This window comes from Pararhizobium sp. A13 (assembly GCF_040126305.1).
Taxonomy (GTDB): Bacteria; Pseudomonadota; Alphaproteobacteria; order Rhizobiales; family Rhizobiaceae; genus Pararhizobium.
In genome coordinates, this window is record NZ_CP149510.1 from 592,672 (window position 1) to 650,342 (window position 57,671).

Annotated in this window: 48 protein-coding genes and 2 pseudogenes (1 of these 50 running past the window's edge); 17 read left to right on the forward strand and 33 right to left on the reverse strand. The window is 61.4% G+C overall.

Annotation, left to right across the window (positions count from 1 at the left end):
* Nucleotides 1-58: 58 nt before the first annotated feature.
* The gene (locus tag WI754_RS02825; RefSeq protein WP_349436124.1) at nt 59-538 is read left to right on the forward strand and encodes a chemotaxis protein CheW; all 480 of its coding nucleotides are present in this window, start codon (nt 59-61) and stop codon (nt 536-538) included.
* 880 nt (nt 539-1,418) lie between these two features.
* On the opposite strand, the gene WI754_RS02830 is transcribed toward WI754_RS02825, so the two are convergent.
* Entirely contained in the window at nt 1,419-3,737 is a 2,319-nt protein-coding gene (locus tag WI754_RS02830; RefSeq protein ID WP_349436125.1) for a rhodanese-like domain-containing protein, read from the reverse strand.
* 277 nt (nt 3,738-4,014) lie between these two features.
* Between WI754_RS02830 and WI754_RS02835 the strand changes: the two genes are divergently transcribed.
* Complete coding sequence (locus WI754_RS02835) at nt 4,015-4,410, forward strand: hypothetical protein (protein ID WP_349436126.1); 396 nt, start codon at nt 4,015-4,017, stop codon at nt 4,408-4,410.
* A gap of 52 nt (nt 4,411-4,462) precedes the next feature.
* Here the strand turns inward: WI754_RS02835 and WI754_RS02840 are convergent, their stop codons facing one another.
* From WI754_RS02840 to WI754_RS02865, 6 genes are all read right to left on the reverse strand, one after another.
* Nucleotides 4,463-5,842 carry an AcvB/VirJ family lysyl-phosphatidylglycerol hydrolase gene (locus WI754_RS02840; RefSeq protein WP_349436127.1) on the reverse strand — a complete coding sequence of 460 codons (1,380 nt, stop codon included), beginning with the start codon at nt 5,840-5,842 and terminating at the stop codon, nt 4,463-4,465.
* Nucleotides 5,839-8,442, reverse strand: coding sequence for a bifunctional lysylphosphatidylglycerol flippase/synthetase MprF (gene mprF / locus WI754_RS02845; protein ID WP_349436129.1), 2,604 nt, complete (start codon nt 8,440-8,442; stop codon nt 5,839-5,841). The genes WI754_RS02840 and mprF overlap by 4 nt, the downstream gene beginning before the upstream one ends.
* 267 nt (nt 8,443-8,709) lie before the next feature.
* Nucleotides 8,710-10,305, reverse strand: a complete 1,596-nt coding sequence (locus WI754_RS02850) for a phosphoethanolamine--lipid A transferase (RefSeq protein WP_349436130.1) — start codon at nt 10,303-10,305, stop codon at nt 8,710-8,712.
* Between the two features lie 193 nt (nt 10,306-10,498).
* Nucleotides 10,499-11,620, reverse strand: a complete 1,122-nt coding sequence (locus WI754_RS02855; RefSeq protein WP_349436131.1) for a mandelate racemase/muconate lactonizing enzyme family protein — start codon at nt 11,618-11,620, stop codon at nt 10,499-10,501.
* An 11-nt stretch (nt 11,621-11,631) separates the two neighbouring features.
* On the reverse strand, nt 11,632-13,131 hold the full coding sequence (locus WI754_RS02860) for an aldehyde dehydrogenase family protein (protein ID WP_349436132.1): 1,500 nt from the start codon (nt 13,129-13,131) through the stop codon (nt 11,632-11,634).
* A 2-nt stretch (nt 13,132-13,133) separates the two neighbouring features.
* A complete protein-coding gene (locus WI754_RS02865) occupies nt 13,134-14,276 on the reverse strand; it encodes an iron-containing alcohol dehydrogenase (protein ID WP_349436133.1) in 1,143 nt (380 codons plus the stop codon).
* Nucleotides 14,277-14,390: 114 nt separating this feature from the next.
* On the opposite strand from WI754_RS02865, the gene WI754_RS02870 reads away from it, so the two are divergent.
* Nucleotides 14,391-15,293 (forward strand): LysR substrate-binding domain-containing protein, encoded by a 903-nt coding sequence (locus tag WI754_RS02870; protein WP_349436134.1) that lies wholly within the window; start codon nt 14,391-14,393, stop codon nt 15,291-15,293.
* Between the two features lie 300 nt (nt 15,294-15,593).
* On the opposite strand, the gene WI754_RS02875 is transcribed toward WI754_RS02870, so the two are convergent.
* Complete coding sequence (locus WI754_RS02875) at nt 15,594-15,728, reverse strand: hypothetical protein (protein ID WP_349436135.1); 135 nt, start codon at nt 15,726-15,728, stop codon at nt 15,594-15,596.
* 4 nt (nt 15,729-15,732) lie between these two features.
* Nucleotides 15,733-16,008: a hypothetical protein gene (locus tag WI754_RS02880; protein WP_349436136.1), complete on the reverse strand. Its 276-nt coding sequence runs from the start codon at nt 16,006-16,008 to the stop codon at nt 15,733-15,735.
* Between WI754_RS02880 and WI754_RS02885 the strand changes: the two genes are divergently transcribed.
* Both WI754_RS02885 and WI754_RS02890 read left to right on the forward strand, forming a co-directional pair.
* Nucleotides 15,976-16,764, forward strand: coding sequence for a DUF6030 family protein (locus tag WI754_RS02885; protein ID WP_349436137.1), 789 nt, complete (start codon nt 15,976-15,978; stop codon nt 16,762-16,764). The two genes, WI754_RS02880 and WI754_RS02885, sit on opposite strands and share 33 nt — an antisense overlap.
* Nucleotides 16,765-17,345: 581 nt before the next feature.
* Nucleotides 17,346-17,954: a sugar transferase gene (locus tag WI754_RS02890; RefSeq protein ID WP_349436138.1), complete on the forward strand. Its 609-nt coding sequence runs from the start codon at nt 17,346-17,348 to the stop codon at nt 17,952-17,954.
* A 363-nt stretch (nt 17,955-18,317) separates the two neighbouring features.
* Here the strand turns inward: WI754_RS02890 and WI754_RS02895 are convergent, their stop codons facing one another.
* The 8 genes and pseudogenes from WI754_RS02895 to WI754_RS02930 form a co-directional block, all read right to left on the reverse strand.
* Complete coding sequence (locus WI754_RS02895) at nt 18,318-20,042, reverse strand: ABC transporter substrate-binding protein (protein ID WP_115096038.1); 1,725 nt, start codon at nt 20,040-20,042, stop codon at nt 18,318-18,320.
* Between the two features lie 75 nt (nt 20,043-20,117).
* The gene (locus WI754_RS02900) at nt 20,118-20,537 is read right to left on the reverse strand and encodes a DUF2160 domain-containing protein (RefSeq protein WP_349436139.1); all 420 of its coding nucleotides are present in this window, start codon (nt 20,535-20,537) and stop codon (nt 20,118-20,120) included.
* The gene (locus WI754_RS02905) at nt 20,537-21,361 is read right to left on the reverse strand and encodes a carbohydrate ABC transporter permease (protein ID WP_349436140.1); all 825 of its coding nucleotides are present in this window, start codon (nt 21,359-21,361) and stop codon (nt 20,537-20,539) included. Before WI754_RS02905 ends, WI754_RS02900 begins: the two co-directional genes overlap by 1 nt.
* A 21-nt stretch (nt 21,362-21,382) precedes the next feature.
* Complete coding sequence (locus WI754_RS02910) at nt 21,383-22,249, reverse strand: sugar ABC transporter permease (protein ID WP_349436141.1); 867 nt, start codon at nt 22,247-22,249, stop codon at nt 21,383-21,385.
* A gap of 2 nt (nt 22,250-22,251) precedes the next feature.
* Nucleotides 22,252-23,339, reverse strand: a pseudogene (locus tag WI754_RS02915) (ABC transporter ATP-binding protein).
* Between the two features lie 10 nt (nt 23,340-23,349).
* Nucleotides 23,350-24,444 (reverse strand): ABC transporter ATP-binding protein, encoded by a 1,095-nt coding sequence (locus WI754_RS02920; RefSeq protein ID WP_349436142.1) that lies wholly within the window; start codon nt 24,442-24,444, stop codon nt 23,350-23,352.
* Between the two features lie 47 nt (nt 24,445-24,491).
* Nucleotides 24,492-26,009: a glycerol-3-phosphate dehydrogenase gene (gene glpD / locus WI754_RS02925; RefSeq protein WP_349436143.1), complete on the reverse strand. Its 1,518-nt coding sequence runs from the start codon at nt 26,007-26,009 to the stop codon at nt 24,492-24,494.
* A gap of 126 nt (nt 26,010-26,135) precedes the next feature.
* Nucleotides 26,136-26,900 (reverse strand): DeoR/GlpR family DNA-binding transcription regulator, encoded by a 765-nt coding sequence (locus tag WI754_RS02930; protein ID WP_349436144.1) that lies wholly within the window; start codon nt 26,898-26,900, stop codon nt 26,136-26,138.
* Nucleotides 26,901-27,076: 176 nt separating this feature from the next.
* Between WI754_RS02930 and WI754_RS02935 the strand changes: the two genes are divergently transcribed.
* From WI754_RS02935 to WI754_RS02965, 7 genes are all read left to right on the forward strand, one after another.
* Nucleotides 27,077-27,847, forward strand: coding sequence for an SDR family oxidoreductase (locus WI754_RS02935; protein WP_349436145.1), 771 nt, complete (start codon nt 27,077-27,079; stop codon nt 27,845-27,847).
* A gap of 31 nt (nt 27,848-27,878) precedes the next feature.
* Nucleotides 27,879-28,775: a LysR family transcriptional regulator gene (locus WI754_RS02940; RefSeq protein ID WP_349436146.1), complete on the forward strand. Its 897-nt coding sequence runs from the start codon at nt 27,879-27,881 to the stop codon at nt 28,773-28,775.
* Nucleotides 28,776-28,972: 197 nt separating this feature from the next.
* Nucleotides 28,973-29,452 carry a formate dehydrogenase subunit gamma gene (locus WI754_RS02945; protein ID WP_349436147.1) on the forward strand — a complete coding sequence of 160 codons (480 nt, stop codon included), beginning with the start codon at nt 28,973-28,975 and terminating at the stop codon, nt 29,450-29,452.
* Entirely contained in the window at nt 29,449-31,005 is a 1,557-nt protein-coding gene (locus WI754_RS02950; protein WP_349436148.1) for an NADH-quinone oxidoreductase subunit NuoF, read from the forward strand. The genes WI754_RS02945 and WI754_RS02950 overlap by 4 nt, the downstream gene beginning before the upstream one ends.
* Nucleotides 31,006-31,230: 225 nt before the next feature.
* Nucleotides 31,231-34,110, forward strand: coding sequence for a formate dehydrogenase subunit alpha (gene fdhF, locus WI754_RS02955; protein WP_349436149.1), 2,880 nt, complete (start codon nt 31,231-31,233; stop codon nt 34,108-34,110).
* Nucleotides 34,111-34,535: 425 nt separating this feature from the next.
* Nucleotides 34,536-35,363 (forward strand): formate dehydrogenase accessory sulfurtransferase FdhD, encoded by an 828-nt coding sequence (gene fdhD / locus WI754_RS02960; protein WP_349436150.1) that lies wholly within the window; start codon nt 34,536-34,538, stop codon nt 35,361-35,363.
* Entirely contained in the window at nt 35,353-35,649 is a 297-nt protein-coding gene (locus WI754_RS02965) for a formate dehydrogenase subunit delta (RefSeq protein WP_349436151.1), read from the forward strand. Before fdhD ends, WI754_RS02965 begins: the two co-directional genes overlap by 11 nt.
* On the opposite strand, the gene WI754_RS02970 is transcribed toward WI754_RS02965, so the two are convergent.
* Complete coding sequence (locus tag WI754_RS02970; RefSeq protein ID WP_349436152.1) at nt 35,639-36,070, reverse strand: Lrp/AsnC family transcriptional regulator; 432 nt, start codon at nt 36,068-36,070, stop codon at nt 35,639-35,641. The two genes, WI754_RS02965 and WI754_RS02970, sit on opposite strands and share 11 nt — an antisense overlap.
* Nucleotides 36,071-36,194: 124 nt before the next feature.
* On the opposite strand from WI754_RS02970, the gene WI754_RS02975 reads away from it, so the two are divergent.
* Complete coding sequence (locus tag WI754_RS02975; protein WP_349436153.1) at nt 36,195-37,298, forward strand: saccharopine dehydrogenase family protein; 1,104 nt, start codon at nt 36,195-36,197, stop codon at nt 37,296-37,298.
* Nucleotides 37,299-37,558: 260 nt separating this feature from the next.
* Here WI754_RS02975 and WI754_RS02980 read toward each other — a convergent pair whose 3' ends face one another.
* From WI754_RS02980 to WI754_RS03020, 9 genes and pseudogenes are all read right to left on the reverse strand, one after another.
* Nucleotides 37,559-38,986 carry a mannose-1-phosphate guanylyltransferase/mannose-6-phosphate isomerase gene (locus WI754_RS02980; protein ID WP_349436154.1) on the reverse strand — a complete coding sequence of 476 codons (1,428 nt, stop codon included), beginning with the start codon at nt 38,984-38,986 and terminating at the stop codon, nt 37,559-37,561.
* A 255-nt stretch (nt 38,987-39,241) separates the two neighbouring features.
* Nucleotides 39,242-39,649: a F0F1 ATP synthase subunit epsilon gene (locus WI754_RS02985; RefSeq protein ID WP_349436155.1), complete on the reverse strand. Its 408-nt coding sequence runs from the start codon at nt 39,647-39,649 to the stop codon at nt 39,242-39,244.
* Between the two features lie 132 nt (nt 39,650-39,781).
* A complete protein-coding gene (gene atpD / locus WI754_RS02990; RefSeq protein ID WP_349436156.1) occupies nt 39,782-41,302 on the reverse strand; it encodes a F0F1 ATP synthase subunit beta in 1,521 nt (506 codons plus the stop codon).
* Between the two features lie 24 nt (nt 41,303-41,326).
* The gene (locus tag WI754_RS02995; RefSeq protein WP_349436157.1) at nt 41,327-42,211 is read right to left on the reverse strand and encodes a F0F1 ATP synthase subunit gamma; all 885 of its coding nucleotides are present in this window, start codon (nt 42,209-42,211) and stop codon (nt 41,327-41,329) included.
* A gap of 27 nt (nt 42,212-42,238) precedes the next feature.
* Nucleotides 42,239-42,736 (reverse strand): hypothetical protein, encoded by a 498-nt coding sequence (locus WI754_RS03000; RefSeq protein WP_349437707.1) that lies wholly within the window; start codon nt 42,734-42,736, stop codon nt 42,239-42,241.
* Nucleotides 42,673-43,767 (reverse strand): annotated as a pseudogene (gene atpA, locus WI754_RS03005) (F0F1 ATP synthase subunit alpha). Before atpA ends, WI754_RS03000 begins: the two are co-directional and overlap by 64 nt.
* Nucleotides 43,767-44,333 (reverse strand): F0F1 ATP synthase subunit delta, encoded by a 567-nt coding sequence (locus WI754_RS03010; protein ID WP_349437708.1) that lies wholly within the window; start codon nt 44,331-44,333, stop codon nt 43,767-43,769. The pseudogene atpA and the gene WI754_RS03010 overlap by 1 nt, the downstream one beginning before the upstream one ends.
* Nucleotides 44,334-44,595: 262 nt before the next feature.
* Nucleotides 44,596-44,982, reverse strand: a complete 387-nt coding sequence (locus tag WI754_RS03015) for a DUF4345 domain-containing protein (RefSeq protein WP_349436158.1) — start codon at nt 44,980-44,982, stop codon at nt 44,596-44,598.
* A gap of 327 nt (nt 44,983-45,309) precedes the next feature.
* Entirely contained in the window at nt 45,310-47,514 is a 2,205-nt protein-coding gene (locus tag WI754_RS03020; protein ID WP_349436159.1) for a primosomal protein N', read from the reverse strand.
* 82 nt (nt 47,515-47,596) lie between these two features.
* On the opposite strand from WI754_RS03020, the gene fsa reads away from it, so the two are divergent.
* A complete protein-coding gene (gene fsa, locus WI754_RS03025; protein WP_037128234.1) occupies nt 47,597-48,250 on the forward strand; it encodes a fructose-6-phosphate aldolase in 654 nt (217 codons plus the stop codon).
* A 93-nt stretch (nt 48,251-48,343) separates the two neighbouring features.
* Here the strand turns inward: fsa and WI754_RS03030 are convergent, their stop codons facing one another.
* Together WI754_RS03030 and WI754_RS03035 are read right to left on the reverse strand one after the other, a co-directional pair.
* Nucleotides 48,344-50,158 carry a methyl-accepting chemotaxis protein gene (locus WI754_RS03030; RefSeq protein ID WP_349436160.1) on the reverse strand — a complete coding sequence of 605 codons (1,815 nt, stop codon included), beginning with the start codon at nt 50,156-50,158 and terminating at the stop codon, nt 48,344-48,346.
* A 311-nt stretch (nt 50,159-50,469) separates the two neighbouring features.
* Nucleotides 50,470-51,390 (reverse strand): 1-acyl-sn-glycerol-3-phosphate acyltransferase, encoded by a 921-nt coding sequence (locus WI754_RS03035; protein WP_349436161.1) that lies wholly within the window; start codon nt 51,388-51,390, stop codon nt 50,470-50,472.
* A 146-nt stretch (nt 51,391-51,536) separates the two neighbouring features.
* On the opposite strand from WI754_RS03035, the gene WI754_RS03040 reads away from it, so the two are divergent.
* Both WI754_RS03040 and WI754_RS03045 read left to right on the forward strand, forming a co-directional pair.
* A complete protein-coding gene (locus tag WI754_RS03040) occupies nt 51,537-52,472 on the forward strand; it encodes a tyrosine recombinase XerC (protein ID WP_349436162.1) in 936 nt (311 codons plus the stop codon).
* A 100-nt stretch (nt 52,473-52,572) separates the two neighbouring features.
* Nucleotides 52,573-53,655, forward strand: a complete 1,083-nt coding sequence (locus WI754_RS03045) for a TraB/GumN family protein (RefSeq protein ID WP_349436163.1) — start codon at nt 52,573-52,575, stop codon at nt 53,653-53,655.
* A gap of 149 nt (nt 53,656-53,804) precedes the next feature.
* Here the strand turns inward: WI754_RS03045 and WI754_RS03050 are convergent, their stop codons facing one another.
* Nucleotides 53,805-54,158, reverse strand: coding sequence for an EF-hand domain-containing protein (locus WI754_RS03050; protein WP_349437709.1), 354 nt, complete (start codon nt 54,156-54,158; stop codon nt 53,805-53,807).
* Nucleotides 54,159-54,177: 19 nt separating this feature from the next.
* Entirely contained in the window at nt 54,178-54,426 is a 249-nt protein-coding gene (locus WI754_RS03055) for a hypothetical protein (RefSeq protein WP_349436164.1), read from the reverse strand.
* Nucleotides 54,427-54,972: 546 nt separating this feature from the next.
* Here WI754_RS03055 and ftsZ point away from each other — a divergent pair.
* Nucleotides 54,973-55,998 carry a cell division protein FtsZ gene (gene ftsZ, locus WI754_RS03060; RefSeq protein WP_349436165.1) on the forward strand — a complete coding sequence of 342 codons (1,026 nt, stop codon included), beginning with the start codon at nt 54,973-54,975 and terminating at the stop codon, nt 55,996-55,998.
* 64 nt (nt 55,999-56,062) lie between these two features.
* Here ftsZ and WI754_RS03065 read toward each other — a convergent pair whose 3' ends face one another.
* On the reverse strand, nt 56,063-56,563 hold the full coding sequence (locus tag WI754_RS03065) for a DUF2867 domain-containing protein (protein ID WP_349436166.1): 501 nt from the start codon (nt 56,561-56,563) through the stop codon (nt 56,063-56,065).
* Nucleotides 56,564-56,651: 88 nt separating this feature from the next.
* Nucleotides 56,652-57,671: the 3' portion of a dihydrolipoyl dehydrogenase gene (lpdA, locus tag WI754_RS03070; protein ID WP_349436167.1), read on the reverse strand. 387 nt of this gene lie beyond the right edge of the window; 1,020 of the gene's 1,407 nt are visible here — the last part of the coding sequence; its start codon lies beyond the right edge, outside the window — the gene reads right to left on this strand; the stop codon is at nt 56,652-56,654.

The following is a 57,671-nucleotide window of genomic DNA, read 5'->3' on the forward strand; positions in this document are numbered from 1 at the left end:
CTGTTAAGAGCCAAGCGCCGTGGCGCCGGCTGAAAGCCGCAACGGGAAGGAACCGCAGATGACGAATGCACTGAAAATGGCAGGTTTCGACGGCGAGACGCTGGAAATCATCGCCTTCCGCCTTCACGATCAGGAATTCTGCGTGAAGACCACGACGATCCGCGAAATCCGCGGCTGGGCGCCCTCGACGCCGATCCCGCATTCGCCGGCCGATGTGCTCGGCGTCATGAACCTGCGCGGCACGGTCATCCCGATCATCGACCTCGCCCATAAGCTCGGCATGAAGTCGACGGTTGCCAACGAGCGCAGCGCCATCGTCGTCGCCGAAGTGCACAACATGGTCATCGGCCTCGTGGTCGACCGTGTCTCCGACATCCTGACGGTCCAGGGCAACCAGGTGCAGCCGGTTCCGGAAATCACCACATCCTTCGACAAAAGCTATGCCGAAGGCATCATCGCCAACGAGAGCGGCATGATCTGCTTCCTCAATCTCGCCCGCATGTTCAAGGAACGCGAGATGGACGACATGGCCGCCTGATCGGCGACCCAACCGAATTGACGAGAGCGGCCAACGGCCGCTCTTTTTTGTTTCAGGCGACTGCCGTATCCGGCGTATCCTCGCCGATAGAGACGCTACGTCGATCCTCGCCCGGCGACAGGCCCACGAGCTTGCAAAAATCTTGCGTACGGCACTGGAATCCTCGTTGCCGATCTGCGGCGGCCTGACTTCACGCCCCCGTCGAGGGGGAGGGTCGGCGCGAAGCGACGGGGTGGGATGACTTTCGTGCGCTCCTGACGGTCACCCCCACCCGCCGCTATGCGGCGACCAAAGGTTGCCGAAACAGCTTTGGCCACGCCCGGAAAAATCCCCATGGTTTTACTTGTCGTTCACTTGGCCGGGGCGCTGAAAAGTGCCGAGACTAAGTAATTTAATATGACGCCTTCCAGCGCGCCGTTCAGCGTTCGTCGACTGGCAACTCCGGTTTCTCTGCGGGGATGGCGGCACCTTTTTCCGGTACGGGTGACGCTCACGGTTTTCGCCGCGACGCCACGAAAGGCATTGCTCACACAACGCCAGTCGCCGCTCCTCATGTGTGCCTCACAGGCACGCCCCGTCCTGTTTCAGACGAGAGGAAAACCATTTTCTGACAGTCCACCGGATGGAAGCTTACGACCGTCCCCCACCCGGCACCGGTCCCGCCTCGCCGCGACGCCTCGCGGGGTAGCCGATGACGGAACAGGTCGATCATGGCACAGGTTTTCGCGGCGGGGACGGGCGGGGAAATTGCGGGCTCGCAGACGGATCCCCTCACCGACAAACTCTATCACTTAGCCTTCGGCTAAAATGTTGATTTTGTGTCCTCTCCCACAAGGGGAGTGGGACACTCTGGCGCGGCCAGCCCGCCTCACTTTGCGCCTCAGTTGTTCGCTGACTCATTGACGACAGGGTAACGCGCGTCCTCCCAGGCGGGGAAGCCACCGGCGAAATGGTAGACATTCGTGTATCCCCACACGAGCGCCTTGGCGGACGAGTAGGCCGAGTCGCCGCAATATTTGCCGTGGCAGGAGAAGATTATCTCCTCGTCCTTGCGCGCGACCCTCGCCAACGCCTCTCTCGAGAGGACGGTGACGACAGGTATGTTGATGGCGCCGGCGGCATGGGAACGGGCGAAGCTCAGGGCGCTGCGGACATCGATCAATTTGACGCCGCGATCGAGCAGCCGCTTGGCTGTGGGAGCATCGATCTTGGTCGTGCCCCGGACGTTGTATTCGCCGTTCGTCTTGCTGATAAACCCTGCGTAGGCATCATAGGGAATATCGATGCCGGCGCCTGGCTGGACGCCGGCCTTGCGCAGGCCGTCCTGCAGCCGGTCACGATAGGTCCTGTCATAGTCGAACACATCGCCGTACCACCACCATCCCATCTCCTGCACCGTCAAAGGGAAATAGCCGGCGGAAACGTTGAGCGCGTCGAATTTGTCGATATTGGCCTTCACGCCATCGGCGCGCCCGAGATGGCCGAGACACGCAACGATCGTTGCGTAATCCTCGGCGATATCCGACTGCCGGGTGACAACGACCTGAAGGTTCTTCAGCGCTTCCTCGTATTTTTGCTGATGGAACAGCGCCAAAGCGAGAACGCGCAGATAGCTCGGCGGATATTGCGGATCGAGCCGCATGGCGAGGCGCGCTTCCTGTTCGGCCTCGGGCCCGCGTCCGGTGGCGTTAAGAATGCGCGCCTTGCTGACGTGATTTTCAGGATCGTTTGGAGCGAGCTGCATCGCGCGGTTGATTTCGGCAAAGGCCTCGTCGTAATGGCCTTGCTTCGCCATCACTTCCGCGGAGATTGCATAGGCGAGCGCATTGGGTTTGCGCATGGCAAGCCCAAGATTCTCCTTCATGCGCTCCATCGCCTTCTCGAAGCCGAGATTGGCCGATTCCCAGTTGGAGGATGCCATCCGCCAATCCGCCATGGCGAGCGCTGCGTATGCGCGGCTGTAGTGGGGATCGAGTTCGATCGCCTTTTCCAGGAGAGGGGTCGCCATCAGCGTTTCCTCTTCATTGCCGCGACGCAGGTGATCCAATCCCTTCAGAACGAGGTCATAGGCCTCCGGACTACGGGTCTCCACCTGCGCGGCCGCCGCCTTTTCCGCGGAGGTGAGCTCGACTGTGAGCGCCGAGACGATCTCGCCGATGACCTTGTCCTGCAATGCGAAAATATCGCCCATGGGGCCGTCGTAGCGGTCGGCCCAGAGATGATGATCCCCGCGTGCATCGATGAGCTGAGCGTTGATGCGGACCTGGTCGCCCTGCCGCCGTACGCTGCCCTCCAGCACGTATCGCACGCCAAGCTCTTCCGCGACCTGTCGCAGCGTCGCTTGCTTGCCCTTGTAGGCGAAAGTGGAATTGCGCGAGGTGACGAAAATGCCGGACAGTTTGGAAAGATCCGTGATGAGATCCTCCGTCATGCCATCGGCGAAATAGACCTGTTCGGGATCGGAACTCAGATTGTCGAACGGCATCACCGCTATCGACGGCTTGTCCGGCAGTGCGAGAACCTGGTGATCCGCCGCCGCCGTTCCGGCGCTCGGCGCCCACGGACGAAGCCAGACGGCCGAGGCAACCGCGAGAAGCAACAAAAGCGCGGCGGCAGCAAATCCCCACGCGCGCGTGCCACGGGAGGCGTCGCGCCGGCGTCGCGCCGAACCATCGAACTGCACACGATAGGTGCGCACGGGTCTCGATATGTTTTTCACACGCTGTTCGCCGATGAACTCAAGCGGCAGGCCCAGTTTTCCCTGCAACTGATCATAGGCCGTGCCGGAGACGAACAATCCGCCCGGCTCGCACAGCTGTTCGAGGCGGGAAGCGACGTTGATGCCGTCGCCCAGCAGGTCGTCGCCCTCGACCACGACGTCGCCGAGATTGATCCCCATGCGAAAGAGGATGCGCCGTTCCGGCGGTACATCCGCCTGATGCTCGATAACGCCCTTCTGAACCGCAACGGCGCAGGCAACCGCATCGACTACAGAGCCGAATTCGACGATGATACCGTCGCCCATCAGCTTGACGATACGTCCGTGATACTCGTTCAACAGCGGATCAATCACGTTGCATCGCAAGGCCTTGATCGCGGCAAGAGTATTCTCCTCGTCCGCCTCGACGAGGCGCGAGTAGCCGACGATATCGGCGGCGAGAATGGCAACGAGGCGCCGCTCCGCATGATCTGTCACCATGGCACAGCCTCCTCGAACACGGCACTGAAAGCCTGTTCCTGGGTCCTTGGCCGATTGGGATTTTTCACCGCGTATTAGCGATTTCTATATTACTCCCCTTTGCCCGGCGGGACGAGCAGAAATGACATAAATGGTCCGGATAAGGCTTCGATCGCGGCCGCGGCGGAAAACGCTGCGTCCCGCCTGGCGCTTCGGAGAGGCCCAACAGACCGGGCTGGCGGAACAAAGCCTCGTCCAGGCGGTTATCATCCGACAACACGTCAAGGAGGTGATTTCCATGCAAGTGATCGGCACGCAGGTTCATCAGCAGCCCGGGATCATGATCGTCGAATTCGTCGGCGAGGGCGGCGATGTCATCTCCGTTCAGATGCATAAGGACGAAGGCGGCGACCTCAACCGGCAGAACGCGGTCGACAAAGCCAGGGCGATGATGCTACAGGTGGCGACCTTCGAGCAGACTGCCGATATTGAGGATGCCGACAGCGCGCAGCCAGCGACCGCCTCGGATGGAGTGTCACCTGCCGTGCTATCCTTGCGAAGCGCGCGCTCGGCCCATGACCGGGCCACCCTCGAGGAAGAGCTCGACGAGGGGTTGGAAGACACCTTCCCGGCAAGCGACCCGGTGTCGGCGACCGTCAGCAGCATTCCGAGCGGAAGAACGAGCCAGAGGTGAGCCCAAACCTGACACCCGCGGCAGGAGGCCGCCTCACCTATTCGGCATTGCTCTAGGGCCCCGACCTGGCAATCAGCCTGCGATCAAATCCACCCAGAATGCGCTTCACCAACGCCGGATAGTCCTCGTCGAAATGGTGACCCCCGTCGATTGAAAGAACCTCGACACCGGTGCCGGCCAGCGTCGGGCAGAGATCGTCTTCATCGTCCGTCCCGTAGATGCATTGAACAAGGGCAGGATTGATTTTCGCGATGTCGTCCGCCGGATCTCCAGAACCGTCCGATCCGGTCGCGCCAAGCCAGCCGAGCACGGAGATCTTGTAGTCGACCTGATGCGAGACGGCCATCAGCGAGATCTGCGCGACCCGCTCGCGGTCAACCTTCGGCAACAGATTGTATGTCCTCGGCAGGATATCCGCCCCGAAGGAATAGCCGACCAGCAGGACATGCTTGACGTTCCAGCGCTTGGCATAGAACGCGATGATGCGGTGGAGATCGTCCGCGGTTTCCTGCGGCTGGCGCTCGGACCAGAAATATCGCAGCGAATCGATCCCGACCACCGGCACCCCCTGCTGCTGGAGGACGTCGCCGACCTGCTTGTCGATATCGCGCCAGCCGCCGTCGCCGGAATAGATGATCGCCATCGTGTCGCGGCTCGGCTTGGCATCGAGCACCGTCAGCGGCAGGCCGAGCGGGTTGTCGTCATCCGCCGACGCGGAAATGAGCGCAGACAGCGTGTCCGACAGAGCCGCCCACGTATCGTCGTCCGTCTCTGTTGTCTGGATATCGCTGTGCTTGGCAGTCAATGTGGCGACATGCGCCCGTCCGTCCGCCGGCGCCGCGCCGGTGAACAGCACGGTGACCGGGTCGGGCAGCGGCCCGTCGGTCAGGCCGTAGATCATCCGACCGCCGGTTGTCTGCTTGTCGGCGGGCGTGCACAGCTGCTTCGTCAACGCGATGCCGGCCTCGGGATCGACGGCCAGCGTCTGCCCGATCGTCGCGGCAGGCGTCTGCGCGGCGATCGCTAGGGCAAGCGTGCCGCCCGCGCCGACACCCGCGACGATCGGCAGCCGATAGTTGCCGTTCTTTGCCGCCCGCTGGACCTCCTGGCTCAGCGCCTCGATGTCGGACACCATGTAGACGCAATCGCCATCATCCTTTGAAAGCGATGCCAGATAGGCCGGGAGATCGATGCCGATCACCAGCGCGCCCGCTCCCGTCAGCGTCTTTGCCAGCGCATCTTCCTTTTCCGACCAGCCGGTCTTGTCGGAGATCAAAAAGACCGCCGCGGCAAGGGCACCATCCGGCATCATTATATGCGGGGCGGGAATCATGCCCGTGTCGAAGCCTGACGTATCCTGCGCCCGCGCGCCGGTCGCGGAAAGAAGCAGGCAGGCGCCCAGCGCTGTGCGGACCATGGTTTTCCAGATCATTTTTTCACGATCCCCTTTACGCCGCCGCCAATGAGAAATGTCGCATCCATCAGGGCGAGGACAGGATTGATCCCGCCGCCCGCCGCCATGTAGCGGGGCTGCCAGTGCGGATGAAACTTCGATTTGAAGGCCTTTAGCCCCTTGAAATTGTAGAAGCGTTCGCCGTGCTCGAAGACGGTTCGCCCGATTTTGTCCCAAACGGGCGATGACCGGCGGGCGGAAAGCCCTGCCAAAGGGGCCATGCCGAGATTGAAAGTCTTGAACCCTTTGTCGCGAAGAAATTCCATCAGCGAGGCGAACAGAAAATCCATCGATCCCTTGGGGGCATCCGGAGAAAATCGCATGAGATCCACCGACCCCTCCTCGAGCGTATCGGTGACAAGGACATTGGCGAAAGCGACGATTCGTCCATCGACCCTGAGAACGGCAACCGGCTGGCCTGCGATATAGTCCGCGTCGAAAGCGCCCAGCGAAAAGCCCTTTTCCTTTGCCCGGTGGTGTGCAAGCCAGCTGTCGGAAACGGCGACAAGCGCGTCCATGATCGCCGGCACCCCTTCGGGTTCGACCATCTCGAACTCCAGCCCGTCTCTTTGCCCGCGGCTGACCGTCTGGCGCAGACTGGCCCATTTGCCGCCCTTGAGCTGGAATGCCGTCAAATCCATCACCGCCAATTCGCCGAGCCGGAACGCGCGCAGGCCGGCATCGGCATAGTAGGACAGGCCGGCGGGCGAAACTTGATAGAAGACCGGCCGGCAGCCACAGGCCCTCGCCGCCTCGACAAATTGCCAGATCAGGTCCGGCCAGGCGTCGCGCGGGCCGATTGGATCGAAAAGTGCGATCCACGAACGCGCATGCCGCCCATACATGATGAAAGCGCGCCCGTCCGGCGAAAACATGAGGCTCTTGTCCTTCATCCGCACGAGGTTGGCGTCGGACATATCCTGTTTCGCCGCGATGGCGGTCGCCTTGCGAAGCGCATCTTCGGACGAGACATCCATGAGCCCCCTGGCCGGACGCAGCAGGCTCCACAACGCCACGGCACCGGAAAAGATCGTCAAGCCGAGAACCGCGCGAAGACCGCGCGGCGCTTCAGCCGAAAGCTCGAACTGCCACCACAGGCTGTGGCTGTATTCGACATCGCGGTAGACGAACAAGAGCACGGTGCCGGCGAAGATGCAGAGCGCCAGCATGGCCGAAAGCCAGGACGGGGTCAGCGGTTCGCTGGTGAAGGTTGCCGGCCGGTCGAAGATGCGGCGGGTGGCAAGCAGGCTGAGGACGAAGAAGGCCAGGAGGCCGGCCTCGACCAGCGCCACGGCCTTGATGAGCGTAAGGAGCAAGGCAACCGAAGCGATCACCACCGCCGCCCACCATGCGTCGTCAAGCCGCCGTGCAAGGCCGCGCGCAACGATCACCAGCACCAGGCCGAGCAGGCTTGCCAGGAAATGCGCCCCCTCCAGGAGGGGAAGCGGAACGTAGCTGGACAGGAACGCCAGGTTTTCGTCCGGCGTCGGCGTGACGCTGGAAAAAACCAGCATCGCGGCGAGCACGAGCGCCAGGGTGGCAAGGAGTATCGGGGTAAGTCGCCCGGCAACACGGCGCAAGCTGGAGGCAACGGGACGGCGAGACAGGCCGCGCACCTCGGCGCCGATGACGACGACGACCGCCAGCAGCAGAGGCAGCACATGATAGATCACCCGGTAGAGCATCAACGCGCCAAGCACGGCGTCGACATCTGCCGTCTGACCCAGAGCCGCGATGATGACGGTTTCGAAAACACCGAGGCCTGCCGGAACGTGGCTAAGTACGCCGAGCCCGACGGCAACCGAATAGACGGCAAGGAAAGCCGGCCAGCCCATGATCCCACCGGGCAGGAGCACGTACAACACCGTCGCCGAAGCGGCTATGTCGAGGGCGGAGACGAGAAACTGGCGCGACGCGGTGCGGGAATCGGGAAGTCTGAGCGTCATGCCGCCGACCTGCAGAACGCGACCGTCCCGGCCCGCGACCATCAGGCCGCCAAGGCCGGCAAGCACCATCACGGCGATGACGCGCAGCCAGGAAGGATCAAGCCCGACCAGCGGCGCAATTTCTGGCGCGATGGCCAGAAGGCTGAATGAGGCAATGCTAGCAAGTCCCAGTCCGAAAGCAAGCGTGACGAAAGCGATCACGCCGGCGATTTCTTCAGGCTTCAGACCGAGCCGGGAATAAGCCCGATACCGAATGGCGCCGCCGCTCAAGGGACCGAAACCGGCGGTATTTCCGACCGCATAGGCGGCAAACGCCGTCAAGGCCACGTCCGCATAGGGCAGCCTGCGCTTCACATAAATGAGCGCGCCGAGATCATAGAATGTCAGCGCGACAAAGCTCAGACCAGTGAACGCAATGGCGAAAGCGATCGACTGCCAGGACGTTGCCCGCAGTGCCGATACGACATCGTCATAACGGACTTCACTCGTCAGCTGGACGATGGCAAAGCCGATAATGAGCAGGATGATGGCGGTGGCGCCGCCTTTCAAGAGCCATCTGTTGCGGAGCAAACGCTGAAACGGGGAAACGGCGGTTTCGTCGCTCGCCTCGGTCCGATCGGGAATATCTGTCATGCAACACCTTGCCGATGCTGCTGGGAATTCCAGCATTGGCGAGGGTATACATCCGCTTCGCACTGCAAAAAAGTGAACTTCCTGTAATCTAGCGACGCCGACGCCGTGCCTCGCAAGGCCTGCGGCATGTGCTGAATATTCCCGACGACCGGCGTTGAGGATTTACCTCGCCCACACGGCACGAATACGACTGCCGGCCATCAGACCAAGGATTTGAGGGGCGCGGCAGCTTATCTGATCTCCTGTGTCTGGTTCGGGTCATGCCCGTTATGAGCCAACCCCAAACTGACTCTCCGTAGCTACCGATCGGCAGGCAGCAAAGACATCGAGGTCCGGATTGTAGACCTTGGTCTCGACATTCATCATTCCCAGGACTGTATGAAACAGGTTGTCGTGCGAGGTGGCCGCGTCGGAATATTTATTGAGGCAGGACCTGTTCAGGTTCATCAACTGGGCATAGGCGTCCGAAAACCACGCGATGAATGGAACATGCGTCTGTTCGGCAGGCGCGAACATGTAGGGTGCGCCGTGCAGGAACAAGCCGTTTTCGCCCAGGGATTCGCCGTGATCCGACATGTAAATCATCGCTCCATCGACGCTGCTCTGATGCCTTTTCAGAAGATCGATGACCGCGGCCAGGTTATGATCGGTGTAAAGGATCGTGTTGTCGTAGGCGTTGACAATCGCCTCGCGGCTGCAATCGGATAATTGTGGCGTGCGGCAATCCGGCACGAATCGCCGAAACTCTTCCGGGTACCGCATATAGTAGGCCGGGCCATGGCTCCCGAGTTGATGGAGGACGATGACGGTGTTCCTGGTGATGCTCGCGAGTTTGCTGTCGAGCTGGTCAAGAAAGATATCGTCCAGACATTCGCCCTGCTTGCAATAGGGACTGTTCTTCTGCTTCGTGACGCTGGCAAAGCTGATCAGGTCGGCAATACCCTTGCTGCCGGTATTGTTGTCCCACCAATAGCCATCGATCCCGGCGCGGCGCAGCACGTCCATCAATGTATCGGTCGACCGCGCCTTCCTGTCCGAATAGTTCTTCTTGCCATAGACCGAAAACATGCAAGGCAACGACACCGCGGTCGCCGTCCCGCAGCTCGTCGTTTGCGTGAAGTTCGTCACACCCCGAGCCTCCAGCTCAGGATTGGTGTCTCTTTCGTACCCGTTGAGGGAAAAATTCATGGAGCGCGCCGTCTCGCCGGCCACGATGACGGTAACGACGGGTTTTTGCGCCTTGGCAATGACCGGGCCGAGTTTGGCGTCGGTCCCCAGAGGAGCCCGTACAAGTCCGATCTCGTGATACGAGCTGACCACAAGGCCGATGGCCGAGGTAATGGGCGAAAACGGGGTCAGTTTCGCCATCATGTCCCGGTGTTCGCGAATGTTCGACGAGAGGCCCGAGTAGTTTGCAAAAGCAAGCCCGGCACAAAGCGTCAAACAGACGATGACGGCGGCAAGATTGACAAAGAATTTGCTGATGAAGGGCCGATGCTTGACCCGCGTCACCAGGACCAGCGCCGATGGCAGGACACCGTATAAAATCACATGCTTGATGAAGGTTGCGGTGACGAGATGGCTGGCCTCCTCAGGCGTCGTGACCACGGCATTTCTGATCATCTCCTTGTCGATCACCACGCCGAAAAAATCCGTATAGTAGGACGAGATGGCGCCCGCGATGATGAGGAAGACAAGGAACGGCTTGATCAGATACTTCGCCGAAAAAGGGATCATACCGGCGAACACGAGGAAGATGATCGCGGCGGCGAACATGTAGAATGCGCCGTGCAGCCCACCGAAGACATGGAAGGCGTCGTTCCAGAATGTGAGGTTGAGGACGATCAGGATGTAAACGGCCACGAGCAGGCTTAACGGTATGCTCCCCAAGGTGGGGCGCCCGGGAAAGAAACGGTTCAAAGTTTGCTCCAGCGACAAAGGAAGGATCACAACGATCCGTTCCTTCTGTGCTTTACTGCTGACAATAAGCTGAACGTCAGCAAAGTCTTTGACCGGTGTCTTGGCGGCAACCGACCGCCGGGCGGAAAAAAGCCCCTTACACCTGTGTCCTCTTCAGCCGCTCCTCGTCGAGCACCACGCCCAGCCCCGGCGCTTCACCGAGCTCCAGCCAGCCGTCCTTGTGCTTCAGCGGCGAGACCATCGGGTAGTCGCGGCGCTCCTCGCTCCATTCGGGATTGTCATAGGGATATTCGAGAAAAGGCGCATCGCCGGCGCCGGCGGTGAGGTGGGCGTTGGCGAGCACGCCGATACCGTTGGTCCAGGAGTGCGGCGTGAACATCACGCCAGCCTCGCGGGCCTGATAGGCGAGACGGCGGCAGCCGGTGATGCCACCGGTGAGCGCCACATCCGGTTGGACGACATCGAAGGCGCGCGCCTCGATGATGTCGCGGAACTCATAGAGTTCGCGGGTCATCTCACCGCCGGCGATGCGCACGCTGGTGGCATCGGAGAGACGGCGCATGCCTTCGCGGTCGGAGCGGAACAGCGGCTCCTCCATCCAGTAGATATCGAGCTTTTCCAGCTCTTTCGCGACAGCCAGCGCATCCTTGAAGGTCCATGCCAGCGTCGTGTCCCACGGCATGCGCCAGCCCTGGTTGCAATCGACCATCAGCTCCACCCGGTCGCCAACGCGGGCGCGGATGGCTTCGAGCGCCTTCACATCGGCTTTCCAGCTGCCGCGGCCGCCGGCCGAGGAGGAAAAGCGCACCTTCATCGCCGGGAAACCTTCATCGATGTAACCCTCGGCCTGATCGGCCATGGCCGACGGCTCGCGCAGGACGCCGGAGGAGGCATAGAGCCGGACCTTGTCAGCCCGGCCGCCGAGCATGCGCCAGACCGGTTCGCCAGTGATCTTGCCGGAGAGGTCCCAGAGCGCCAGATCCAGCGGCCAGCAGCGGCCATAATGGAAGCTGATGTGCGACAGCACCTCATAGTGCCGCTCCAGATGACGCGGGTCCTGTCCGATGAAGAGATCCTCATGACCCTCGAAGCCCTTCATCAGGTCACCGGAGCCGATCCCCTCGCGGCCCTCGTCATCGCGGACGCGGACGATCGTCGCATCGAAATGTTTTCGCGGCCGGCCGTCCCAGCTCGCCTTGAACGCCGGGTCGAGCGGCAGCCGATGATGGGTGATCTCGATGGAGACGATCTTGCTCATGCGCCTGCTCCTTAGCCGAAATGCTGCCAGATGGTCTTGTAGTCGCAATATTTGTCGATCGCATGCACCGAGCGGTCGCGGCCGAAACCGGACTGCTTGAAGCCGCCGAAGGGCGTCGCGAAATTCGACATGTCGTAGGTATTGATCCAGACGGTGCCGGCATGGATCGCCTCGGAGAAGCGATGGGCGCGGTCCATGTCCCTGGTGAAGACGGCGCCGGCAAGGCCGTAGATCGTGTCGTTGGCAATCCTCAAGGCTTCCTCCTCGGTGTCGAAGGGGATGGCAGCGAGAACGGGCCCAAAAATTTCCTGACGGGCGAGGCTCATGTCGTTGGTCATGTCGACGAAGACGCCAGGGGAAACGTAGTAGCCGCCTGTTTCCGAGAGGGTCCGCTCGCCGCCGAAGGCACGGCGGGCACCTTCCTTCTCGCCCGCCGCGATCATGGAAAGGACCTTGATCATGTGCTCCTCCTCGATCAGCGCGCCGATCTGAGCCGACGGTTCGAAGGGATGGGCAAGGGCGATATCGCTCTTTGTCACGGCCTCGATCTTCGCAATCAGTGCATCCTGCACCGAACGCTCGACGATGAGCCGTGTCGAGGCATGGCAAGTCTCTCCCGAATTGTAGAAACAGCCCCAGGCGACGGCTGAGGCGGCGGCGTCGAGATCGGCATCGGCGAAGACCACGAGCGGCGACTTGCCGCCGAGTTCGAGCGCCACGCGCTTGACGTTGGATTGCGCGGCATAACCCATGATCAGCTTGCCGACCTCGGTCGAGCCAGTAAACGCAATCATGTCGACATCCATGTGCAGCGCTAAGGGCTTGCCGGTTTCCTCGCCATAGCCGGTGACGACGTTCAGAACGCCAGCCGGAAGCCCCGCCTCGAACCCGAGCTGGGCGAGACGGATGGCAGACAGCGATGACTGCTCGGCCGGCTTCAGCACGACGGAGTTGCCGGCGGCAATCGCCGGCCCGAGCTTCCAGGCATCGATGATCATCGGGTAGTTCCACGGCGTGATGGCGCCGATGACGCCGATCGGCACCTTGCGGACGATGGCGCGCTCGCTCGGTGGAGTCGGTGCGACCTCGTCGTAGAGCTTGTCGATCATCTCGCCGTAGAACTGGATGCCATCGGCGCAGAGGCGCACGTCGACATTGAGCGAGGCCATGACCGGTTTGCCGACATCGAGCGTTTCGAGCAGCGCCAGCGCGTCGCCATGGTCGCGGATCGCCTGCGCCCATTTCAGCATGATCTTCTTCTTCTCCGCCGGGTCCTTCTTTCGCCAGACCCCGCTCTCGAAGGCTGCGCGGGCGGCCGCCACTGCCCGATCGATATCGGCGGCATTGCCGCGTGCAAGCGTGGCGCCAGGCTTGCCGTCCATTGGACGCGTCCGGGTGAAGGTCGCGCCGGACGAGGACGGCGACAACTCGCCGTTGATGAAATGGCGGCCTTCCGGCTTGAGGGCCGAAAGGACGTTTTCCCAGTAGTCGCGGGTATAGAGCTTGGTCATGATCAGGCGGCCTTCGGAAGGGACATGATGGTGGCGGCGAAATCGGCGATGTCCTCATCGCTGACCTCGCGGATGGAAGAGCGGCGCATCGGCTGGTTTTCCGGCGCCTTCATCTCGGCAGCAAGCGCGCCCGAATCGAGTGCTTCGAACGCCTTCGGCAGGGCACGGACAATGCCGCAGCGATCCATCAGACCCGAGACGAAAGCCGGAAGATCCGCCGCCTTGGCAAGACCGCAGGCTTTTGCAGCCGCATTGAGATCGGCGGTATCGGCCTCGACCAGCCAGGCAAGCGTGGCCTCGAAGCCAAGCGCGGTGGCAAGGCCATGGTGAACGGGGGCCAGGCCCGCCAGCGCATGGCTGATCGTGTGGGCGACGGCTGTGCCGCAATTGTCGATGGCGATGCCAGCATAGCACGAGCCGAGCAACACTTTGCCGCGCGCGTCCATATTGTCGGGTTCGTTGACGGCTGTTTCCAGCGCGCCGGTGACAAGGTGCAGGGCTTCATGCGCATAGATTTTGCCGCCGGCATGGGTGTTGCGGTTGGTGGCGGCCTCGAAAGCATGGATGAAAGCGTCCATACCGCACCAGGCGGTGAGATTGGCGGGCAGCGTCGCCGTCAGCGCCGGGTCAAGCAGCACGAGATCAGCCTTGGTCTCGGCACCCCAGATCCAGAGCTTCTTGCCCGCTGGCCCGGTGAAAATGTTGGTCGCGGACGTTTCCGATCCGGTCCCTGCCGTCGTCGGCACCATGATCTTCTTCAGAGGGTCCTTCGGTAGCGGATTGGCCGCGAGCGCATAATGCATGGCATCCTCACCGGAGGCGGCACAACAGGCGGCGATCTTGGCGATGTCCAGTGCCGAGCCGCCGCCGATACCGATCACCACATCCGCGCCCGTGACCGCCTCGGTCGCACGCCGCACATGGGCGATCTTCGGCTCACCAGTGAAATCGGAGAAGACACGCGCCTCGATGCCTTCGGCCAGCAACTGGGTTGCGATGCGACCGGCGAGCCCCGATCGGGCAAGGAAGCCGTCGATGACGATGGAGGCGGTTTTCGCACCAAAGGACGAGGCAGCGGTACCGATCGTTTCGTGAATATTTTCGCCGAAACGAATTTCGGGAACGAAGGAAGTGGAAAAAGCCACGGTGGTGAACCTGCAATGCATGTTTGATGCTGCTTCCAGCCTGCATCACAATCTGATATTTTCAAACACGGGCATTTTTCGGCCATTTTGATAATCTGAAATCATGGAGACGGGATGCTGGGCCATATTCCGCTGGAAGCGTTCCGGGTGTTCGATGCAGCCTGCCGGCAGATGAATTTTTCGAAAGCCGGGCGCGAACTCAACATCACCCAGGCCGCCGTCAGCCGCCGCATCAAGGGACTGGAGGATCATCTCGGCGCGGCGCTGTTCACACGGCGCGGCAAGAACCTGGAACTGACGCCGCAGGGCGCACGCCTGTTCCAGCGGGTTCGCGCCGCGCTGGATTATCTGGAGGAGAGTCTCGACCCCTTCCGCTCTGTAAACGGCGGCACGATCGCCATCGCAGCGAGCGGTTCGGTGTCACATCTCTGGCTCGGCGGCCGCCTGCGCGATTTCGGCAAGGAGAACCCGTCGATCTCGCTCAGGCTGCTGACCTCGGACACGTCATCGGATCTTGCCGCTGAAACCAATGATCTCGTCATCCTTTACTCGACCGGAGAACACCCGCGCTGGGACCTGACGCCGATGATGCCGGAACGGCTGATGCCTGTTGCTTCGCCGGATTATCTCGACAGCCGCGGCCTTGATGCCGGGACCCTGACCGTCGAGCGGATCGCCTCGCTGGACCTCATCGACTACGAGCGCTTCAACGCGCACTGGATTTCCTTCCGGCAGTGGTTCGGCCGCGTTTCTCCGCCGCCCCGGCTGAAGCTGCCGAACCCGCGTTTTTCCTTTTCCACCTATATCATGGCGATCGATGCCGCCCTTCGCGGGGACGGCATCGCGCTTGGCAGCCTCGGCCTGATCGAAGAACAACTCGCCGATGGCAGGCTTGTGACGGTCGGCTCGGAGTGCCTTTCCACCGGTTACGGCTATTATCTCGGCCTTCCCAAATTCAAGACCGTCACGCCGGAAGCGCGGCAGCTGCATGCGTTCCTGACAGGCTCGGAGAGCTGACCAGTGCCGCGCTGCTGGATAATTCCTTAAATCGGAATCGATCACGGGAAAAATTATCCAGCAGATCAAAGCGTTACATCGACCTTGCGCGTCTGAAAAGACGGCGGTGCCGTAATTGTGCAATGCAAACGAATCATGCGATGGTCTCGCCGTCTTTACCGTGGCATTTCGCGAGCCAGCTGAGAGCCGCAGGGCCTCTGCAGCCAGCAACCACGTTGAGCGTTGCGCCTATCCTCAGCCTTTCTTCTCCTCCCTTGAATCTCCGGCCCCTGCCCGATGCCATGGTCAAATCTACTGCTTTCATTTTACACCTTGATATGTCTGTTTTTTCTCGACAATACCTATCGCGAGGGTGAGGCCGCCGGCGGCGCCTGGGATAAAATGCGTGTTCTCGGATTGTCTTTGTGCCTGCTCTGGCCACTGCTCCTCGTTCATGTGATCATCTCGGCCTGCAGGAACCGGCAAACGGGTTGATGTCCGCAATCTTGCCCGGCACGCGCGCCAGGATGGCCTGGCACGGATCGGAGGCACCGGAGGTCGGGCAGTGCGCAGACGCGACGCCCGAGGCCGGTGGAAGCCGCGGAGTTCGGGTTTCGACATGAAGGAGGAGCGGAAAAGCCGGTCCGGAAGGATGTTCTTTCTCGTCGCTGTCGGCCTGATCTTTGCCGGCATCCTGGCGACAGTGCTGCTCGCCAACGGCCAGCGCAATCTCCATCTGCTGCTCGCCTACCTCGGCTATCCCGACCTGCTGGCGACGGCCGAGCCGGCGCCGAAGCCGGTGAAGATCACCCGCAGCAAAAGCGTGCGCCTGCCGCCGGCGCGCGTGGTCCTGCCGGTTTATGCCTTCGCCGATTTCAAAGCGCCGCAGCAGCGGTTCATCCGCGTGATCCAGAGCGATCCTCGCACCTTGTGCGAACGCCTGAAAACCGGCGGCTTCGGCGAGCTGGACTGGACGGTCAGCAGCGGCAACAAGGACAACTGGGAATGCGCCTCCTCCGTCGACCTTCCGGCCAGAGGCGAAGGCGCGGCACAGTCCTCGATCTTCATCTTCATCAAGGGGGACGGCGAAAACCGCGTCACCTCCTTTCGCGTCAAGTTGAACATCGAAAACCCGGCGGACACCATCAAGGTTGCCGAACTCGCCGGCAACGCCGCGAACATCTTCCTGCGACAGGTGCGCTGGGAAAACCCGGCCGAAATCATCGGCAAGATCCGCGCGCTCGAGGCCTTCGACATCCGTAGTTTCGGCAGCCGGATTCAGTTCAAGCGGGAATTTGGCGAGACGCCGCGCTACAACTTCCTCGCGAACCAACTCAGCAAGCGGGGCCCGAAGACACCTGGCGACCTGTTCTTCGATCGGGGCGAATGGTTTCCGCTGACCGGCAGCGACGGGCTGCCGATGATCGACGGCATGATGGCGGGCGAAAGCGCCGAAGGGCTGACGCTGGGCGCTACGGGCGAGCGCCCGTAACGAAAGGCCGTGGCGTCGCAAAAATTTCAAATGGACAGCCGGCGAGAACGGCAACCTGCGCACGCTGCCACAAAACGGCACAGCCCGCCGCACCTCTTGGAACGACAATCGCAATTGACCCAAAAATGATCCGTTTTGGAATGCTGCAAATTAACCACAGGTAGAAAAATTGCACATACGGAGACTTGTCAAAGACGATCATATTTAATAAATGATTAAAAACAAAAAAATGCTTTTTGCAAAAATAATCTCCAGGGACGGCAACACTCCAAGGCGCCGAGTACAAGAACCTTGCCGCAAGGCAGGGAAGACAATTGTTTTGAGAAAAAGAAAAACTGATCGGCTTTGCCGGACAAATATAAATTTATCAGTGACGGCCACACAACTGGTCGTCGCTGCCTGCCAAAGGTGCCAGGAGTATTTAAAGCATGACGGAAAAAATGATGTTGCAACAATCAGCTGCTATCGGAGTGGAGGATAGCAGGTTGAGTGGAAATATTTCCGGGAGATTTGCCGTTCACAACAAAGAACGGCGTGCAGACGAAAGCAATTTTTACATCAACCCGGCCAACGCGCCGAACATGCCTCTTCAGCTTACCATCAAGCGCATGATCGATGTTGCCGGCGCATTCTTCGGTCTTCTTGTTCTTTCGCCGGTTATTCTTCTGATTGCCGTGCTCATCAAGCTAGAAAGCAAGGGCCCGGTTTTCTTCAGGCAGCTACGGACGGGCCTCAACGAGGTACCGTTCGAGATCCTGAAATTCCGTTCAATGTACACCGATCTCTGCGACACAAGCGGCGTGCGGCAAACGATCGACAACGATCCGCGCATCACCCCGCTCGGTCGTATTCTGCGTAAGACCAATCTCGATGAAATGCCGCAACTGTGGAACGTGCTGATCGGTGACATGTCGCTGGTCGGTCCGCGTCCGCATGTTCCCGACATGCTGGCTGCCGGCCGCAACTATGCCGAACTCGTGCAGGGTTACGAGTATCGGCACTTGATGCGACCGGGCCTCACCGGTCTTGCGCAGGCCCGCGGCCTGCGCGGCCCGACTGCACATCGCTGGCTGGCGATCCGCAGGATCGTCTGCGACGTCGAATATGTCCGGCAGTTCTCGCTGTTTCTGGACATCAAGATCATCGTTCGCACGGTGATCAACGAGCTGAAGGGCGGCACCGGCCTCTGAGGCTTGCAAAGCCTCATCGTCTTGACGTTCCAAATGCAAAGCCATCGGCGCCAGTCGGTGGCTTTTTCGTTGGCCTGCGCAGCCGATGGCAGAGCCCCAGAAACATCCCCTGAGGGACCGCCAAACCGTCATTCTCTCTTGTGCTACCGGGCCTCCGGCGCGCTGGACGCGCCTCTCGGCGTATCCTCAGGACCAAACCGCCACGTTTGGGTGTCAGGCTGGATACTGCGCCATCCCTTGGCCACCATCGAAAAGCCCGAAAGCGGCCCGGCAGTGATGCTTCGCGAAAGGCTAAACTGACCTTGAACGCAAACCGCCCGGGCAGAACCCGGGCGGCGATGTTTCAGAGAAAAGCGAGAGCGCTTAGTTCGACTGCCAGCTCTTCACCAGTTCGTCGTAGTTGACGGTCTGCGGCTTTTCTTTTTCGTTCTCGATCTTCAGCTGCGGTGCAAGGTTGCCCTTCGAGACGGCGTCCTTGTTCCAGAAGTCGAGATCATGCTCTTCGGCAAGCTTCGGGCCAATATCGCCCTGGATGCCGGAGCGCTCGATGCGTCCCATCACCTTTTCCTGCTCGGCGCACAGACTATCCATGGCTTCCTGAGCGGTCTTCGCACCCGAGGATGCATCGCCGATCGCCTGCCACCAAAGCTGAGCCAGCTTCGGGTAGTCCGGAACGTTGGTACCGGTCGGCGACCACTGAATGCGGGCCGGCGAACGGTAGAACTCGACGAGACCGCCGAGATCCTTCGCACGATCGGTGAAGCTCTTGTCCTGGATCGTCGATTCGCGGGCGAAGGTCAGGCCAACCTGGCTCTTCTTCACGTCCACGGTCTTCGATGTCACGAACTGCGCGTAGAGCCATGCGGCCTTGGCGCGGTCTTCGGGCGTCGACTTCATCAGCGTCCAGGAACCCACGTCCTGGTAACCGAGCTTCATGCCGTCCTTCCAGTAGACGCCATGTGGGCTCGGAGCCATGCGCCATTTCGGCGTGCCGTCTTCGTTGACGACCGGCAGACCAGGCTTGACCGAGTCAGCTGTGAAGGCGGTGTACCAGAAGATTTGCTGGGCGACGTTGCCCTGGGCAGGAACTGGGCCGGCTTCACCGAAGGTCATGCCCTGCGCTTCCGGCGGTGCATAGGCCTTCAACCAATCGAGATACTTCTGAATCGAATAGACTGCTGCCGGGCCGTTGGTGTCACCACCGCGAGCTACGCAGGAACCGACCGGACGCGAATTCTCGTCGACCTTGATACCCCATTCATCGACCGGAAGGCCGTTCGGGATGCCCTTGTCGCCGTTACCAGCCATCGAAAGCCAGGCATCGGTGAAGCGCCAGCCGAGCGACGGGTCCTTCTTGCCGTAGTCCATGTGACCATAGACCTTCTTGCCGTCGATTTCGCGACCGGTAAAGAATTCGGCGATGTCTTCGTAAGCAGACCAGTTGACCGGAACGCCGAGGTCGTAGCCATACTTCGCCTTGAAGTCAGCCTTGTTCTTCTCGTCGTTGAACCAGTCGTAGCGGAACCAGTAGAGGTTCGCGAACTGCTGGTCGGGAAGCTGGTAAAGCTTCTTGTCCGGCGCCGTAGTGAACGACGTGCCGATGAAGTCGGCGATGTCGAGACCGGGGTTGGTGACGTCCTTGCCCTCGTTGGCCATCCAGTCGGTCAGGTTGCGAACCTGCTGGTAGCGCCAATGGGTGCCGATCAAGTCAGAGTCGTTGACATAGGCGTCGTAGATGTTCTCGCCAGTCTGCATCTGGGTCTGCAGCTTTTCAACCACGTCGCCTTCGCCGATCAGGTCGTGGGTGACCTTGATGCCCGTGATCGCGGTGAACGCCGCGGCAAGGGTCTTGGATTCATATTCATGCGTGGTCAGCGTTTCGGAAGCGACCTTGATTTCCATGCCGGCAAAGGGCTTTGCCGCATCGACGAACCATTGCATTTCGGCTTCCTGAGCGGCGCGGTCCAGCGTCGATACGGTGCCGATCTCCTTGTCCAGGAACGTCTTTGCCTCGTCCATGCCCGCGAATGCGGACCCGGTAAAGGCCAGCAGCATAACTGCTGTCGATGTCAATAAATGCCGTCGCATAGTAGTCCTCCCTTAAAGGTTTGCGATTGCAGTTTCGGACTGCCTCCCCGGCAAATCCGTTTCAGTAATCTTGCCTCAGACCAGCTTGAAGACGCCGACGGCGTACACGATGGAAAGAGCAAGAGCCCACCACACGTTGGGACCGACAAGTCCCAGCCATGCGAGATGAATGAAGGCGCTGCCAAGCAGCGAGACGAAGAGACGGTCGCCACGCGTCGTCTCGAAGCGCAGGATGCCGATCCGTGGACTGCCGCCTGGCCGCGCGTATTCCCAAACCGCCATCAGCGACAGAAGCGCAAAGATGGTGAGAAAGAACAGGGCGCCGGGGAAAGACCAGGCCATCCAGCCGCCAGGGATCAGCGGAGCGAACCAGTCGCGCTGGCCATCCTTGATCGGCAGCGCCATGACGAGCAGCCCAGCAATGAAGGCATAGACGACGAGAACGGCTGCCAGCGCCAGAGGCCAGCGGTTGTTGCGTTGGGATACAGTGGCCATTAGACCCTCCCCAGGGCAAAGCCCTTGGCGATGTAGTTTCTGACGAAATAGATGACGATCGCGCCCGGGATGATGGTGAGCACACCGGCCGCAGCCAGCACCCCCCAGTCCATGCCGGATGCCGAGACCGTTCGCGTCATGATGGCGGCGATCGGTTTGGCGTCGGTGGTGGTCAGCGTGCGGGCGATCAAGAGCTCGACCCATGAGAACATGAAGTTGAAGAAGGCGGCGACACCGATTCCACTAGCGATCAGCGGGATGTAGATCCGCAGGAAGAAGCGCGGGAAGGAATAGCCGTCGATATAGGCGGTCTCGTCGATCTCCTTCGGCACGCCGGACATGAAGCCTTCAAGGATCCAGACCGCCAGCGGCACGTTGAACAGGCAGTGTGCCAAGGCAACGGCGATATGCGTATCGATGAGGCCGAATGCCGAATAGAGCTGGAAGAACGGCAGCGCGAAAACGGCGGGCGGCGCCATGCGATTGGTGAGCAGCCAGAAGAACAGGTGCTTGTCGCCCAGGAACCGGTAGCGCGAGAAGGCATAGGCCGCCGGCAGCGCCACCGAGACCGAGATGACCGTGTTCATCACCACATAAATGATCGAGTTGATATAGCCCTTGTACCAGGACGGATCGGTGAAGATCACGACATAGTTCCTGAGCGTCGGCGCATGCGGATAGAGCGAGAACGTCCCGGTGATCTCGGTGTTCGTCTTAAAGCTCATGTTGACGAGCCAGTAGATCGGCAGGAGCAGGAAGAGGATGTAGAGCGTGGGCACGAGCCAGGAGAGGCTGCGGCCGGATGATTGTGTCGCGGTGGTCATTGTTTTTCCTCCCTCCGGCCGTCAGCTCTGCGCATCGCTGTTGGTCATCACGGTGTAGAAGATCCATGAGAGCAACAGGATGATCAGGAAGTAGATGAGCGAAAGTGCTGCTGCTGGACCAAGGTCGAACTGGCCGATGGCCGTCTTGACGAGATCGATCGACAGGAATGTGGTGGCGTTTCCGGGACCGCCGCCGGTGACGACGAAGGGCTCGGTATAGATCATGAAACTGTCCATGAAGCGCAGCAGGAAAGCGATCAAAAGCACGCGCTTCATCTTCGGCAGCTGGATGTAGCGGAACACGGCCCAGCGCGATGCGCCATCGATTTTGGCGGCCTGGTAATAGGCATCCGGGATCGAGACGAGGCCGGCATAGCAGAGCAGAACGACGAGGCTTGTCCAGTGCCAGATGTCCATGACGATCAGGGTGACCCAGGCATCGAAGACATTGTTGACGTAGTTATAGGGTATGCCGATCGCATCGAGCGTATAGCCGAGCAGGCCGATATCGACACGGCCGAAGACCTGCCAGATGGTGCCGACGACGTTCCACGGAATGAGCAGCGGCAGCGACATCAGCACCAGGCAGACAGGAACGCCGAGCCCCTGTTTCGGCATGTTGAGCGCGATCAGGATACCGAGCGGAATCTCGATCGTCAGGATGATCGCCGAAAAGATCAGGTTGCGCGTCAGCGCGTCCCAGAAACGGTCGGACTGCAGCACCTGGATGAACCAGTCGGTGCCCGCCCAGAAGAACTCGTTGTTGCCGAAGGTGTCCTGAACCGAATAATTGACCACCGTCATCAGCGGGATGACCGCCGAGAAGGCGACGAGCACCAGCACCGGCAGGACCATGAACCAGGCCTTGTTGTTCCAGGTCTTTTCCATGATCAGGCCTCCCCCCCTGCCAGCAAGGAATCTGCGACGCGCCAGGAATTGGCGTAGATATTGATGGCGGACGGATCGAAGGTGACGCGTGGCTCCGCCGGGATCTCGCCGTCCTCATGAACGACGATGGCGATCGGCCGGTTGGCGAAGGAAGCACGGACGATCTTCTGCCGGCCGATGTCCTCTACCTTGGAGATCGTTACCGGCATGCCCTCGCGGCCGAGACGGACAAATTCCGGCCGGATGCCGAGCTCGGTCTTGGCGCCTGCAGCGATCTTCGGCGCAAAGGACAAGGCGACTTTCTGTCCGTCGAGATCGACGGATGATCCATCAATCTTCGCGGGCAGCACGTTCATGCCCGGAGAGCCGATGAAATACCCGACGAAGGTGTGCTTCGGCTTCTCGAAGAGTTCGGCCGGCGTGCCGATCTGGACGATTTCGCCGTCATACATGACGACGACCTTGTCAGCGAAGGTGAGTGCCTCGGTCTGGTCGTGCGTCACATAGACCATGGTGAAGCCGAACTGCTTGTGCAGCCGCTTCAGCTGCGGCGCAGCACCCATTTCATATGCGGATCAATGACCGTCAGCGGCTCGTCGAACAGGATGGCGCTGACGTCGGAGCGCACGAGGCCGCGCCCGAGCGAGATTTTCTGCTTCTGGTCGGCCGTCAGCCCCTGCGCCCTTTTCTTCGCCCGGTCAGAGAGGCCGATCATTTCGAGGATTTCCGTGACGCGGCGATCGACTTCTGTTTCCGGAACGTGGCGGTTGCGTAGCGGGAAAGCCAGGTTGTCGTAGACCGTCATCGTGTCGTAGATGACCGGGAACTGGAACACCTGAGCGATATTGCGGTCCTGCGTCGACAGGTTGGTGACGTCCCTGCCGTCGAACAGGATCTTTCCTTCGGATGGCTGCAGCAGCCCGGAAATGATGTTGAGCAGCGTGGTCTTGCCACAGCCGGACGGACCGAGCAGCGCATAGGCGCCGCCGTCGTTCCATTCGTGATGCACTTCCTTCAGCGAATAGTCCGAAGGCGATTTCGGGTTCGGGCCGTAGGCGTGGCGGATATGATCGAGATTGATGCGTGCCATGGTGTCCTCCTCACGCCGCCCGAAAGGCAGAACCGCCGCCATGACCGCCGATCGCACGCCCATCCGCCCCGAAGGCCATCAAGTGACGCGTATCGACGAAAAGCGCGATCGCCGTGTCCGGCTCGATGTCGTGAATGCCGTGCTCGAGCATGACCCAGCGCGAACCGGCACAATCGACGTGGATGAAACTTTCCGAGCCGGCGATTTCCGAAATGATGATCTGCGCCTTCAGCGTCGCCGCCGTTTCATGCGGACGGACGAGCGACAGGTGGTGCGGATGGAAGGCAACCGTGTAGTGGCCATCGGCAATCGCCGACAGGTGCGCCGGCACCGGCAGAACGGCGATGCCGTCCCTGTCGAAGGTATTGCCGGATTTGACGAGATCGATGGTGTTGAGCGGCGGGTCGGCAAAGGTCTTGGCCGTCACGATATCGGCCGGCTTGCGATAGACCGAGATGGTCGAGCCGAACTGGCTGATGCGGCCCTGATTGAGTGTCGCCGTATTGCCACCGAGCAGCAGCGCTTCCTGTGGTTCAGTCGTCGCGTAGACGAAGATCGAACCGGAAGCAGCAAACAGCTTTGGCAGTTCCTCGCGCAGTTCTTCGCGCAGCTTGTAGTCGAGGTTGGCGAGTGGCTCGTCAAGCAGCACCAGGCTTGCATTCTTGACGATGGCGCGGGCAAGCGCCGTGCGCTGCTGCTGGCCACCGGACAGGTTGAGCGGCGTGCGCTCAAGATAGGGCGTCAACTTCATCAGCTCGGCCGCCTTGCGAACCTCGCGATCGATCGTTGCGGCATCCTTGCCGGAAATGCGCATCGGCGAAGCGATGTTCTCATAGACCGTCATAGCCGGATAGTTGATGAACTGCTGGTAGACCATGGCGACCGAGCGATCCTGCACGCGCACGCCCGTCACGTCTTTTCCGTCGAAGGTGATGGTGCCTGTGGTCGGCTTGTCGAGGCCGGCCATCAACCGCATCAGCGACGTCTTGCCGGAGAGCGTCGGGCCCAAGAGCACATTGAGCGAGCCCCGCTCCAGCACAAGATCGGTCGGGTGGATATGCGTATCCGCACCCACGACCTTGGTTATGTTTTTCAGTTCAAGCATTTCTCAGGCTTCCTCCCAGCCATCGGTAGCGCCATTCCGGCGCTCCCTCAGGCAACTTTGCGGATAGTCTCCCGCATGTATTCCTCCAACCCGGCGGCTTCCGCCTGGGTCAATTTCAATCCAAGCTTGGTGCGGCGCCACAACACGTCCTCGGCACGCCGCGCCCACTCCTGGCCAATCAGCCACTGCACCTCGACCTCATAGAGATCGGCGCCGAAATGCCGCCCAAGGCCCTCGGCCTTGTCGATCTCGCCGAGCAGGCTTACGGCCAGCGTGCCGTAAAGCCGAACCAGCCGGCGCGCATGGCGCTCTGCCAGAAAGGGGTAGCGGTTCTTCAGCTTTGCGACTTCGGCCCCGTAACCGGTCGCCGGGAAATCACCACCCGGCAGCACGCTTTTCGCCGTCCACGGAGCACCCTTGGCGCCGATAGCACCGGCGATTTTTTCCAGCGCATGTTCGCTGAGCCGGCGATAGGTCGTCAGCTTGCCGCCAAAGACGTTAAGCAGCGGCGCGTCGCCATTGCTGGCATCGATCTTCAGCACATAGTCCCGCGTGGCTTCCTGCGCCTTTGAAGCGCCGTCATCGTAAAGCGGACGCACGCCGGAATAGGTCCAGACGACATCAGAAGGCTTGACCGGTTCGGAAAAATACTCGCTCGCTGCATTGCAGAGATAGTTGATCTCACCCTCGGTGATCTGGATGTTCTTCGGGTCGCCGGTGAAATCGCTGTCGGTCGTGCCGATCAGGGTGAAATCGGTCTCATAGGGGATTGCAAAGATGATGCGGTTGTCCGGATTCTGGAAGAAATAGGCGCGCGGATCGTCGAACTTCTTCTTCACGACGATATGGCTGCCCTGCACCAGGCGGACATTATGGACATTGTTCTTGCGAACGGCTTTCGACAGAACGACATCGACCCAGGGACCGGCGGCGTTGATCAACATGCGCGTCTTGAAAGTGTTGACGGCGCCGGTCGCACCATCCTCGACATCGACTGACCAGAGGCCGCCCTCGCGCTTGGCCGAAACCACGCGGCTGCGGGTCATGATGCGGGCGCCCTTTTGCGCAGCGTCACGGGCGTTCAAGACCACGAGGCGGGCGTCATCGACCCAGCCGTCGGAATATTCGAATGCCTTGGCGAACAGCGCCTTCAGCGGCTTGGCGGCCGGATCGCGGCGCATGTCGAGCGTGCGGGTGGCGGGAAGCAGCTTGCGGCCGCCGATATGATCGTAAAGGAAGAGGCCGAGGCGGATGAGCCAGGCCGGCCGGATGCCGCCCTTGTGGAAGGGCAGGACGAAACGCATCGGCCAGATGATGTGCGGCGCCATGGCCCAAAGCACCTCGCGCTCCATCAGCGATTCACGCACCAGCCTGAACTCGTAGTGTTCAAGATAGCGCAGTCCGCCGTGAATGAGCTTGGTGGCGCGCGAGGATGTGCCGGAAGCGAAATCGTCCATTTCAGCCAGCGCAACCGAGTATCCTCGGCCGACGGCATCCCTTGCGATGCCGCACCCATTGATGCCGCCACCAATCACGAAGATGTCGAATACGTCCTGCGCAGGCACTGCTTCCCCTCCCACATTTCGCATTGCACAATATTGAGCACATGCGAAAGTGAAAGCACTTAAAACGAAAATCTTACGAATGTCAAACGAATGTTTATGGAAAACTGACCGCGAAAACAACTGATTTCAGCGCGAGGTTTCGATCAGCCGGACATCCTGCTCCTGGCAGATGGCCCGCACGTTTTCGACCGGACAGATATCGGTGATGAAGGTGTGAACCTGGGTGATATGACCGATCCGCACCGGTGCGGTCCGCTCGAATTTGGTCGAATCGGAAACAAGAATGACGTGGCGGGCATTGGCGATGATCGCCTGCGCCACTTTCACTTCGCGATAATCGAAATCGAGAAGCGCGCCGTCGTGATCGATCGCGGAGGCGCCGATGACGGCGTAGTCCACCTTGAACTGGCGGATGAAATCGACCGCCGCCTCGCCGACGATGCCGCCATCAGCCCCGCGCACCACACCACCGGCGATGACCACCTCGATCGAGGGGAACACCCGCAACCGATTGGCAACATTGATATTATTGGTGATGACCATCAGCTCCGTATGATCGAGCAGAGCCTCCCCGACCGCTTCCGTCGTGGTGCCGATATTGATGAACAACGAGGAGTTGTTGGGGATCATCGCGGCCGCGGCCTGGCCGATCGCCTGCTTTTCGAGCGCTGCAATCGACCGGCGCGCCTCGTATTTCACATTCTCGTTGCCGCGCGGGAAGATCGCCCCGCCATGGATGCGCGTCAGCACGCGCCCGTCGCAAAGGTCATTCAGGTCCTTGCGGATGGTCTGCGGGGTCACCGAAAAACGCGCGGCGAGTTCATCGACGAGAACCCGGCCCTCCGTTTTGGCAAGCTCGAGGATTTCAGACTGCCGGCCCGTCAGATACATGAATATTCCCTCCCCCGCATTTTCGTTTTCTTTCATAATATGCAAAAACGAAAGCAGCGCAATTTCATAAACGCAGCGAGCGCTCGAAAATGAACCGTCCCCTGAGAAGGGAACTCGGCCGCGTTGCAATTCAAGCCATGATGCGACAGCCTGTCGTCGCTGAGGAGGGAGTTCTGATGTTTCACCCATCGCTGTTCAAGGGCATGAACGTCGTCGTCACCGGCGCCGGTCGCGGCATCGGGCTGGAAGTAGCGCGACAATTTCTCGATTGCGGCGCAATCGTCTATCTACACGGCGGACGCACGGCGCGCGAGCCCCTACCCGATTTTCTCGACGCGGCACTGACAGAAGGCCGGGCGTTTCTCTCCTATGCCGATTTCTCGACCGCCGGCGGCGTCGAGATGCTTGCAGCAGGCATAGCCTCGCGATTCCAGGCTATCGACGTTCTCATCAACAATGCCGGCACCATGGTCGGCCGGTTTCTGGCCGACGAATTGACGGATGAACAATATGAAACGGTGGTTCAACTGAACCAGACATCCGTGGTCCAGACCACCCGCGCGCTGTTGCCACTTCTTAAACGCGGCACGCATCCGGCCATCGTCAACACCGTTTCGATCTCGGCGCTGACCGGCGGCAGCGCCGGCTCCTCCATCTATTCGGCGACCAAGGCCTTCGTCTCGACCTACTCCAAGGCGCTTGCCCGCGAGCTGGCGCCGGCCGGCATCCGGGTCAATTGCGTGTCACCCGGCACGATCACCACCGACTTCCACGAACGCTACTCCTCGGCCGAGAAGCTGGAAGCGACGCGCAAGACCATCCCCTTGCTGCGCCTCGGCACGGCGGAAGACTGTGCACCCGCCTATCTCTTCCTCGCCTCGAACGCGCTCTCCGGCTATATCACAGGCCAGGTTCTCGAAGTGAACGGCGGGCAATTGATCTGCTGAGGGTAGAGAGACAACACTCGGGAGAGGTTGCGTGATCGACAAGCTGGAATTCTTCATCGCGCTCGCCCAGGAGCGGCATTTCGGTCGGGCCGCCGAACAATGCGGCATCACCCAGCCGACGCTGTCGGCCGCGATCAAGCAGCTGGAAGATCAGCTCGGTGTCATGCTCGTCAATCGCGGCTCGCGCTACCAAAGCCTGACGCCGGAAGGCCAGCGCGTGCTGGAATGGGCCCGCCGGATCGTCGGCGATTCGCGCACCATGCACGAGGAAATGCGCGCGGCCCGGCGCGGCCTCGTTGGACACATACGGTTGGCGGCGGTGCCGACCACGCTTGCCATGGTGCCGCGCATTACAGCCCCTTTCCAGGAGAAACACCCCGAGGTGACCTTCTCGGTTCTTTCGACGACATCTCTCAAGATCCTCGGATTACTCGAAAATCTCGAGATCGACGCCGGCCTGACCTATCTCGAGAACGAGCCGCTCGGGCGGGTCACCAGCGTGCCGCTACAGGTGGAGCGCTATCATCTCGTCACGGCCGCCGGAACCGAACTGGCGGATCGCGAAAGCGTGACGTGGAAGGAAGTCGGCGGTATTCGGCTTTGTCTATTGACCGCCGACATGCAGAACCGGCGTATCGTCAACCAGCATTTCGCCGAGGCCGGCGTCACCGTCGCCCCGACACTCGAATCCAACTCGATGATCGTGCTGTTTTCGCATGTGCGCACCGGTCACTGGTCCAGCATCATGCCCTACAACGTCGGGAAATCATTCGGGTTTCACGATGAAATCCGCCTGATCCCGATCGTCGAGCCGGACGCACAGCACACCGTCGGTCTGGTCGCAACACATCGCGAGCCGTTCACCCCGCTCGTCTCCGCTCTTTTGCATGAAGCCCGCATTCTGGCCGAGGCGCAGTCGTTCCGATAGAAAATATCTATCGCTCAACGAAACAGGCGTATTGACCCCTTCCGCAGCTACTGCAAAGCTCATTTCCTGCGTGAAGCGTGATTGCCGCTTTGTCCTGACCGACCGGATGTTCTTGGAGGAGCGCCGGTCAAAGTGGTCTCGGCAGATAGCCCCATCATTGCCAAGCCAAATTCGTTTCAGTTCGGGAGGTCTGAACGTTGAACCTGCATCTATCAAGCCGCGATGTCGGCGTAAGAACGCTGGATATCGTCAGCGAGATGAAGTCGCTCGAAGGGCCGCTTCTGCCGATCCTGCATGAAATCCAGGCCGAGTTCGGCTATGTGCCGCAGGAGGCCCTGCCGATCATTGCGCGCGAACTCAACCTGTCGCGCGCCGAGGTCCACGGCGTCGTCACCTTCTATCACGACTATCGCGACCACCCGGCAGGCCGGCATGTGCTGAAACTCTGTCGCGCCGAGGCCTGCCAATCGATGGGCGGCGACCAGCTTGCCGAACGGGTGAAGTCGCTGCTCGGCATCGATTTCCACCAGACGACGCTCGATGGAGCGGTAACGCTCGAACCCGTCTATTGTCTAGGGCTCTGTTCCGCCGCACCCGCCGCGATGCTCGACGGCGAGGTGCACGGGCGGCTCGATGCGGATGCGGTGACGGACCTCGTTGCGGAGGTGCGCGCATGACCGTCAGGATTTTCGTTCCCAGGGATGCGGCAGCATTGGCGCTGGGCGCCGAACGCGTAGCCAAGGCGCTCGCAGGCGAAATCGAAGCACGCGGCATCGACGCCACGATCGTGCGCAACGGATCGCGCGGGCTGCACTGGCTGGAGCCGATGATCGAGGTCGAGACGCCCGAAGGCCGGATCGCCTATGGCTCGGTCAAGGCATCCGATGTGGTCCCGCTGCTCGACGCTGACTTGACCACGGGTGGCGATCACGCACTCTGTCTCGGGAAGACTGAGGAACTGCCGTTCCTGAAAAGCCAGACGCGGCTCACCTTTGCCCGCTGCGGCATCGTCGATCCGTTGTCGCTCGCCGACTATCGTGCCCATGACGGGCTAAAGGGTCTGGAAAGAGCAGTGACCTTGGCGCCGGCCGATATCGTCGCCCATGTGACCGAAAGCGGCCTTCGCGGCCGCGGCGGTGCGGGCTTCCCGACCGGCATCAAATGGAAGACGGTGCTCGATACGCCGGGTGCGCGAAAATACATCGTCTGCAATGCCGACGAGGGCGATTCGGGTACCTTTGCCGACCGGATGATCATGGAAGGCGACCCCTTCGTGCTGATCGAGGGCATGGCGATCGCCGGCATCGCGACCGGCGCCACCAAGGGTTTCGTCTATATCCGCTCGGAATATCCGCATGCCATCGCAACGATGACGCAAGCCGTCGAGATCGCCCATAAGGCAGGCGTGCTCGGCACGTCGGTGCTCGGATCGGCCCATGCCTTCGACATCGAGATCCGCACCGGCGCCGGCGCCTATGTCTGCGGCGAGGAAACCGCGCTTCTGAACTCGCTCGAAGGCAAGCGCGGCATCGTGCGCGCCAAGCCGCCGCTGCCCGCCCACAAGGGCCTGTTCGACTGTCCGACCGTCATCAACAACGTCATTTCGCTCGCCTCGGTGCCGATCATCATGGACAAGGGCCCGATCTACTACAAGGACTTCGGCATGGGCCGCTCGCGCGGCACGATCCCGATCCAGATCGCCGGCAATGTCAGGCATCGCGGATTGTATGAAGCAGCCTTCGGCCTGACGCTGGGCCAGATCGTCGACGACATCGGCGGTGGAACGGCGTCTGGACGTCCGGTGAAGGCCGTGCAGGTCGGCGGTCCGCTCGGCGCCTATTTCCCGCGCGCGCTGTTCGACACGCCGTTCGACTACGAGGCCTTTGCCGCCAAGGACGGGCTGATCGGTCACGCCGGCATCGTCGTCTTCGACGATACCGCCGACATGCTGAAGCAGGCGCGTTTCGCCATGGAATTTTGTGCGGTGGAAAGCTGCGGCAAGTGCACGCCCTGCCGCATCGGCTCGACGCGCGGCGTCGAGGTGGCCGACAAGATCGCGCAAGGGATCGAACCGGAAAAGAACCGCGAATTGCTGGCCGACCTCTGCAATACGATGAAATTCGGCTCGCTCTGCGCGCTGGGCGGCTTCACGCCCTATCCAGTGATGAGCGCGATGACCCATTTCCCGGACGATTTTTCCCCGGCTCCGATGGTGGAGGCAGCGGAATGAGAGTTCGTGGCTTCACCCCCCTCTGTCACTTCGTGACATCTCCCCCTCAAGGGGGGAGATTGGTTTTTTCCCATTCTTCTTTCCGCGCAAGCAGGCCCACCGTTAAAACGCAAACCTCGCCGCTTGTGATCTCCCCCCTTGAGGGCGAGATGCCCGACAGGGCAGAGGGCGGTGAAGCCTCCCCGCGCGCAAGATTTTCCGTCCTTTCCGTACAGGAGGCCGCCCATGCCCCTCATTTCTGAAATCGACTTCGGCACCCCCGCCTCCCGCTCGGAAAAGATGGTGACGCTCACCATCGATGGCAACGAGATCACCGTGCCCGAGGGCACCTCGATCATGCGCGCGTCGATGGAGGTCGGCATCGAGGTGCCAAAACTCTGCGCCAGCGACATGATGGACTCCTTCGGCTCCTGCCGGCTCTGTCTCGTGGAAATCGAAGGCCGGGCCGGCATGCCCGCCTCTTGCACGACGCCGGTGGCACCCGGAATCAAGGTCTCCACCCAGACCCAGCGGCTGAAGGATGTCCGCCGCGGCGTCATGGAGCTCTACATTTCCGACCACCCGCTCGACTGTCTGACCTGTGCCGCCAATGGCGATTGCGAGTTGCAGGACATGGCCGGCGCGGTCGGCCTGCGCGATGTGCGCTACGGCTATGACGGTGCAAACCACGTCAAGGCGCGAAACAATGGCGGCATCAACGTCAATTGGGCGCCAAAGGACGAATCCAACCCCTATTTCACCTTCGATCCGGCGAAATGCATCGTCTGTTCGCGCTGCGTGCGGGCCTGCGAAGAGGTTCAGGGCACGTTTGCCCTGACGATCGAGGGACGCGGATTCGACAGCCGCGTTTCGGCCGGCATGCATGAAAACTTCCTCGAATCGGAATGCGTCTCCTGCGGCGCCTGTGTCCAGGCCTGTCCGACGGCGACGCTCACCGAAAAGTCGGTGATCGAGATCGGCCAGCCGGAGCATTCGGTCGTCACCACCTGCGCCTATTGTGGCGTCGGCTGTTCCTTCAAGGCGGAAATGCGCGGCGAAGAGCTGGTGCGCATGGTGCCGTGGAAGGACGGCCAGGCCAATCGCGGCCATTCCTGTGTCAAGGGCCGCTTCGCCTATGGCTATTCGACCCACAAGGAACGCATCCTCAACCCGATGATCCGCGAGAAAATCACCGATCCGTGGCGCGAAGTCAGCTGGGAAGAGGCGCTCGCCCACACGGCTGCCGAATTCCGCCGCATCCAGTACCAGCACGGCCGCGATTCGGTCGGCGGCATCACCTCGTCGCGCTGCACCAACGAGGAAACCTACCTCGTCCAGAAGCTGGTGCGCGCCGGTTTCGGCAACAACAATGTCGATACCTGCGCCCGCGTCTGCCACTCGCCGACCGGCTACGGCCTCGGCGCCACCTTTGGCACGTCTGCCGGCACGCAGAACTTCGATTCCGTCGAGCAGACCGATGTGGTCATCATCATCGGCGCCAATCCGACCGACGGCCATCCGGTCTTCGCCTCACGGCTGAAGAAGCGGCTGCGCCAGGGTGCCAAGCTGATCATCATTGATCCGCGCCGCATCGACATGGTCTCCTCGCCGCACATCAAGGCATCGCATCACCTGCCGCTGCGCCCGGGTACCAACGTCGCGGTCATGACATCGCTCGCTCATGTCATCGTCACCGAAGGGCTCTACGACGAAAAGTTCATCCGCGAGCGCTGCGACTGGTCGGAATTCGAGGATTGGGCGGCCTTCGTCGCCGAGCCGCATCACAGCCCGGAGGAAGTCGAAAAGCTTTCCGGCGTCCCGGCAGAGGAAATCCGCGGCGCCGCCCGCCTGTTTGCCACCGGCGGCAATGGCTCGATCTATTACGGCCTCGGCGTTACAGAGCACAGCCAGGGATCGACCACCGTCATGGCGATCGCCAACCTGGCCATGGCGACCGGCAATATCGGCCGCCCCGGCGTCGGCGTAAACCCGCTGCGCGGCCAGAACAACGTCCAGGGTTCCTGCGACATGGGCTCCTTCCCGCACGAACTGCCGGGCTACCGCCACGTGTCGGACGATGCGACGCGCGACATCTTCGAAAAACTCTGGGGCGTGACCATCTCCAACGAACCAGGCCTGCGCATCCCCAACATGCTGGATGCCGCCGTCGATGGCTCGTTCAAGGGCATCTACATCCAGGGCGAGGACATCCTGCAGTCCGACCCGGACACCAAGCATGTCTCGGCCGGTCTGGCCGCGATGGAATGCGTCGTCGTGCAGGACCTGTTCCTCAACGAGACGGCCAACTACGCCCATGTCTTCCTGCCCGGTTCGACCTTCCTCGAAAAGGACGGCACCTTCACCAATGCCGAGCGCCGCATCAACCGCGTGCGCAAAGTGATGACGCCGCGCAACGGCTATGCCGACTGGGAAGTCACGCAGAAGCTGGCGCAGGCGATGGGCCTGAACTGGAACTACAGCCATCCGTCGGAAATCATGGACGAGATCGCCGCGACGACGCCGAGCTTCGCCATGGTCTCCTACGACTATCTGGAGAAAATGGGCTCGGTGCAGTGGCCCTGCAACGAGAAGGCGCCGCTCGGCTCGCCGATCATGCACGTCAACGGTTTCGTGCGCGGCAAGGGCAAGTTCATCCGCACGGAATATGTCGCAACCGACGAGAAGACCGGCCCGCGCTTCCCGCTGCTCCTCACCACCGGCCGCATCCTTTCCCAGTACAATGTCGGCGCCCAGACGCGGCGCACGGACAATGTCGTGTGGCATGAGGAAGACCGGCTGGAAATCCACCCGAACGATGCCGAACTGCGCGGCGTACGCGATGGCGACTGGGTGAAGCTGATGAGCCGCTCCGGCGACACGACACTCAGGGCCTTGATCACCGAGCGCGTCGCTCCCGGCGTCGTCTACACCACCTTCCACCATCCGACGACGCAGGCAAACGTCATCACCACTGACTTCTCCGACTGGGCAACCAACTGTCCGGAATATAAAGTGACCGCCGTGCAGGTATCGCCGTCGAACGGTCCGTCGCAATGGCAGGTCGACTACGACGAACAGGCCCGCCAGTCCCGCCGGATCGCCGGCAAGATGGAGGCTGCGGAGTAGGTCATCGCAATGCTGAATTTGCCGCGCATACCCCCCTCTGTCCCTTCGGGACATCTCCCCCTCAAGGGGGGAGATTGGCTGGGGTGTGCCTCGATCGAGCCCCTCCCTCTTGTGGGGAGGGGTGGGGGAGGGGACTTTCTTTTTATCAAAAAGGAACCCCTCCCCTCCGCTTCGCTCCGACCCTCCCCACAAGGGGGAGGGTTAAACCGAGGCCGTCCGCACCCTCCCTCTTCTCCCCAGCGGGGAGAAAGTGCCCAAAGGGCGGATGAGGGGGTAGCGCGGCACATTCCGTATGCACGGTTGACCGCAGTATTGCTTCCAAGACATCTTTCTGCCGGGCCTCACCGTAGCAAGGCGGCTTCGCCCCCCTCATCCGGCGCTGCGCGCCACCTTCTCCCCGCTGGGGAGAAGAGGGAGCAAGCCGCATGACCGAGTTCAAACTCGCCCACAAGGTTCCCGAGACCGCCCGCCGCAACGGCAAACTCGATGCCGGTTCCCGCGTTGTGCCCGAAGAAACCCCGATCGCCTTCTCCTACGGCGGCTCGACCCATGCCGTGATGATGGCGACGCCCGGCGATTTCGAGGATTTCGCGGTGGGCTTCAGCCTGACGGAGGGGATCATTACCGATCTCTCAGAGATCGAGACGATCGAAGCGGTTCCAGACGAGAAGGGCATCGACCTGCAGATTGTGCTGAAGGATGAGCAGAACGACGCACTCACCGCCCGCCGCCGTCATATGGCCGGGCCGGTCGGCTGCGGGCTGTGCGGCATCGAATCGATCGAGCAGGCCGTGCGCAAGACGCCCTCGGTCTCGGCATCACCGCTACGCCTGTCCGAGGAGCAGATCGTCGAGGCGGTCGCGCTATTGAATGGCCAGCAGCCGCTGCATTTCGAGACGCGGGCCGTGCACGGAGCCGGGTTCTACGTGCCGGGCAAGGGGCTGATCGCCGTGCGCGAAGACGTCGGCCGGCACAATGCGCTCGACAAGTTGGTGGGTGCGGCGGCGCGCGCCGGTTATTCCGGCGCAAGCGGCGCCGTCGTCGTCACCAGCCGCGTTTCCGTCGAGATGGTGCAGAAGACTGCGATCATCGGCAGCCCGTTCATCATCGCCATTTCCGCCCCGACGGCGCTTGCCATCCGAACGGCGGAAGAGGCCGGCATGACGCTGATTGCGCTGGTGCGCGGCGCCGACTTCGAGATTTTCACCCATTCAGACCGTATCCAGTCCGGAGCCATCGCCGATGTCGCTTGATAACACCAATGCCAAACTCGTGCGGATGGCGAACCAGATCGCCACCTTCTTCAAGTCGCAGCCGGAGGCGGAGCGCATCCACGGCGTCGCGACGCACATCAACAAGTTCTGGGAACCGCGTATGCGCAAGGCGTTCTTCGAACTCATCGAACAGGGGGATACTGGTTTCGACCCGATCGTGATCGCCGCCGCCGATATCATCAAGCGCCCCGGCAGCCCGTCTCAAGCGGCCGATTCTCCGGAGCACGTCGATCTCGCCATGCAGCAGGCCGGCTTCAGCGATTGATTCGCGTCGACAGGATGATCGACGACAGGGTCTTCTCGACACCGTCGATCTCGCCAATCCGGTCGATGACCAGATCGAGTTCGCTGATCGAGGATGCGGCAATGATGGCGATCAGATCGAAGCTGCCGCTCACCGAATGCAGCACCCGCACATCCTCGATTGCATGAAGTTCCTGCGTGACCCGCGCCAGCGCCTTCGGTGCGAGCGTGATCAGCACATGCGCCTTGACGAGCCCCTTCTCGAAGGCGTCCGACAGCCGCACGCCATAACCGGCGATCACCCCGTCCCGCTCCAGCCGCTCGATCTTCGCCTGAACGGTGGTGCGCGACAGGCCGAGCTTGCGGGCAAGCAGCGCAGTCGGCATGCGCGCGTTTTCGCTCAGAATTGCAAGAAGCTGCCTGTCCCTGTCCGCCAACGTCATTCTGATCATCCTTTACGGCATATCGCCGATTATTTGGCGGCGTTTCTATCATATCAGAGCTTCATATCAACGACCAGAGCGCCGATACTTGCGTCAGACAGATTCAAGTTTCGGGGGACCCACTATGAAGAACATCGTCGTCATCGGAGCCGGCAAGATCGGCTCGACCATCGCCCGGCTTCTCGCCCATTCCGGCGATTACCACGTGACGCTCGCAGATCGCAGCGCCGAACAACTCGCCATGATCGAAACGCATGACGCGATCACCACCGCCGAGATCGATATCGCCGACAGCAACGCGCTGGTCGGCCTGCTCACCGGCAAGTTCGCAGTTCTCAGCGCCGCCCCATTCCATCTGACGATCGCCATCGCCGAAGCCGCCTCGAAGGCCGGTGTACACTATCTCGATCTCACTGAAGACGTCGAATCCACCCGCCGGGTGAAGGCCATCGCCGAAACGGCGAACACCGCTTTCATCCCGCAGTGCGGACTGGCCCCGGGCTTCATCTCGATCGTCGCCAATGACCTTGCCCATCATTTCGACACGCTCGACAGCGTGCGCATGCGCGTCGGCGCCCTGCCGCAGTACCCCTCCAACGCGCTCAACTATAACCTGACCTGGAGCACGGACGGCGTCATCAACGAATATATCGAGCCCTGCGAGGCGATCGTCGAAGGACAATTGATCGAAGTTCCCGCTCTCGAAGAACGCGAAGAGTTTTCGCTCGATGGGGTGACCTATGAAGCCTTCAATACATCAGGCGGCCTTGGCACGCTCTGCGAAAGCCTCAAGGGCAAGGTCCGCACGCTGAACTACCGCACCATCCGCTATCCCGGCCATGCCGCGATCATGAAGGCCCTGCTCAACGATCTCGGCCTGCGCCATCGCCGCGAAGTGCTGAAGGATATCTTCGAGAACGCGCTGCCCTCGACCATGCAGGATGTCGTCATCATCTTCGTGACCGTCGCCGGCCGCAAGGATGGCCGCCTCGTGCAGGAAACCTATGCCAACAAGGTCTACAGCGCCGTCGTCGCCGGCCGCATGATGAGCGCCATCCAGATCACCACGGCCTGCAGCATCTGCGCCGTGCTCGACATGCTGGCCAAGGGTGAACTGCCATCGAAGGGCTTTATCCGTCAGGAAGAAATCGGCCTCGACGCCTTCCTCAAAAGCCGTTTCGGCCATCACTACGAGCAGAAAGCCTACGCGGACAAAATGGCAAGCTGACCTGCGGGGAAACGCGGGCGCATGATGCCGAAAAGTGCGAAGCGGTTTTCGGACAACATCATGCCAAGACAGCAACAAGACCATGGACCGCAACGCCCGGGATTTTCAAAATCCCGGGCGTTTTCGTTTCATCGTTCCCGAAATTGTACGCCTCGGATGGGAACTCCGTTGGCGTCGAGGCAAGACGGTGCGGCACATGCCTTCTCCCCGCCCGCCGCGGGGAAAAGGTGGCCGACAGGCCGGATGAGGGGCCGAGACGCTTATGTCCGGCCGAATTCGTCGGCTAGCCGGACGGTATCGTCGTCCTTGAGATAGGAGCCGGTCTGCACCTCGATCAGTTCCAGCGGGATCTTGCCAGGATTGGTCAGCCGGTGCACGACGCCCTGCGGGATATAGACGGACTCATTTTCATGCAGCAGGCGGGTCTCGCCATTGATGGTGATTTCCGCCGTGCCGCGCACGACGATCCAGTGTTCCGAACGATGATGATGCTTCTGCAGAGAGATCTTGCGCCCGGGCCTGACATGCAGCCGCTTCACCTCGAACCGTTCGCCGCTGAGCACCGAAGAGACGTCACCCCAGGGGCGATAGGAGGTCGGGTGTGTTTCCGTCAGCGGCCGCGTTTTGGCCGACAGGGCAAGTTTCTTGACGATTTTGCCGACGTCCTGGCTGTCTTTGAGGTGTCCGACATACACGGCGTCTTCGCTGGCGATAACGGCGACATCCTCGAGCCCGTGTACGGCGAGATGAATATCCCGCGACAGGACGAGAGAGTTGCGGGTATTGCTCACCGAAGCATTTTCGCCAACAACATTGCCCTCGTCGTCCTTTTCGCCGATGGCCCAGACGGAGTCCCAGCTGCCAAGGTCGGACCAGCTGAAGGACGATGGGACGACCGCCGCATTGGGTGTGTTTTCAAAGACCGCATAGTCTACCGAAATATCCGGTGCCTGCGAGAAAGCAGCCTCGTCAAGGCGATCGAAATCGAGATCGTGCTTCGTGTCCTGGATCGCCCGCTGCGCCGCATCGTGCACGGCCGGTGCATAACGCAGGATTTCCGCCAGGAACTGGCCGACGGGCAGCATGAACATGCCGGAGTTCCAGAGGTACCGGCCGCTCGCCAGCAACTCCTCAGCGCGCTCGCGGTTCGGCTTCTCGACGAAGCGGGCGACTGTCCTCGCACCGGTCTCCAGCGCGGCGCCCGTTTCGATGTAACCGTAGCCGGTTGCGGGCTCGGTCGGCTCGATGCCGAACGTCACCAGTTTTCCAGCCTTCGCGGTATCGCGCGCAATGCGGATGCAATCGAAATAATGTTCGCCGGCATCGATCTCGTGATCCGAAGCCAGAACCTGCATGATCGCGTCATCGCCGTATTCACGCAGCACGACGAAGGCGGCGGCGGCAAGCGCCGGTGCGGTGTTGCGGGCAATCGGTTCCAGAAGGATGCTCGACAGCGGCGCCTCGAGCGCGCGAGCCTGCTCGGCAACGATGAAGCGGAACTCGGCATTGGTGACGACGACGGCCGGCGCGTACCAATCCGGGTCTGCCACCCGCTGCAAGGTTTTCTGGAACAGCGAATGATCGCCAAGAAACTGGAGAAACTGCTTGGGCGCCGCCGAGCGCGACAGCGGCCACAGCCGCGTTCCCTTGCCGCCGGCCATGATGACCGGCACGATCTTCGAAGACATGCGCATCCTCTTGTCTCTTGTCTCTGGTCGGGCCATCCGCCCGAATATCAAAAACCGCCTGCGACGGGCGCAGCCTAACGGAAAACGAAGGTATGTAAATTCATTTCGCAGATGCGAGAATTTATGAAATCAAAGTGTTAACACGGTGGCGGCCGGCCTGAAAAGACACCGGCCTTGTAGCATGTATGGTGAAAATCGAAACGGCAGGCAATAAAAAACCCCGCCGGGGCGGGGTTGGAAAGTCACTCGAAGCAATCAGAAGGCAACGAGAATGCCATTCAGCTGGGTAAGCTCGCTCAGGAACGTCTCGACTCGTGTACGCTGCTCATCGCTGTGCGCGAGGTCCTCGAGTTCAACCTTGGCTGCCTCGATACGCCTTTCGATCAGGGTCCGATCAACTTCCTCGGCCGGCACGGCAGATTCGGCGAGCAGCGTGCAACCCGTCGGCACGATGTCGGCGAAGCCGCCGAACACGACGTAACGGCTGACCTTGCCGTCGGCGGCCTTCACCGTCACGACACCCGGCTTGATCGTCGTCATCGTCGGCGCATGATTGGCCATGACGGTCATCTCGCCTTCCGTTGCCGGAAGGACCACTTCGCTGACGCGCTCCGACAGCAGAAGACGTTCCGGAGAGACGAGTTCGAAATTGAAATCAGCCATGATCATTCGCTTCTTTTGGAGCTACCGGCTCAAACCCGCCGGCAGAGAATTCCGTTCGGCGCAGCCGGATCTTGCCGGCCGCAGCGATTGACGAACGGGGCGCGCCCATTCGGGCGCCCCGTTCGAAATTCATCAAGCAGCTTCAGCAGCCAGCTTCTTGGCCTTTTCGATCGCTTCTTCGATGGAACCGACCATGTAGAAGGCGGCTTCCGGAAGGTGGTCGTAATCGCCGTTGACGAGGCCCTTGAAGCCCTTGATCGTATCTTCGAGCGCAACCAGCTTGCCCGGCGAACCGGTGAAGACTTCGGCGACGAAGAACGGCTGCGACAGGAAGCGCTCGATCTTGCGGGCGCGGGCAACGGCCAGCTTGTCTTCTTCCGACAGTTCGTCCATCCCGAGGATGGCGATGATGTCCTGGAGCGACTTGTAGCGCTGCAGGGTCGTCTGCACCTTGCGCGACACTTCGTAGTGCTCTTCGCCGACAACCATCGGGTCAAGCATGCGCGAGGTCGAGTCGAGCGGGTCAACGGCCGGGTAGATACCCTTTTCGGCGATCGACCGCGACAGAACCGTCGTTGCGTCCAGATGGGCGAACGAGGTTGCCGGCGCCGGGTCGGTCAAGTCGTCGGCCGGAACGTAGATGGCCTGAACCGAGGTGATCGAGCCCTTGGTCGTCGTGGTGATGCGTTCCTGCATCTGGCCCATGTCGGTGGCGAGCGTCGGTTGATAACCAACGGCCGAAGGAATACGGCCGAGAAGAGCCGACACTTCGGAACCTGCCTGGGTGAAGCGGAAGATGTTGTCCACGAAGAACAGAACGTCCTGGCCTTCGTCGCGGAACTGTTCGGCGATCGTCAGACCCGTCAGAGCGACGCGAGCGCGGGCGCCCGGCGGCTCGTTCATCTGGCCGTAGACGAGGGCTGCCTTCGAGCCTTCGCCGCCGCCATGCTTGTTCACGCCGGATTCGATCATTTCGTGGTAGAGGTCGTTGCCTTCGCGGGTACGTTCACCCACGCCTGCGAATACCGAGTAACCACCGTGCGCCTTGGCGACGTTGTTGATCAGTTCCATGATGAGAACGGTCTTGCCGACGCCGGCGCCACCGAAAAGGCCGATCTTGCCGCCCTTGGCGTAAGGCGCGAGCAGATCGACGACCTTGATGCCGGTAACGAGGATCTGCGCTTCGGTCGACTGCTCGACGTAGCTCGGTGCTTCCTGGTGGATGGCGCGCTTGCCCGAGGTAACCAGCGGACCAGCTTCGTCAACCGGCTCGCCGATGACGTTCATGATGCGGCCGAGCGTTTCGAGACCGACCGGAACGGTGATCGGGGAGCCCGTATCGGTAACCGGCTGACCGCGAACCAGACCTTCGGTCGAGTCCATGGCGATAGTACGGACCGCGTTTTCGCCGAGGTGCTGGGCAACTTCGAGAACGAGGCGGTTGCCATGGTTGTCGGTTTCCAGCGCGTTGAGGATCTGCGGCAGCTGGCCTTCTTCGAAGGTCACGTCGACGACGGCGCCGATGACCTGCGTGACGCGACCGACTGCACCCGCCGATGCGATGACTGCGGATGCCTTTACAGCCGCAGGCTTGCGGGCTGCTGCGGGCTTCTTCGCCGCTGCTGTATCTGTGGGGGTAGCTGCCTTAGCCATAATCCTTACCCTCTTTCCGTAACCTTAGAGCGCTTCCGCGCCCGAAATGATTTCAATGAGTTCCTTGGTGATCTGAGCCTGGCGCTGACGGTTGTAGGAGAGTGTCAGCTTGTTGATCATTTCACCGGCATTGCGCGTGGCGTTGTCCATCGCGCTCATCTTGGCACCCATTTCACCGGCAACATTTTCGAGCAGAGCCCGGAAAACCTGCACCGAAATGTTGCGCGGAATGAGATCGCTGAGGATCTCGCCCGCGTCGGGCTCGTATTCGTAGATCGCAGCCGCGCCGGCCTCCGCCGAAGCCGACTCTGCCGGAACGGCAGAGGGGATCAGCTGGAGCGCAGAGGGAACCTGGCTGATGACCGACTTGAACTCCGAATAGAACAGCGTGCAGACATCGAACTCGTCCTTTTCGAACAGACCGATGATCTTCTTGCCGATCTGGTCGGCGTTTTCGAAGCCGATCTTCTTGACTTCACGCAGGTCGACGCGGTCGATGATCAACGAGGCGAATTCGCGACGCAGGATATCGAAGCCCTTCTTGCCGACGCAGATGATCTTCACCGTCTTGCCATCGGCAAGCAGCTTGCGCACGTGGTCACGGGCGTAGCGGGCGATCTGCGAGTTGAAGCCGCCGCAAAGACCGCGTTCCGCCGTGCAGACCACGAGCAGGTGCGTCTGGTCGCGGCCGTTGCCGGTCATCAGGCGCGGCGCGCTGTCGTCCGAACCCACAGCCTGAGCGATGTTCGAGAGAACCGCGCTCATTCGCTGCGAATAAGGCCGGGCGGCCTCGGCCGCCTCCTGGGCACGCCGAAGCTTCGCCGCGGCGACCATTTTCATCGCCTTGGTGATCTTCTGCGTCGCCTTGACGGAGGCGATCCTGTTTTTCAGATCCTTAAGTGAAGGCATCCGTTATCCGTCCTAAATGGAACCCGATCAGGCGAAGGATTTCGCGAACGTGTCGATGGCAGCCTTGAGCTTGCCCTTCACGTCATCGCTGATTGCCTTGTCCTTGCGGATAGCTTCAAGAATGTCCTTGCCTTCGGAACGCATGTACGACAGCAGACCCTGCTCAAACGCGCCAACCTTGTTGACGGCGATCTTGTCGAGGTAGCCGTTCACGCCAGCGAAGATGACCGCGACCTGCTCTTCCGTCTTCAGCGGCGAGAACTGCGGCTGCTTCAGGAGTTCGGTCAGGCGGGCACCGCGGTTCAGGAGGCGCTGCGTCGCAGCGTCGAGGTCCGAACCGAACTGGGCAAAGGCGGCCATTTCGCGATACTGGGCAAGTTCGCCCTTGATCGAGCCGGCAACCTGCTTCATCGCCTTAACCTGAGCGGCCGAACCCACGCGGGAGACCGACAGACCGACGTTCACGGCCGGGCGGATGCCCTGGTAGAACAGGTCGGTTTCAAGGAAGATCTGGCCGTCGGTGATCGAGATCACGTTGGTCGGGATGAACGCCGAAACGTCGTTGCCCTGCGTTTCGATGACCGCAGAGCCGTCAGCGAACCAGCACCCTTTTCGTCCGACAGCTTTGCAGCGCGCTCGAGAAGGCGGGAGTGCAGGTAGAAAACGTCGCCCGGGTAAGCTTCGCGGCCCGGCGGGCGGCGCAGCAGCAGCGACATCTGGCGATAGGAAACGGCCTGCTTGGACAGGTCGTCATAGCCGATGAGAGCGTGCATGCCGTTGTCGCGGAAGTATTCGCCCATGGCGCAACCGGCGAACGGTGCAAGGTACTGCATCGGCGCCGGATCGGAAGCCGTCGCAGCGACGATGATCGAGTACTTCAGCGCGCCGCGCTCTTCGAGCACCTTGACGAACTGCGCAACGGTCGAGCGCTTCTGGCCGATAGCGACGTAGACGCAGTACAGCTTTTCGCTGTCCGGACCGTTGTCGTGGATGGCCTTCTGGTTCAGAATCGTGTCGAGGATGATCGCCGTCTTGCCAGTCTGGCGGTCGCCGATGACGAGCTCGCGCTGGCCGCGGCCGACCGGGATCAGAGCGTCGATGGCCTTGAGGCCGGTCGACATCGGCTCATGAACCGACTTGCGCGGGATGATGCCCGGAGCCTTGACGTCAACGCGCGAGCGCTGCTTGGCATTGATCGGGCCCTTCCCGTCGATCGGGTTGCCGAGCGCGTCGACGACGCGGCCGAGCAATTCCGGACCAACCGGCACGTCAACGATGGCGCCGGTCCGCTTAACGGTGTCGCCTTCCTTGATTTCACGGTCGGCGCCGAAAATAACGACACCGACGTTGTCGGCTTCGAGGTTCAGCGCCATGCCGCGAATTCCACCCGGGAATTCAACCATCTCGCCAGCCTGGACGTTGTCCAGACCGTAGACGCGGGCAATACCGTCACCGACGGAGAGCACCTGACCGACTTCGGAGACTACCGCCTCCTGGCCGAAGTTTTTGATTTGATCTTTCAGAATTGCGGAAATTTCCGCGGCGCGGATATCCATCAGCCGACCTCTTTCAGTGCAAGCTTAAGGCTCGAGAGCTTTGTGCGAAGGGAAGTGTCAATCTGGCGGGACCCGACCTTGACGATCAAACCACCGAGAATAGACGGATCGACGGTGACGTTGACCGCCACGTCTTTGCCGGTGACGCCCTTGAGCGCCGCCTTCAATTCAGTTTGCTGCGCTGCCGTCAGCGCATGGGCCGAAGTCACTTCAGCGGCAACCTCGCCCCGATGACGGGCGGCAGTTTCGCGATACGACTTGACGATGCCGGGAACCGCGAACAGGCGGCGATTGCGTGCAACAACTTTCAGGAAGTTGCCGACCAGACCCGCGATGCCGGCCTTCGCGACGATCGCGGAAATGGCCTTGAACTGGTCGTCGGCGGAAAAGACCGGGCTGACAATGAGACGCTTCAGATCGGCACTGTCATCGATCATGCGCTGGAACGTATCCAGATCAGACCCGACGCTCTCCACCGATCCCGCTTCCAGCGCGAGATCGAAAAGCGAAGACGCGTACCTTTCTGCAACACCGGAAATAAGCTGGGATGTGTCTGCCACGGGCACAAGCTTCTCTGATTTTAATCCAAGGGCGATGTCTGCGGAGAACCGTAAACCCAACACCTTGAATTTGTTGCTATATTTTAAAGGATGCACAGGCCGGGCGGCCTGCTTCCCCCACAAGTCGCGGTTCGTCTAGCATAGGATATCTGGACTCGCAACACGCGAAGAGCACGAATGCGCGATAAGTCTGCATCCTTTTGGCCAAATTTTGCCAAAAATTGGGTATGAGCTGACGACGTCTCCCTGTGCCCGCGCCAAAACGCCCTCAGGTGAGGCCGAAGACATAGGCCAGGGGTAAAGCCGCAAGTACGATCTGAACAATCAGGAACAGCCAGTTCACAACCGTATTGCCGCTATCCGACAGCATCGAGAGGATGCGGCCGAAGGCGGCGAGCGCGAAGGCGGCACCGAGCGCCAGATAGACCATCGGCTGGGCGAGAAGGAGGGCTGCGATGCCAAGCCCGAGATGAAAGCCGCCCATGGTCGAGCGCGCCTCGGCATAACCACCCCGCCGGCCTTCGCGCAGATCAATGCCCACAGCACGAAAGGCGACGCCCGGGACAAAGAGAAACAGAAGCCCGATCAAAGCGGTGACGACGGCCGCACAGAACGCCAGGAATTCTCCCGTCTCCGTCGGAATGTAGAACTCCATGGCATGCCCCCGCTTCAGCCTGATTTCCCTCATCTAACCCAAGTGCGTATGAAAGGGAATCAGCAGACAAGCGAAATTCGACGACGCCTCGCACACCTTTCGAACGCTTGGCTGAACTGCCAAGTTAGGTCGGCACCCATTCTCCTCCGTCATCCCTGTGCCTGTCACATGGATCCCGCCGCGCGTCGAGAAGACTTTTGTCTCCGACGGCAGAGAGTCTTCAGCGCCGCAGACGCGGCGCTGCTGGATCCCCGAACTCGCTGCGCTCGCCCGAGGATGACGGAGGATTTACCAGCGGCAAGAGAGGAAGAACGGCCTGCTGCCACCTCACAGAAAACTCTGCGGATCGATGTCGAGCTGGACGCTGACCGAGCCGCGCACCTTTGGTCCGCTGGCGAGCATGGTCTTCACGAACGCCTGCATGTCGCTGTTGCGGCGGCCGTGCACCAGAAGGCGGAAGCGATGGCGGCCGCGGATGAGCGCAAGCGGCGCTTCGGCGGGCCCGAGAATACTGATGCCGCTGACGCGGGGTGCGGCCTGCCGCAGACCGCGCGCATGGCCTTCGGCATCAGCGCGGGTGTCCGCCGAAACGATAACGGAGGCCAGCCGTCCGAACGGCGGCAAGAGCGCCTTCTCGCGCTCGTTGATCTCGCGCTCGTAAAAGGCCTCCGAATCGCCGGAGACGATTGCCTGCATCACCGGATGCTGCGGCTGGTAGGTCTGCAGCAGACCGAGCGACTTCAGACCCGTGCGCCCTGCCCGGCCCGTGACCTGGCTCAAGAGCTGGAACGTTCGCTCAGCCGCCCGCGGATCCCCATTGGCAAGACCGATATCGGCATCGACGATGCCGACGAAGGTCATCATCGGAAAATTATGCCCCTTGGCGACAAGCTGCGTGCCGACGACGATATCCGCCTCACCGCGGGCAATGGCGTCCAGTTCCAGCCTGAGCCGCTTGACCCCCATCAGGTCGGAGGAGAGCACGATGGTACGGGCGTCGGGAAAATGCCGGTCGACCTCTTCGGCGATGCGTTCGACGCCGGGACCGCAGGCAACCAGATGATCGAACGTGCCGCATTCGGGGCACGCTTCCGGCGTCCTTTCCGAATAACCGCAGTGATGGCACTGGATCTGACCGCGGAACCGGTGCTCGACCAGCCAGCTCGAACAATCCGGGCACTGGAAGCGATGGCCGCAAACGCGGCAGAGCGTCAGCGGCGCATAACCGCGGCGATTGAGGAACAGCAGTGCCTGTTCGCCGCGCCCGACGGCCTTGCCGATCTGGTTGAGCAGCACCGGCGACAGGAAGCCGCCGCGCGCCGGCGGATGCCGGCGCATATCGACCACGCCGAGATCGGGGAGCGCCGCATCACCAAAACGCGTCGGCAAATGGATCGGCCTGTAGCGGCCGAGATCGCCGTTCACCCGACTCTCGACCGAAGGTGTCGCCGAGACCAGCACGATCGGAAAATCGCCGATACGGGCACGCACAACCGCCATGTCGCGCGCATTGTAGAAGACGCGGTCTTCTTGCTTGTAGGCCGGGTCATGTTCCTCATCGACAACGATCAGGCCGAGATTCTCGAATGGCAGGAAAAGCGCGGAGCGGGCTCCGGCGACGACACGCACGCCACCCTCCGTCACCTGCCGCCAGACTTTTTCACGGGTGCGCGGGGCAAGGTCGGAATGCCATTCGGCCGGTTTCGAGCCGAAGCGATCCTGGAATCGCTCGAGGAAGCTCGCCGTCAGCGCGATTTCCGGCAAAAGGATCAGCACCTGCTTGCCGGCTTTCAGCGTCGCGGCGATCGCCTCGAAATAGACCTCGGTCTTGCCGGAGCCGGTGATGCCGTCGATCAGCGAGACGGAGAAGCCCCCGGTTTCGACACTCTCCAGCAGGTCCTGTGCCGCCTGTTTCTGCGGTCCTTCGAGGCGATGCTCGACATAGTCCGGATCGGGCGCTGCCACCACCGGCGGCGGCGCCATGAAGACGGTTTCGAACACGCCCTGCGCCACGAGCCCGTCGATGACGCTCGAAGACGTGCCGGCCGCATGCGCCAAGCCCGATCGCGTCCAGGCAAACCCGTTGTCGGCGGCAGCGATCACCCGCTCGCGCGCCAACGTCATGCGCTCGGGCCGGGTATCAGTGAGCCGTAGCCCCTCGACCATCGGCTCGGGATCGAAGGCGGCGGGCGCGCGCAGCGCCATGCGGGCGACGAGGCCGGGTGGCGAGACGGTGTAAGCGGCGACCCAGTCGAGGAAGGCGCGCATGTCTTTCGCCAGCGGTGGGCAATCGAAGACCTGGGTGATGGCCTTGAGCTTCTTCGGATCGATGCCGTCATCCTCAACGCCGTCCCAGACCACGCCCATCACCTGGCGGGGTCCGAGCGGCACCTGCACGATCGACCCGGGTTCGACGGCCATTCCTTCCTGCACGGCATAGGAATAGGCTTTCGGGGCGGGCATCGGCACCAGAACGGGCACGACCCTGCGGGCAAACAGGCCGTCAAACAAATCGGTCGAATCTTCGGTCATCGGCCGTGACCTTGCCTTCGGATTGCGTTAAAGAAAACCCCCGAAACAACAAAGCAGCCCGTGTGTCCCAAGGGAGAATCCCATGAAATTTTTTGTCGATACAGCCGATGTGAATGAAATCCGGGAGTTGAACGACCTCGGACTCGTCGACGGCGTGACGACCAATCCGTCGCTGATCCTGAAGTCCGGCCGCAACATCCTCGAAGTGACGAAGGAAATCTGCGGCATCGTCGAAGGCCCGGTTTCGGCCGAGGTCGCGGCGACCGATTACGAATCGATCATGAAGGAAGCGGCTGTCATTTCGAAGATCGCCGACAACATCTGCATCAAGGTGCCGCTGACGCTCGACGGCCTCAAGGCCTGCAAGAACCTGTCCTCCGACGGACACCTGACCAACGTGACGCTGTGCTTCTCGGCCAACCAGGCGCTGCTCGCCGCCAAGGCGGGCGCGACCTTCGTATCGCCCTTCGTCGGCCGTCTCGACGACATCGCCTTCGACGGCATGGACCTGATCCGCGAAATCCGCCAGATCTTCGACAATTACGGCTACGAGACCGAAATCCTCGCCGCCTCGATCCGTACCGTCAACCACGTCAAGGAAGCAGCCCTGATCGGCGCCGACGTCATCACGGCGCCGCCGGCAACGCTGAAGGCCCTCGTCAAGCACCCGCTGACCGACAAGGGCCTCGAAACCTTCCTCGCCGACTGGGCCAAGACCGGCCAGAAGATCGCCTGATTATTTTTGGGCATGAATTGAGATGGAAGCCTCGCGAGACAATCGCGGGGCTTTTTGCTTGGACAGCCGTCAGGCGGCTGCAGGCGGGAAGCGTTAAGCCGCCCGCCGTGCATGCATCCCGGCGACTGCGGAAACCTGGAAACGCTCGGCAACGCGGTTCAGGTCCTGCACTTCATCGCTGAGTTCGCGGCACGCAGCGTTGGTCTGTTCGACCATCGCCGCATTCTGCTGGGTCATCTGGTCCATCCGGTGCAAGGCTGTATTGATGTCGGAAAGGGCGGCCGTTTGCTCTCCGGCGGCGGTAACGATTGCGCCGATGAGGCCGGTTACCTGCAGCACGTGTCCTTCGATGCCGGTCAGCGCGGCACCGGTCTGGTTGACGAGTTGCACACCGCCGGCGACCTCGCGGGCCGAGGACTCGATGAGCGTCGTGATTTCCCGCGCCGCTTTTGCCGAACGGCCGGCCAGTTCGCGCACTTCCTGGGCGACGACCGCAAAGCCCTTGCCCGCATCGCCGGCCCGCGCGGCCTCGACACCGGCGTTCAGTGCAAGCAGGTTGGTCTGGAAGGCGATCTCGTCGATGACGGTGATGATCTGGCGAATCTGCGTCGACGAACCGGCGATCCGCTCCATGGCGGCAACAGCGTCCCGCACGACGAGGGCCGATTTCTCCGCGCCGTCTTTTGCCGCGGCCATCACCGTGCTTGCTTCACGCGCACGCTCCGAGGAGTTGCGCACCGTGACGGTGATTTCGTCAAAGGCCGACGCGGTTTGCTCGAGGGAAGCTGCCTGCAACTCCGTCCGTTTCGCCAGATCGTCGGTTGCACCGGCAATTTCGGAGGAATTGGTCCTCAGCCGCGCGGAGGTGTGCAGTACAGTGGAAATCGTCTCGGCCAGGCGTTCGACGCTGCCGTTGAACTCCGTCCGCAGCTCTTCGTAATCCGCGGCAAACGGCTGTTCGATGCGGACCGAAAGATCGCCGTTCGACAGGCGCTCCAGCCCGCGCGTCACCTGCTCGATCACCTGCAGGCGCCTTGCCTCCTCGGCATCCTTCTGACGGCCAAGAACGGCGTCACGCTCGTCCTGCTGCCGGCGCTCGTCGTCGGCGCGCGCGCGCGCATTGCGCCGCTCGATCGCCGCCTCGCGGAAGATGGCGACGGATTTTGCGACCGCGCCGATCTCGTCCGAGCGGCCCGCATAGGGAACGTCCCGGCCATAGTCGCCGGCGGCAAGCGTCTGCATGTAGGACGACATCGCCGCCAGCGGCTGTACCGCACGGCGGCGGAAGAACCAAAGACCGGCAAGCAGCAGGAAAACGGAGGCGGTCGAGCTGATCAGGGCGGCAGCAGAAAGCACTGCGGTTTCGGCGGTGGCGCCCGCTTCCTGCTCTTTCAAAAATGCGTCGGCCATGGCGACGAGTTCGTTTACCGCAGTCTCGTGGTGATGGAAGCTCGTCTTGAGCTCTGCCAACGCTTGTCCGGCCGTGGCTGCGTCGCCGCCCTGGAGGGGGGCCACGAATTTTTTCTCCATGACCTCCCAATAGAGATCGCCCCGCGCCACGACGTCGTTTTCAAGTTTCGCCATCAGCGCGGCGGGGGCCGTCGAGGCTTTCCAGTAGACACGCCGATCATCGAAGGCTTTCTTCAATGCGGCGATCTTGTCGAGATTCGCCTTGGCAAATTCGGGGTTCGCAGCCGCCTCCATCGCCAGCATATAGGACTCGACCGTGTACAGAGGCGGCGGCAGGATGTCCGCGATGAGATCCTTGCCGTAGATGACTTGCGTATAGACGGGTCCGTTCACGCGCAATTTGTTGAAAGCATATGTCTTAATGCCGATGGACAGCACCAGACCGGCAACAACGATTGCGCCGAAAATCAAGAGCCCGCGAGCAATGGTGAGCTTCATACAATCCTCCGATAAAACAGGCTGCTGCCGCGCGAAAGCGGCCCCGGCGACGGGACAATAATAAAATATCAGTTTGAAAGATTCCGGATTTCACCGGCGGGGACCGTTAGGCGTCATGCGGCCAGCCGCCCTCGGCAGGGGTAGCTACGGCAACGTCCTCATATAAACGTTAAATTATATGATAATTGTTACGCCGTTATTAATCACGGGGAATTTATGCTTTCCTTACAGGTGCTTGTGGCCACGCCAGCTCCTTTGACAGGCATGATTTCCACGTCTTTGGAGGCGCGCGGCGATCTTCGCACTAAGGCCTAAGCGAGTGCTCGGCGAAGCATCAGCTCAAAGCGGGCATCACCATCCCGCGCCAGATCAAAGACCGTGTGTCGCTCCAGCGCCCGCGTCACCTCGGCCGGATCGCCATCGAGCGCATCCGGCCCGATGAGATTGCCGATGGTGAAGTCGAAGAGGTCGCCCTTTTTGTTCAGGAGTTCGTGGAACACCGTCATGTCGCGCAGCTCGGTTGACCATTTGGCAAGCCAATAGAACAGGCCGGAATTGCGCGCCGACATATGGACCGGCAGGATCGGCAGGTTGTACTTGCGGGCAAAGCCAACGGCCGAAGTCTTCCACGGGCGCTCGTTGAGCTTGCCATCCGCCCAATAGGCGATGCGACCCGAGGGGAAAAGCACGGTTGCCTTGCCTTCCGAGATCGCCCGGTTGGTAACCTGCAGCGTTTCGCGCGCCTTCAGCTTCGTCTTGTAATCCTCGCGCCATTCGACCGGAATGACCATTTCGACCAGGCGCGGATTGACGCGGATGGCATCGCGATTGGCGAAGAACATCATGTCGGGACGGCGCTGTTTCAGGAGATTGAAGACGGCTACGCCGTCGGCAATCCCGGTCGGATGGTTGCTGACCAGCAGGAAGCCGCCCTTTTGCGGAATACGCTCTGCGTTGCGAACGCGGATATCGAGAGCGAGGATATCGCTCAAATACTGGAAGGCCTGATAGCCTGGCAGGTTGGCGACGCTATCGGCGAATTCGATCGCCTTGCGATAGTTCAGGACCGTATAGAGAAACGGCCGCATCACCGGCCAAAGCGGATGCTTGACGATACGCTGTCCGCGCTCGGCAATCAGCGCATCGACGATATGGCCCGGCTGGCCCTGCGAAACCAGGGCGATTGCCTCCGCAAAATGCGTGAAACCGGTTGCCGAATCGCGTCTTGCCATCTTTATCCCGCCTCGTCCGCCCTCAGCTATCGCAGTTGAATATGATCCCAACATGACAATTTCCAAGGGCCATTAGGAAAAACATAACGGCATCCGGCGCAGAGTTGCGACAACCAGACATCAGGCCAGACATCAGGAAAGCAAGCGTGAACGAACTGCTGATCATCGGCCATCCGGAACTGATGGAGGAGCGCCAGCGCTGGCTGTCGGGGCTGAGCCGGGAGCGGCGCCTGTCGGACAAGACCGTCGAAGCCTATGAGCGCGACACGCGGCAGTTCCTGCATTTTCTGACAGGACATCTGGCCGGCCCGGCGCGCTTGAGCGACATCAGTTCCCTGCGACCGGCCGATCTGCGCGGCTTTCTCGCGGCGCGACGCAGAGACGGCGCGGGGGCGAGAACGCTCGGCAGGGGGCTTGCGGGACTTCGCTCCTTCCTGCGGCATCTGGAAAAGAAAGGGCTTGCCAATGCAGCGGGAGCTGCTGCCGTTCGCTCACCGAAACAACCGAAGTCGCTGCCGAAACCGCTGACCGACAAGGACGCGTTGACCGTTGTCACCAGCGAGGCGCAGCTTGCCGACGAGCCCTGGATCGCCACGCGCAACGCCGCCGTGCTCACCCTGCTTTACGGCTGCGGCCTGCGCATTTCCGAGGCGCTCGACCTGACACCATCAGATTTTTCAGGCGCGCCGACGGCGTTGCGCATACACGGCAAGGGTGGCAAGACCCGCGTGGTGCCGCTGATCGCAGCAGCCATCGATGCCGTGCGGGCATACGAAAAACTCTGCCCTTATCCGCTCGCGCAGGACGGCCCGCTGTTTCGCGGCGCCAAGGGTGGCAAGCTGCAGGCGGCGATCATCCAGCGCGATATGCAGAGGCTGCGCGGTGCGCTCGGCCTGCCGGATACAGCGACGCCGCATGCGCTGCGCCACTCCTTCGCCACGCATCTTCTGGCGGGCGGCGGCGATCTTCGGACCATCCAGGAACTGCTCGGCCATGCCAGCCTCTCGACCACCCAGGTCTACACCGGCGTCGATTCGGCAAGGTTGCTGGAAATCTACGACCGGGCGCATCCGCGCGCCTGAATTTCGCCTTCGTCGGAGCATTAACCAGCTTTGTTAAACGTGCCGTGAGGCTTGCACGGTTAGGGTCGGTGCGATGAGCCTATCGTAAACAGGATCGACAATGTTTCAGCATTTGCCAAAGCCGGCACGCGCCATGGCGGGAAAATTCGGCGACAATATCCTCGCCCTGATCGCAACGCTGCATGTGCTGTTTGCTCTCAGCCTGATTGTCACGCTTCTCTCCCTCTCGCCGGCCCATGCGGCGCAGGATGCCTGTGGCGGCAAGAACCTGATCGCCGACATGCGGGCGTCGGACCCGGCGCGGTTTGCGGCGCTTGAAAAGGAAGCCGCCGCCGTGCCGAACGGCAGGGGCATCTTCTGGAAAATCAAGAAGGCGGGGCTCGCGCCCTCTTACCTGCTCGGCACCATGCATGTCACCGATCCGCGCGTGCTCGCCATGCCGAAGGGTGCAAGCGAGGCGTATGAAACCGCAAAGACCGTGATCGTCGAATCCGACGAGATCGTTGACGACCGCAAGGCGGCCGCGGCTCTGCTGATGCGGCCGGAACTGACCATGTTCACCGACGGCAGGTCGATCAAGGACTTTCTCGAGGCCGACGAACAGGAAAAACTGACGGCCGGCCTGAAGCGGCGCGGCATTCCGCTGACGCTGGTTGCGAAGATGAAGCCCTGGATGATCGCCAGCTTCGTCGCCCTTCCCGCCTGCGAGCTGAGCCGCAAGGCGGCCGGCGCCTCGTTCCTCGACAAGAAACTGGCGGAGGATGCGCTGAAACAGGGCAAGGCGCTCAAGGGGCTGGAAACGCTGGTGGAGCAGCTGAAGGCGATGGATGCGCTGCCGGTGCAGTTTCATCTGGATGCGCTGATCGAGACGCTTGATCTCGGCGACACCGTTGCCGACGTGATGGAGACGACGACGGAACTCTATCTGACCGGCGATACGGGCATGGTCATGCCGCTGATGAAGGCCGTTTCGGAAGAGAAGTCGCCCGACAGCAGCACCGACTACGCGGATTTCGAGCAACGCATTGTTATCGACCGCAACAAGACCATGGCAAGCCGTGCCAAGCCGATCCTCGACGGCGGCAGCGTCTTCATGGCCGTGGGCGCGCTTCACCTGCCGGGAAATGAGGGCGTGATCGAACTGTTGCGCAAGGACGGTTTCACAATCACTGCGGTCGACTGAAGACCTGCGAATACCGCCAGCTGCGGCGCATACCCGCCGTGCCGATTTGCTTGCGTGGGCGGAAACCGGTGCCGGCCTGATCAAACCTCCCGGCAAATCCACCAGTGGATCTTTTCGTCCGGGAGGATCGTGTACCGTGAGGCAGCAGTTTACTGCAGATTGCCGTCCCCGCTGCGATCGGCCGCGGTGAAGTCATTCATGACCCGATCCATGAATTCGCTCTGGCCAACGACACCGTCACGGTTGGCGTCGCTGAGGGCGAATTGCTGGGTGGTCAAGACCTTGTTCACTTCGGCAGCTTGCAAGCTGCCATCCTTGTTCTTGTCCAGGCTTGTGAACGCCGTCGTCATGAAGACCTGATATTCCGAGCGTTCGACGGTCCCGTTGGAATTGCTGTCAAGCCGGTCCTTCTGCCCCTGGTACATGGACGCCGTCTGGTCCTGCGCGCCAGCCAAAACGGTCTGGCACAGGAGGAATGTCGCGATCATGGCTGCCTTTTTCATGGTCAAGACCTCGCCTCCGTTACATACATGTCAAGCGGTTGCCGAGGAAACCTCCGAGGCCGATGCCGCCGCCGATCGCGGCGATCTGACCCGATCCGGCGCCGATCGTGCTTCCGATCAGACCACCGACGATCGCGCCTCCAACCGTTCCGGCAACGCAGCCGAATTCGGCGTTGCGATCCGCGACCGCCTGGGATGTTGGTGTTGACTGACAGGCGGACAGCGCCAAGCACCCGGCGAACAGGACAGTGACTGTACGTTTGCTCATTTCTTCCTCCACAATTTCCACGCGAATCCTATTTGAACTGGTGGATGTGCTGGTCTGCTGCCCGGATAAAAATAAGCTTTCGGCGCCTCGACTTGTAAAAAGGCGCTCGTGTCAGGTCAAACAAATTGGCTCGCCAGCAAGCATGTAGCATCGGGGCGGCAGAGCGTGACGATTTCACACGCCGTACGGTATTGCAGGTCTCCAAAGGGACCTGCTCCCATACTACAACTGGGCATCCATCATGACAACTCTTTGCATCTGCCGACCATCGAATGCCTTCGAACCTTGGCATACCCGATAGCCGCCGTATTGGAACAGCGAGGGTTCGCGCTTGAGTGCCGTCCGATGCAAAAATCGTTGCAAATCGGCTCATCGCTACGCACGCAAAGCACCACACACTTGCACCCGCGCCGTCTCTCTGCCTTTTTGCAGACATAACCTGCGGCGGCCTGATTCGCGCCCGCTCCGCTTCGCATTCTTGTTGCAGCTCCCGGAACGCGCTTCCATACGTGCCGGGGCAGCGACCACGTCCAAGGAGATGACGAGATGTCAGAGATCAAGAAACCCGTGATTTCGGAGATGAGACCGAAGATCACTGTCATCGGCGTCGGCGGCGGCGGCGGCAACGCCATCAACAACATGATCGCCGAAGGCCTTCAGGGCGCCGACTTCGTTGCCGCCAACACGGATGCGCAGGCGCTCACCATGTCGAAGGCGCCGCGGCTGATCCAGCTTGGCGCGCAGGTGACCGAAGGGCTCGGCGCCGGCTCGCTGCCGGAAGTCGGCCGCGCGGCGGCGGAAGAATCGATCGACGAGATCATGGATCATCTTGGCGGCACGCATATGTGCTTCGTCACCGCCGGCATGGGCGGTGGCACGGGAACGGGCGCCGCCCCAGTGATCGCCGCCGCCGCCCGCAAGGCCGGTATCCTGACCGTCGGCGTCGTCACCAAGCCGTTCAGCTTCGAAGGCAAGCGGCGTATGCAGGCAGCCGAGGAAGGCATCGAACGGCTGCGCGAAGCGGCCGACACCGTGATCGTCATCCCCAATCAGAACCTCTTCCGTATCGCCGATGCGAAGACCACCTTTGCCGATGCCTTCGTCATCGCCGACCGCGTTCTCTATTCGGGTGTCGGCTGCATCACCGACCTGATCGTCAAGGAAGGCCTGATCAACCTCGACTTCGCCGACGTCAAATCGGTGATGAAGGGCATGGGCCGGGCAATGATGGGAACCGGCGAAGCGATCGGCGACGGCCGCGCCTCCAAGGCTGCCGAGGCGGCGATCGCCAATCCGCTGCTCAGCGAAGTGTCGATGAAGGGCGCCAAGGGCGTACTGATCTCGATTTCCGGCGGCTCCGACATGACGCTGTTCGAAGTGGACGAGGCAGCGACCCGCATTCGCGAGGAGGTCTACGAGGACGCCGACATCGTCGTCGGCGCAATCTTCGACAAGGGCCTGGACGGCGTGTTCCGCGTTTCGGTCGTGGCCACAGGGCTCGATCAGCACGCGCCGGGCAGCGAAGTTTCGACCATCGCGACACAGCCGGCGCAGGCGCGGACACTGCAATAAGCCAAAAGGGCTTCCGAGCGGGCGGCAAGCGCTTCCCGCTCGGGCGACGAAAGCTTGTTGAGAGCTATCCGTTCGCCTGGACCGCGGGGCGGGACAACCGCTGCAGCATCGTGCGGACGATCAACCGGTGGAAGGGCGTGATCACGGCGATGTAGATCTTGCCCATAAGGATTTTTCGGTAGACCAGCGTCGTCACGCTGACGATCTGTTCCGCATCTCCGACTTGACGAATATCCGCGACGATGCGGAAATCCAGATGGGTGTCATCGAAGCCGAGGACAATCTGTTCGTCCGACCGGGATAGGACAGGAAAGAAGCCGATCATATCCTGCGGGGTTGCCGGATGATGACCAGAGCCCTTCAGGCCGAAGGGGCTGACCATCGCATTGCGCAGCCACATCAAGGCGCGGACCCAGGCTGGAAAATCACCCAATGTTTGCTCGGCGGCGGATGTGGCCGTCAGTGCCTTGCCCTGAACCCACAATTCATAACAATCCGCCCAGTCGGCATTAGGCAGCGCCGGATGCGGCAAGGTGACGGGGACTGGATGATTGCGCGGCACCATCGGCGTGCTCTCCCTGGATGCGACGATGGTAGGCCGCCCGACGGTGAGGTGCAAAGGGGCTGATTGTCACGGCCCCTTTGCCTGTTCATTACATATGGATCGGCTTTGCGAAGGTCGACAGAGCCGCTTCCTTGACCGCTTCCGACATGGTCGGGTGGGCGTGGCAGGTGCGGCCGAGGTCTTCCGAGGAGCCGCCGAATTCCATCAGAACGGCGATTTCATGGATCATCTCGCCGGCACCGAAGCCGACGATGTGACCGCCGAGAACGCGGTCGGTGGCCTGATCGGCGAGGATCTTGACGAAGCCGTCGGTGGCCAGCATGGCGCGGGCGCGGCCGTTGGCGGTGAACGGGAACTTGCCGACCTTGTAGGCGATGCCTGCCGCCTTCAGCTCTTCCTCGGTCTTGCCGACGGAGGCCACTTCCGGCTGGGTGTAGACGACGCTCGGGATGACGTCATAGTTCACGTGGCCTGCCTGGCCGGCGATGATCTCGGCAACGGCGACACCCTCGTCTTCCGCCTTGTGGGCGAGCATCGGGCCGCGCACGACGTCGCCGATCGCATAGATGCCAGGAATGCTGGTCTGGAAATGGTTGTTGATCTCGACGCGGCCGCGCGTATCCATGACGACGCCGGCCTTGGCGAGGCCGAGGCCATCGGTGAACGGCTTGCGGCCGGTGGCGATCAGGACGACATCGGCATCGATCGTCGCCGCATCGCCGCCCTTGACCGGCTCGAAGGTCACCTTCGCGCCGGCGCCCGACTTTTCAACGCCGGTCACTTTCGCGCCGAGCTTGATATCGACGCCCTGCTTGGCAAGCATGCGCTGGAACTGCTTGGCGACTTCGCCGTCCATGCCGCCGAGGATCATGTCGAGATACTCGACCACGGTCACCTTGGCGCCGAGGCGCGACCAGACCGAACCGAGCTCGAGGCCGATGACGCCGCCGCCGACGACGACCATGGTGGCAGGAACCTTCTCCAGCGCGATCCCGCCGGTGGAGGAGATGATGACCTTCTCGTCGATCTCGACCTGGACGCCCGGAATGCCGGCAACATCGGAGCCGGTGGCGATGACGATGTTCTTCGTCTCGATGACCTGCTCTTC

Excerpts from the sequence above, each read along its gene's own strand:
- WI754_RS02825 (WP_349436124.1), top strand. The coding sequence starts at position 59 with ATGACGAATGCACTGAAAATGGCAGGTTTCGACGGCGAGACGCTGGAA.
- WI754_RS02830 (WP_349436125.1), bottom strand. The coding sequence starts at position 3,737 with ATGGTGACAGATCATGCGGAGCGGCGCCTCGTTGCCATTCTCGCCGCC.
- WI754_RS02835 (WP_349436126.1), top strand. The coding sequence starts at position 4,015 with ATGCAAGTGATCGGCACGCAGGTTCATCAGCAGCCCGGGATCATGATC.
- WI754_RS02840 (WP_349436127.1), bottom strand. The coding sequence starts at position 5,842 with ATGATCTGGAAAACCATGGTCCGCACAGCGCTGGGCGCCTGCCTGCTT.
- mprF (WP_349436129.1), bottom strand. The coding sequence starts at position 8,442 with ATGACAGATATTCCCGATCGGACCGAGGCGAGCGACGAAACCGCCGTT.
- WI754_RS02855 (WP_349436131.1), bottom strand. The coding sequence starts at position 11,620 with ATGAGCAAGATCGTCTCCATCGAGATCACCCATCATCGGCTGCCGCTC.
- WI754_RS02860 (WP_349436132.1), bottom strand. The coding sequence starts at position 13,131 with ATGACCAAGCTCTATACCCGCGACTACTGGGAAAACGTCCTTTCGGCC.
- WI754_RS02870 (WP_349436134.1), top strand. The coding sequence starts at position 14,391 with ATGCTGGGCCATATTCCGCTGGAAGCGTTCCGGGTGTTCGATGCAGCC.
- WI754_RS02875 (WP_349436135.1), bottom strand. The coding sequence starts at position 15,728 with ATGAACGAGGAGCAGTGGCCAGAGCAGGCACAAAGACAATCCGAGAAC.
- WI754_RS02880 (WP_349436136.1), bottom strand. The coding sequence starts at position 16,008 with ATGGAGATTGCGCTGGCCGTTGGCGAGCAGCACTGTCGCCAGGATGCC.
- WI754_RS02890 (WP_349436138.1), top strand. The coding sequence starts at position 17,346 with ATGCCTCTTCAGCTTACCATCAAGCGCATGATCGATGTTGCCGGCGCA.
- WI754_RS02895 (WP_115096038.1), bottom strand. The coding sequence starts at position 20,042 with ATGCGACGGCATTTATTGACATCGACAGCAGTTATGCTGCTGGCCTTT.
- WI754_RS02900 (WP_349436139.1), bottom strand. The coding sequence starts at position 20,537 with ATGGCCACTGTATCCCAACGCAACAACCGCTGGCCTCTGGCGCTGGCA.
- WI754_RS02905 (WP_349436140.1), bottom strand. The coding sequence starts at position 21,361 with ATGACCACCGCGACACAATCATCCGGCCGCAGCCTCTCCTGGCTCGTG.
- WI754_RS02910 (WP_349436141.1), bottom strand. The coding sequence starts at position 22,249 with ATGGAAAAGACCTGGAACAACAAGGCCTGGTTCATGGTCCTGCCGGTG.
- WI754_RS02920 (WP_349436142.1), bottom strand. The coding sequence starts at position 24,444 with ATGCTTGAACTGAAAAACATAACCAAGGTCGTGGGTGCGGATACGCAT.
- WI754_RS02930 (WP_349436144.1), bottom strand. The coding sequence starts at position 26,900 with ATGTATCTGACGGGCCGGCAGTCTGAAATCCTCGAGCTTGCCAAAACG.
- WI754_RS02935 (WP_349436145.1), top strand. The coding sequence starts at position 27,077 with ATGTTTCACCCATCGCTGTTCAAGGGCATGAACGTCGTCGTCACCGGC.
- WI754_RS02950 (WP_349436148.1), top strand. The coding sequence starts at position 29,449 with ATGACCGTCAGGATTTTCGTTCCCAGGGATGCGGCAGCATTGGCGCTG.
- fdhF (WP_349436149.1), top strand. The coding sequence starts at position 31,231 with ATGCCCCTCATTTCTGAAATCGACTTCGGCACCCCCGCCTCCCGCTCG.
- fdhD (WP_349436150.1), top strand. The coding sequence starts at position 34,536 with ATGACCGAGTTCAAACTCGCCCACAAGGTTCCCGAGACCGCCCGCCGC.
- WI754_RS02965 (WP_349436151.1), top strand. The coding sequence starts at position 35,353 with ATGTCGCTTGATAACACCAATGCCAAACTCGTGCGGATGGCGAACCAG.
- WI754_RS02970 (WP_349436152.1), bottom strand. The coding sequence starts at position 36,070 with ATGACGTTGGCGGACAGGGACAGGCAGCTTCTTGCAATTCTGAGCGAA.
- WI754_RS02975 (WP_349436153.1), top strand. The coding sequence starts at position 36,195 with ATGAAGAACATCGTCGTCATCGGAGCCGGCAAGATCGGCTCGACCATC.
- WI754_RS02980 (WP_349436154.1), bottom strand. The coding sequence starts at position 38,986 with ATGTCTTCGAAGATCGTGCCGGTCATCATGGCCGGCGGCAAGGGAACG.
- WI754_RS02985 (WP_349436155.1), bottom strand. The coding sequence starts at position 39,649 with ATGGCTGATTTCAATTTCGAACTCGTCTCTCCGGAACGTCTTCTGCTG.
- atpD (WP_349436156.1), bottom strand. The coding sequence starts at position 41,302 with ATGGCTAAGGCAGCTACCCCCACAGATACAGCAGCGGCGAAGAAGCCC.
- WI754_RS02995 (WP_349436157.1), bottom strand. The coding sequence starts at position 42,211 with ATGCCTTCACTTAAGGATCTGAAAAACAGGATCGCCTCCGTCAAGGCG.
- WI754_RS03015 (WP_349436158.1), bottom strand. The coding sequence starts at position 44,982 with ATGGAGTTCTACATTCCGACGGAGACGGGAGAATTCCTGGCGTTCTGT.
- WI754_RS03020 (WP_349436159.1), bottom strand. The coding sequence starts at position 47,514 with ATGACCGAAGATTCGACCGATTTGTTTGACGGCCTGTTTGCCCGCAGG.
- fsa (WP_037128234.1), top strand. The coding sequence starts at position 47,597 with ATGAAATTTTTTGTCGATACAGCCGATGTGAATGAAATCCGGGAGTTG.
- WI754_RS03030 (WP_349436160.1), bottom strand. The coding sequence starts at position 50,158 with ATGAAGCTCACCATTGCTCGCGGGCTCTTGATTTTCGGCGCAATCGTT.
- WI754_RS03035 (WP_349436161.1), bottom strand. The coding sequence starts at position 51,390 with ATGGCAAGACGCGATTCGGCAACCGGTTTCACGCATTTTGCGGAGGCA.
- WI754_RS03045 (WP_349436163.1), top strand. The coding sequence starts at position 52,573 with ATGTTTCAGCATTTGCCAAAGCCGGCACGCGCCATGGCGGGAAAATTC.
- WI754_RS03050 (WP_349437709.1), bottom strand. The coding sequence starts at position 54,158 with ATGAAAAAGGCAGCCATGATCGCGACATTCCTCCTGTGCCAGACCGTT.
- WI754_RS03055 (WP_349436164.1), bottom strand. The coding sequence starts at position 54,426 with ATGAGCAAACGTACAGTCACTGTCCTGTTCGCCGGGTGCTTGGCGCTG.
- ftsZ (WP_349436165.1), top strand. The coding sequence starts at position 54,973 with ATGTCAGAGATCAAGAAACCCGTGATTTCGGAGATGAGACCGAAGATC.
- WI754_RS03065 (WP_349436166.1), bottom strand. The coding sequence starts at position 56,563 with ATGGTGCCGCGCAATCATCCAGTCCCCGTCACCTTGCCGCATCCGGCG.